At 59.5% G+C, this 57,671-nt stretch carries 50 protein-coding genes and 1 pseudogene (1 of these 51 running past the window's edge); 45 read left to right on the plus strand and 6 right to left on the minus strand.

What is annotated here, in order from left to right:
- Positions 1 to 100 precede the first annotated feature (100 nt).
- From dnaA to ACZ5C3_RS00040, 8 genes and pseudogenes are all read left to right on the plus strand, one after another.
- Complete coding sequence (gene dnaA / locus ACZ5C3_RS00005; protein WP_464034315.1) at positions 101 to 1,543, plus strand: chromosomal replication initiator protein DnaA; 1,443 nt, start codon at positions 101 to 103, stop codon at positions 1,541 to 1,543.
- A gap of 228 nt (positions 1,544 to 1,771) precedes the next feature.
- Positions 1,772 to 2,890 (plus strand): DNA polymerase III subunit beta, encoded by a 1,119-nt coding sequence (gene dnaN / locus ACZ5C3_RS00010; RefSeq protein ID WP_464034316.1) that lies wholly within the window; start codon positions 1,772 to 1,774, stop codon positions 2,888 to 2,890.
- A 124-nt stretch (positions 2,891 to 3,014) separates the two neighbouring features.
- A complete protein-coding gene (recF, locus tag ACZ5C3_RS00015; protein WP_464034317.1) occupies positions 3,015 to 4,154 on the plus strand; it encodes a DNA replication/repair protein RecF in 1,140 nt (379 codons plus the stop codon).
- A 291-nt stretch (positions 4,155 to 4,445) separates the two neighbouring features.
- Complete coding sequence (gyrB, locus tag ACZ5C3_RS00020) at positions 4,446 to 6,887, plus strand: DNA topoisomerase (ATP-hydrolyzing) subunit B (RefSeq protein ID WP_464044405.1); 2,442 nt, start codon at positions 4,446 to 4,448, stop codon at positions 6,885 to 6,887.
- 836 nt (positions 6,888 to 7,723) lie between these two features.
- The gene (locus tag ACZ5C3_RS00025) at positions 7,724 to 8,200 is read left to right on the plus strand and encodes a helix-turn-helix domain-containing protein (RefSeq protein WP_464044406.1); all 477 of its coding nucleotides are present in this window, start codon (positions 7,724 to 7,726) and stop codon (positions 8,198 to 8,200) included.
- Between the two features lie 389 nt (positions 8,201 to 8,589).
- A pseudogene (locus ACZ5C3_RS00030) lies at positions 8,590 to 9,363 on the plus strand (response regulator).
- Positions 9,364 to 9,478: 115 nt separating this feature from the next.
- Positions 9,479 to 10,192: an SDR family NAD(P)-dependent oxidoreductase gene (locus ACZ5C3_RS00035; protein ID WP_464034323.1), complete on the plus strand. Its 714-nt coding sequence runs from the start codon at positions 9,479 to 9,481 to the stop codon at positions 10,190 to 10,192.
- Positions 10,193 to 10,237: 45 nt separating this feature from the next.
- Positions 10,238 to 11,329 carry an NAD(P)H-dependent flavin oxidoreductase gene (locus ACZ5C3_RS00040; protein WP_464034325.1) on the plus strand — a complete coding sequence of 364 codons (1,092 nt, stop codon included), beginning with the start codon at positions 10,238 to 10,240 and terminating at the stop codon, positions 11,327 to 11,329.
- On the opposite strand, the gene ACZ5C3_RS00045 is transcribed toward ACZ5C3_RS00040, so the two are convergent.
- Positions 11,324 to 11,941 carry a TetR/AcrR family transcriptional regulator gene (locus ACZ5C3_RS00045; RefSeq protein WP_464034327.1) on the minus strand — a complete coding sequence of 206 codons (618 nt, stop codon included), beginning with the start codon at positions 11,939 to 11,941 and terminating at the stop codon, positions 11,324 to 11,326. The two genes, ACZ5C3_RS00040 and ACZ5C3_RS00045, sit on opposite strands and share 6 nt — an antisense overlap.
- A gap of 60 nt (positions 11,942 to 12,001) precedes the next feature.
- Here ACZ5C3_RS00045 and ACZ5C3_RS00050 point away from each other — a divergent pair, with 60 nt between their 5' ends.
- The 6 genes from ACZ5C3_RS00050 (at position 12,002) to ACZ5C3_RS00075 (ending at position 18,039) form a co-directional block, all read left to right on the plus strand.
- Positions 12,002 to 12,244 (plus strand): hypothetical protein, encoded by a 243-nt coding sequence (locus ACZ5C3_RS00050; RefSeq protein ID WP_464034328.1) that lies wholly within the window; start codon positions 12,002 to 12,004, stop codon positions 12,242 to 12,244.
- Positions 12,245 to 12,253: 9 nt separating this feature from the next.
- Complete coding sequence (locus tag ACZ5C3_RS00055) at positions 12,254 to 12,547, plus strand: PspA/IM30 family protein (protein WP_464034329.1); 294 nt, start codon at positions 12,254 to 12,256, stop codon at positions 12,545 to 12,547.
- Positions 12,498 to 12,947, plus strand: coding sequence for a hypothetical protein (locus ACZ5C3_RS00060; protein WP_464034331.1), 450 nt, complete (start codon positions 12,498 to 12,500; stop codon positions 12,945 to 12,947). Before ACZ5C3_RS00055 ends, ACZ5C3_RS00060 begins: the two co-directional genes overlap by 50 nt.
- A gap of 16 nt (positions 12,948 to 12,963) precedes the next feature.
- The gene (locus tag ACZ5C3_RS00065; protein ID WP_464034332.1) at positions 12,964 to 13,248 is read left to right on the plus strand and encodes a YiaA/YiaB family inner membrane protein; all 285 of its coding nucleotides are present in this window, start codon (positions 12,964 to 12,966) and stop codon (positions 13,246 to 13,248) included.
- Positions 13,249 to 13,368: 120 nt separating this feature from the next.
- A complete protein-coding gene (locus ACZ5C3_RS00070; RefSeq protein WP_464034334.1) occupies positions 13,369 to 16,773 on the plus strand; it encodes an acyl-[ACP]--phospholipid O-acyltransferase in 3,405 nt (1,134 codons plus the stop codon).
- 159 nt (positions 16,774 to 16,932) lie between these two features.
- A complete protein-coding gene (locus ACZ5C3_RS00075; protein ID WP_464034336.1) occupies positions 16,933 to 18,039 on the plus strand; it encodes an NADH:flavin oxidoreductase/NADH oxidase in 1,107 nt (368 codons plus the stop codon).
- A 68-nt stretch (positions 18,040 to 18,107) separates the two neighbouring features.
- On the opposite strand, the gene ACZ5C3_RS00080 is transcribed toward ACZ5C3_RS00075, so the two are convergent.
- Positions 18,108 to 18,557: a hypothetical protein gene (locus ACZ5C3_RS00080; RefSeq protein WP_464034338.1), complete on the minus strand. Its 450-nt coding sequence runs from the start codon at positions 18,555 to 18,557 to the stop codon at positions 18,108 to 18,110.
- Between the two features lie 415 nt (positions 18,558 to 18,972).
- On the opposite strand from ACZ5C3_RS00080, the gene ACZ5C3_RS00085 reads away from it, so the two are divergent.
- From ACZ5C3_RS00085 to ACZ5C3_RS00105, 5 genes are all read left to right on the plus strand, one after another.
- Positions 18,973 to 20,343 (plus strand): MmgE/PrpD family protein, encoded by a 1,371-nt coding sequence (locus tag ACZ5C3_RS00085; protein ID WP_464044407.1) that lies wholly within the window; start codon positions 18,973 to 18,975, stop codon positions 20,341 to 20,343.
- A gap of 136 nt (positions 20,344 to 20,479) precedes the next feature.
- Positions 20,480 to 21,862 (plus strand): malonyl-CoA decarboxylase, encoded by a 1,383-nt coding sequence (locus tag ACZ5C3_RS00090; RefSeq protein WP_464034340.1) that lies wholly within the window; start codon positions 20,480 to 20,482, stop codon positions 21,860 to 21,862.
- A 29-nt stretch (positions 21,863 to 21,891) separates the two neighbouring features.
- Positions 21,892 to 22,809: a pirin family protein gene (locus ACZ5C3_RS00095; RefSeq protein ID WP_464034342.1), complete on the plus strand. Its 918-nt coding sequence runs from the start codon at positions 21,892 to 21,894 to the stop codon at positions 22,807 to 22,809.
- Between the two features lie 273 nt (positions 22,810 to 23,082).
- Positions 23,083 to 23,877, plus strand: a complete 795-nt coding sequence (locus ACZ5C3_RS00100; protein ID WP_464034344.1) for an enoyl-CoA hydratase/isomerase — start codon at positions 23,083 to 23,085, stop codon at positions 23,875 to 23,877.
- Between the two features lie 195 nt (positions 23,878 to 24,072).
- Entirely contained in the window at positions 24,073 to 26,277 is a 2,205-nt protein-coding gene (locus ACZ5C3_RS00105; RefSeq protein ID WP_464034346.1) for an SLC26A/SulP transporter family protein, read from the plus strand.
- 33 nt (positions 26,278 to 26,310) lie between these two features.
- On the opposite strand, the gene ACZ5C3_RS00110 is transcribed toward ACZ5C3_RS00105, so the two are convergent.
- A complete protein-coding gene (locus ACZ5C3_RS00110) occupies positions 26,311 to 26,646 on the minus strand; it encodes a hypothetical protein (protein ID WP_464034348.1) in 336 nt (111 codons plus the stop codon).
- A 330-nt stretch (positions 26,647 to 26,976) separates the two neighbouring features.
- Here ACZ5C3_RS00110 and ACZ5C3_RS00115 point away from each other — a divergent pair, with 330 nt between their 5' ends.
- Together ACZ5C3_RS00115 and ACZ5C3_RS00120 are read left to right on the plus strand one after the other, a co-directional pair.
- Positions 26,977 to 27,720 (plus strand): SDR family oxidoreductase, encoded by a 744-nt coding sequence (locus ACZ5C3_RS00115; RefSeq protein ID WP_464034350.1) that lies wholly within the window; start codon positions 26,977 to 26,979, stop codon positions 27,718 to 27,720.
- A gap of 304 nt (positions 27,721 to 28,024) precedes the next feature.
- Positions 28,025 to 29,212 carry a serine hydrolase domain-containing protein gene (locus tag ACZ5C3_RS00120; protein ID WP_464034351.1) on the plus strand — a complete coding sequence of 396 codons (1,188 nt, stop codon included), beginning with the start codon at positions 28,025 to 28,027 and terminating at the stop codon, positions 29,210 to 29,212.
- Positions 29,213 to 29,277: 65 nt separating this feature from the next.
- Here ACZ5C3_RS00120 and ACZ5C3_RS00125 read toward each other — a convergent pair whose 3' ends face one another.
- Positions 29,278 to 30,279, minus strand: coding sequence for an adenosine kinase (locus ACZ5C3_RS00125; protein WP_464034352.1), 1,002 nt, complete (start codon positions 30,277 to 30,279; stop codon positions 29,278 to 29,280).
- 148 nt (positions 30,280 to 30,427) lie between these two features.
- Here ACZ5C3_RS00125 and murJ point away from each other — a divergent pair, with 148 nt between their 5' ends.
- The 15 genes from murJ (at position 30,428) to ACZ5C3_RS00200 (ending at position 44,497) form a co-directional block, all read left to right on the plus strand.
- Positions 30,428 to 31,984 (plus strand): murein biosynthesis integral membrane protein MurJ, encoded by a 1,557-nt coding sequence (gene murJ, locus ACZ5C3_RS00130; protein ID WP_464034354.1) that lies wholly within the window; start codon positions 30,428 to 30,430, stop codon positions 31,982 to 31,984.
- A 57-nt stretch (positions 31,985 to 32,041) separates the two neighbouring features.
- Entirely contained in the window at positions 32,042 to 33,079 is a 1,038-nt protein-coding gene (gene trpS, locus ACZ5C3_RS00135; RefSeq protein ID WP_464034356.1) for a tryptophan--tRNA ligase, read from the plus strand.
- Between the two features lie 212 nt (positions 33,080 to 33,291).
- Positions 33,292 to 33,786, plus strand: coding sequence for a universal stress protein (locus ACZ5C3_RS00140; RefSeq protein WP_464034358.1), 495 nt, complete (start codon positions 33,292 to 33,294; stop codon positions 33,784 to 33,786).
- A gap of 136 nt (positions 33,787 to 33,922) precedes the next feature.
- Positions 33,923 to 34,483: a NifU family protein gene (locus tag ACZ5C3_RS00145; protein ID WP_464034360.1), complete on the plus strand. Its 561-nt coding sequence runs from the start codon at positions 33,923 to 33,925 to the stop codon at positions 34,481 to 34,483.
- A gap of 133 nt (positions 34,484 to 34,616) precedes the next feature.
- Positions 34,617 to 35,312 (plus strand): tRNA (adenosine(37)-N6)-threonylcarbamoyltransferase complex dimerization subunit type 1 TsaB, encoded by a 696-nt coding sequence (gene tsaB, locus ACZ5C3_RS00150; protein WP_464044408.1) that lies wholly within the window; start codon positions 34,617 to 34,619, stop codon positions 35,310 to 35,312.
- 2 nt (positions 35,313 to 35,314) lie between these two features.
- Complete coding sequence (gene rimI, locus ACZ5C3_RS00155) at positions 35,315 to 35,821, plus strand: ribosomal protein S18-alanine N-acetyltransferase (RefSeq protein WP_464044409.1); 507 nt, start codon at positions 35,315 to 35,317, stop codon at positions 35,819 to 35,821.
- Between the two features lie 46 nt (positions 35,822 to 35,867).
- On the plus strand, positions 35,868 to 36,317 hold the full coding sequence (locus tag ACZ5C3_RS00160; RefSeq protein ID WP_464034363.1) for a Fur family transcriptional regulator: 450 nt from the start codon (positions 35,868 to 35,870) through the stop codon (positions 36,315 to 36,317).
- Complete coding sequence (locus tag ACZ5C3_RS00165) at positions 36,314 to 37,021, plus strand: HAD family hydrolase (protein ID WP_464034365.1); 708 nt, start codon at positions 36,314 to 36,316, stop codon at positions 37,019 to 37,021. Before ACZ5C3_RS00160 ends, ACZ5C3_RS00165 begins: the two co-directional genes overlap by 4 nt.
- Before the next feature lie 256 nt (positions 37,022 to 37,277).
- Positions 37,278 to 38,681 (plus strand): tRNA (N6-isopentenyl adenosine(37)-C2)-methylthiotransferase MiaB, encoded by a 1,404-nt coding sequence (miaB, locus tag ACZ5C3_RS00170; RefSeq protein WP_464034367.1) that lies wholly within the window; start codon positions 37,278 to 37,280, stop codon positions 38,679 to 38,681.
- Between the two features lie 4 nt (positions 38,682 to 38,685).
- Complete coding sequence (locus ACZ5C3_RS00175; protein WP_464044410.1) at positions 38,686 to 39,768, plus strand: PhoH family protein; 1,083 nt, start codon at positions 38,686 to 38,688, stop codon at positions 39,766 to 39,768.
- A 58-nt stretch (positions 39,769 to 39,826) separates the two neighbouring features.
- The gene (gene ybeY / locus ACZ5C3_RS00180) at positions 39,827 to 40,336 is read left to right on the plus strand and encodes an rRNA maturation RNase YbeY (RefSeq protein WP_464034369.1); all 510 of its coding nucleotides are present in this window, start codon (positions 39,827 to 39,829) and stop codon (positions 40,334 to 40,336) included.
- A 99-nt stretch (positions 40,337 to 40,435) separates the two neighbouring features.
- The gene (locus ACZ5C3_RS00185; RefSeq protein ID WP_464038455.1) at positions 40,436 to 41,452 is read left to right on the plus strand and encodes a hemolysin family protein; all 1,017 of its coding nucleotides are present in this window, start codon (positions 40,436 to 40,438) and stop codon (positions 41,450 to 41,452) included.
- On the plus strand, positions 41,449 to 43,050 hold the full coding sequence (gene lnt, locus ACZ5C3_RS00190) for an apolipoprotein N-acyltransferase (protein WP_464044411.1): 1,602 nt from the start codon (positions 41,449 to 41,451) through the stop codon (positions 43,048 to 43,050). Before ACZ5C3_RS00185 ends, lnt begins: the two co-directional genes overlap by 4 nt.
- Positions 43,051 to 43,297: 247 nt before the next feature.
- Positions 43,298 to 43,714, plus strand: coding sequence for a helix-turn-helix domain-containing protein (locus tag ACZ5C3_RS00195; RefSeq protein WP_464034370.1), 417 nt, complete (start codon positions 43,298 to 43,300; stop codon positions 43,712 to 43,714).
- Positions 43,715 to 43,768: 54 nt separating this feature from the next.
- On the plus strand, positions 43,769 to 44,497 hold the full coding sequence (locus tag ACZ5C3_RS00200; RefSeq protein ID WP_464034371.1) for a tRNA (guanine(46)-N(7))-methyltransferase TrmB: 729 nt from the start codon (positions 43,769 to 43,771) through the stop codon (positions 44,495 to 44,497).
- 98 nt (positions 44,498 to 44,595) lie between these two features.
- Here the strand turns inward: ACZ5C3_RS00200 and ACZ5C3_RS00205 are convergent, their stop codons facing one another.
- Positions 44,596 to 45,675 (minus strand): DUF2336 domain-containing protein, encoded by a 1,080-nt coding sequence (locus ACZ5C3_RS00205; RefSeq protein WP_464034373.1) that lies wholly within the window; start codon positions 45,673 to 45,675, stop codon positions 44,596 to 44,598.
- A gap of 325 nt (positions 45,676 to 46,000) precedes the next feature.
- Between ACZ5C3_RS00205 and rimP the strand changes: the two genes are divergently transcribed.
- From rimP to ACZ5C3_RS00250, 9 genes are all read left to right on the plus strand, one after another.
- Positions 46,001 to 46,774: a ribosome maturation factor RimP gene (gene rimP / locus ACZ5C3_RS00210; protein WP_464034375.1), complete on the plus strand. Its 774-nt coding sequence runs from the start codon at positions 46,001 to 46,003 to the stop codon at positions 46,772 to 46,774.
- 3 nt (positions 46,775 to 46,777) lie between these two features.
- Positions 46,778 to 48,379, plus strand: coding sequence for a transcription termination factor NusA (gene nusA, locus ACZ5C3_RS00215; protein WP_464034377.1), 1,602 nt, complete (start codon positions 46,778 to 46,780; stop codon positions 48,377 to 48,379).
- A 16-nt stretch (positions 48,380 to 48,395) separates the two neighbouring features.
- On the plus strand, positions 48,396 to 49,088 hold the full coding sequence (locus tag ACZ5C3_RS00220) for an RNA-binding protein (protein WP_464034379.1): 693 nt from the start codon (positions 48,396 to 48,398) through the stop codon (positions 49,086 to 49,088).
- A 44-nt stretch (positions 49,089 to 49,132) separates the two neighbouring features.
- On the plus strand, positions 49,133 to 51,844 hold the full coding sequence (gene infB, locus ACZ5C3_RS00225) for a translation initiation factor IF-2 (protein ID WP_464034381.1): 2,712 nt from the start codon (positions 49,133 to 49,135) through the stop codon (positions 51,842 to 51,844).
- Between the two features lie 184 nt (positions 51,845 to 52,028).
- A complete protein-coding gene (rbfA, locus tag ACZ5C3_RS00230; protein ID WP_464034382.1) occupies positions 52,029 to 52,457 on the plus strand; it encodes a 30S ribosome-binding factor RbfA in 429 nt (142 codons plus the stop codon).
- The gene (truB, locus tag ACZ5C3_RS00235) at positions 52,457 to 53,584 is read left to right on the plus strand and encodes a tRNA pseudouridine(55) synthase TruB (RefSeq protein WP_464034384.1); all 1,128 of its coding nucleotides are present in this window, start codon (positions 52,457 to 52,459) and stop codon (positions 53,582 to 53,584) included. The genes rbfA and truB overlap by 1 nt, the downstream gene beginning before the upstream one ends.
- A gap of 2 nt (positions 53,585 to 53,586) precedes the next feature.
- Entirely contained in the window at positions 53,587 to 53,856 is a 270-nt protein-coding gene (rpsO, locus tag ACZ5C3_RS00240) for a 30S ribosomal protein S15 (RefSeq protein WP_424628686.1), read from the plus strand.
- A gap of 359 nt (positions 53,857 to 54,215) precedes the next feature.
- The gene (pnp, locus tag ACZ5C3_RS00245; RefSeq protein ID WP_464044412.1) at positions 54,216 to 56,354 is read left to right on the plus strand and encodes a polyribonucleotide nucleotidyltransferase; all 2,139 of its coding nucleotides are present in this window, start codon (positions 54,216 to 54,218) and stop codon (positions 56,352 to 56,354) included.
- 216 nt (positions 56,355 to 56,570) lie between these two features.
- Complete coding sequence (locus ACZ5C3_RS00250; protein WP_464034385.1) at positions 56,571 to 57,320, plus strand: superoxide dismutase; 750 nt, start codon at positions 56,571 to 56,573, stop codon at positions 57,318 to 57,320.
- Positions 57,321 to 57,412: 92 nt separating this feature from the next.
- On the opposite strand, the gene ACZ5C3_RS00255 is transcribed toward ACZ5C3_RS00250, so the two are convergent.
- Positions 57,413 to 57,671, minus strand: partial view of a LysR substrate-binding domain-containing protein gene (locus tag ACZ5C3_RS00255; protein WP_464034387.1) — the final stretch only. The gene runs 653 nt beyond the window's last position; only the last 259 of its 912 coding nucleotides appear in the window; its start codon lies beyond the right edge, outside the window; its stop codon occupies positions 57,413 to 57,415.

The raw sequence follows: 57,671 nt of genomic DNA on the forward strand, positions 1-57,671 counted from the left end.
GTTCTGCCGAACGATGTGCTGTCTGCGAACGACGGAACCGCCGTCGGGAAAAAAACACCGGCAATGAAAAACCAATTCAACTAGAAAAGTCAGAGCTCAAATGACAGACGTCGCAAACAACGAACAAAATCACTGGAACCGAGTAAAGGGACGCCTGCGGACCAACGTCGGTGAAGATGTCTACACCAGCTGGTTTGCACGAATGGATCTCGAGCGCATTCAGGACGACAGTGTGCATCTGTCGGTTCCCACCAAGTTTCTGAAGAGCTGGATTCAAGCTCATTATGCAGAGCGCGTGCTCAGCTGCTGGCAGGCCGAACTGCCCGAAGTCAGCCGTGTAGACGTCACCGTGCGCAGCGCGGTACGTGCACCGGCCCCGGCGAAGGACATCAAACCGACAGTGGTCGAGGAGCGCCGTTTTGAGCGCACTGACAATCGACCCGCACCCGAACTGCGCGCCAACGCGACCGTTCCGGTGTCCGCAAGTCACGATGCGCTCGGCGGCTCGCCGCTCGATCCGCGCCTGACATTCTCGACGTTCGTGATGGGCCGTTCCAACACGCTGGCGCTGGCAGCTGCACGTCAAGTTGCGGAAGGCCGTCACGGCGATCCCGTGATGTTCAATCCCCTCTATATCCACGCAGGCGTTGGTCTGGGTAAGACCCACTTGCTGCAGGCAGTCGCGTGGGCGGGCAATTCGAGCTCCGATCGCAAGGTGCTGTATCTGACCGCCGAAAAATTCATGTACGGCTTTGTCGCCGCGCTGAAATCGCAAACGGCGCTGGCATTCAAGGAAGCATTGCGTGGCATCGACGTGCTGGTGATCGACGACCTGCAATTCCTCCAGGGCAAATCGACCCAGTCGGAGTTCTGCCACACGCTCAACGCCCTGATCGACGCCGGACGTCAGGTCGTGATCGCGGCCGACCGTCCGCCGTCAGATCTGGAAAGCCTGGATGACCGGGTGCGCTCGCGCCTGGCCGGCGGACTCGTGGTCGAGATGGGCTCGCTCGGCGAGGAGCTTCGGCTCGAGATTCTGAAATCGCGCGTCACGGCCGCGAGGGTGCATCATGCGACCTTCGATGTTCCGGCTCCCGTGCTGGAGTATCTAGCGAAGACCATTACGCATAACGGCCGTGACCTCGAAGGCGCGATCAACCGCCTGCTTGCCCATAGCAAGCTCAACGCCACTCCGGTGACGCTGGAAATGGCGGAGCGCGAAGTTCGTGATCTGGTCCGTCCGCAGGAGCCGAAGCGGGTCAAGATCGAGGACATTCAAAGGGTCGTCGCCCGTCAATACAATGTCAGCCGGTCGGACCTGCTGTCGTCGCGGCGCACTGCCAATGTGGTTCGTCCACGTCAGGTCGCGATGTATCTGGCCAAGACCCTGACACTGCGGTCGCTGCCGGAAATCGGCCGCCGGTTTGGCGGGCGGGACCACACCACCGTGCTCCATGCGGTGCGCAAGATCGAATCCCTGGTCTCGAAGGACCTGACACTGTCCGATGAAGTCGAGCTCCTGAAGCGCCAGCTTCAGGAATAACAAAGGGGAAACGCGCAGTTAGGGCCTCCTCGCCCTTGCGCTTCGCCCTTATCCACGTCACCTTGCGGTCCCCCATGGACCCGGCCAAAATAACTTTTGGCTGGGCCATGGGCGTCAGTCGCCGTGGCGGGTCCTCCGTCCGGCATCTCCATCGCGCGTCTTCCGCAAAGGGGACACGGTTTTGCGGCCAGACGCGCAGACACTTGCTTGGGATCGGGCGGATTTGTCATGAAAGTTACCGTCGAGCGTGCACAACTCCTGAAATCGCTAGGTCACGTCCATCGCGTCGTGGAGCGGCGCAACACGATTCCGATCCTGGGCAATGTGCTGATCCGCGCCGAAAAATCGCGCCTCAGTCTGAAGGCCACTGACCTCGATCTCGAAGTGACCGAAACGCTGGCCGCGGAGACCGGCACTGCCGGGTCGACCACGGTGCCAGCCCACATGTTCTACGACATCGTGCGCAAGCTGCCCGACGGATCGCAAATCATGCTGGAAGCCGATGGCGATAGATCGGTTCTCGCGATCCGCGCCGGCCGTTCGCGCTTCACACTGCAAACCTTGCCGGAGAGCGACTTCCCGGATCTCGCGGCCGGCGACATGACGCACGCCTTCTCGCTCGCCGCGTCGGATATGAAGCGCCTGATCGACCGTACGCAGTTCGCGATTTCGACGGAAGAAACCCGCTACTACCTCAACGGCATTTATCTGCACGCCGCAGGCACAGCGAAGGACGCAACGCTCCGCGCTGTCGCGACTGATGGCCACCGTCTCGCGCAGGTCGATCTGCCGTTGCCCCAGAGTGCTGACGGCATGCCCGGCGTTATCGTGCCTCGGAAGACAGTGGGTGAAGTTCAGCGTCTGATTGAAAATAACGATGAGGAGCTCAAGATAGAGCTCTCGCAGGGCAAGATCCGTTTCACCATCGCTGACGTGGTGCTGACCTCGAAGCTGATCGACGGCACCTTCCCGGACTACGGCCGCGTCATTCCGCAGAACAACGACAAGCAGCTCCTGGTCGACAAGAAGGACTTCGAGGCTGCGGTGGACCGCGTTTCGACCATTTCGAGCGAGCGCGGCCGCGCGGTGAAACTGTCACTCGCTCCAGGCAAGCTGGTGCTGTCCGTCACCAATCCAGACTCGGGCAGCGCAACCGAAGAGCTCGAGGTGGAATACGCCTCCGACGCGCTCGATATCGGCTTCAACTCGCGCTATCTGCTCGACATTGCCGCCCAGATCGAAGGCGAGGTGGCCGTGCTCCGCCTTGCCGATCCTGGCTCACCGACGCTGGTGCAGGACAAGGACACCAAAGGCGCGCTCTACGTGCTGATGCCGATGCGGGTGTGAGGGCTTTCTGTTCCCATCCCCGCTGATTAGATTGCGTTGTGGCCGGGCCTGTCCCGGCCATCCACGTCTTTGGGAGCATCTCAGGACGTAGCTGCCGGCTTTACGGCCACAGAGTTCTTGATCGATGACAATCTCCCGCATCCTGCGCCTCAGCCTCACACATTTCCGCAACTATCGTGCGGCCAGCCTGGAGACGGACAGCAACGTTGTGGTGCTGGTGGGCGCCAACGGCGCGGGTAAAACCAATTGCCTGGAAGCGATTTCATTCCTCTCCCCGGGCCGCGGCCTGCGCCGCGCCACGCTGGACGACGTCGCCGATATCCAGGGCGACGGCTCATGGGCGGTATCAGCAATGGTCGAGGGCGAACTCGGCCTCTCGACGCTCGGCACCGGGATTGACGCGCCATCCTCCGAAGGCGCGTCATCAACCCGCCGCTGCCGCATCGATCGTGAGCCCGTACCCTCGGCCACGGCCTTTGGCGAATATCTGCGCATGGTGTGGCTGACGCCCGCCATGGACGGACTGTTCATGGGCGCAGCATCGGAGCGGCGCCGGTTCTTCGACCGCCTCGTGCTCGCCCTCGACAGCGAACATTCAAGCCGCGTGTCGGCGCTGGATCGCTCGCTGCGCTCGCGTAACCGGCTGCTGGAAGATCGCAACTTCGATCCCCACTGGTGTGAGGCGATTGAGCGAGAGACCGCGGAACTCGCCGTCGCCGTTGCCGCACAACGCGGCCAGACCCTGCAACGGCTCGCAGCAATGCTGGCCGTGCGTGGCAGTCAGTCGGCTTTTCCATCCGCACTGATCGCCCTCGATGGCTGGATGGAAAACGCACTTCTGACCGAAACGGCCACCGCAGTAGAAGATCGCTACCGTGAGATCCTGCGTGAAAGCCGCCTGAAGGACGCTGCCGCCGGCCGGACGCTCAACGGACCTCATTTGACGGATCTGCAGGTGATCTATGCGCCGAAAAACATGCCGGCCCGCGACGCCTCTACCGGCGAACAAAAAGCGCTGCTGATCGGCCTTGTCCTCGCCCACGCCAATCTTGTGGCCGAGATGACCGGCATCACTCCACTGTTGCTGCTCGACGAAGTCGTCGCCCATCTCGACCCGAACCGGCGGTCAGCGCTCTTCACCGAACTGGCGAAGCTCGGCGCACAGGTCTGGCTGACAGGTGCTGATCCGGTGGCTTTCGCGAACGTGGGCATCGATGCCGATATTTTCGATGTCGATGGTGGACGCGTAACGCGCCGCGCATAGCCGACCATCTGGCTGTGCCACGCACGATCGACGAATGACAGGCGTCCGCGAGGGCTAATACGAAGCCAAATCGCGCCTGCAAAACGCCCAAAACTCAGCCCTCGAATCATGCTTTCGCAGCCGCCCGCAAAAGGCCGTTTCCGGGCTTGAAAATCGATTAAAAAATCCCATTTATTCAAAGACTTGGCTGGCGCTAGTTTGCCCTATGCGGCCACCTGATTTCATGGCACAAATCGACGTTCTTGGACGCGTTTGCGCGACCTGATTCGACCTACCTTCAAAGGCCCCAATATGAGTGAACCAGCCCGGCAAGCCAGCGCCGAACCAGCGCCATCCTCAGGCGCGGAATACGGTGCGGAATCGATCAGGGTATTGAAGGGCCTCGATGCGGTGCGCAAGCGCCCCGGCATGTATATCGGTGATACCGATGACGGCTCCGGCTTGCACCACATGGTCTATGAAGTCGTCGACAACGCGATCGACGAAGCACTTGCTGGACACGCGACGCGCGTTGACGTGATTCTCAATCCCGACAACTCGGTGACTGTGCGCGATGACGGCCGCGGCATTCCGACCGACATCCACAAGGGTGAAGGCATCTCGGCAGCCGAAGTCATCATGACCCAGCTTCACGCCGGCGGTAAGTTCGACCAGAATTCCTACAAGGTTTCCGGCGGTCTGCACGGCGTCGGCGTCTCTGTTGTCAACGCACTGTCGAGCAAGCTGGAGCTGCGCATCTGGCGCGACAATAAGGAGCATTACGTCGAATTCGCGCACGGCGATGTCGTCGCGCCGCTCAAGGTCGTCGGCGATGCGAATGGCAAGCGCGGCACCGAGGTCACCTTCCTGGCTTCGACTGAAACCTTCAAGATTGTCGAGTACGATTTCGCCACGCTGGAGCATCGCCTGCGCGAGCTCGCCTTCCTGAATTCCGGCGTCAACATCTTGCTCTCCGACATGCGCCATGCCGTCGAGAGGCGCGAGGAGTTGCATTACGAAGGCGGTGTCGAGGCGTTCGTCAAATATCTCGACCGCAACAAGAAGCCTGTGGTCACGGAGCCGATCGTGATGCGTGCCGAACAAAACGGCATCACCGTCGAAGTCGCGATGTGGTGGAACGACAGCTACCACGAGAACGTGCTGTGCTTCACCAACAACATCCCCCAGCGAGACGGTGGCACTCATCTTGCGGGCTTCCGTGGCGCGTTGACGCGCCAGGTGACGAGCTACGCCGATGCCATGGCGAAGAAGGAAAAGATCGCGCTCACCGGCGACGATTGCCGCGAGGGCCTTACAGCTGTTCTTTCGGTAAAGGTGCCGGATCCAAAATTCTCGTCGCAGACCAAAGACAAGCTGGTTTCGTCCGAAGTGCGCCCCGTTGTCGAGAATGTCCTCAACGAATCGTTGGCGGCTTGGTTCGAGGAACACCCCTCTGAGGCCAAGACCATCGTCGGCAAGGTCGTCGAGGCAGCTACGGCGCGTGAAGCCGCGCGCAAGGCCCGTGAACTGACGCGCCGCAAGGGCGCTCTCGATATCGCTTCCCTGCCCGGCAAACTCGCCGATTGCCAGGAGCGCGATCCCGCCAAATCCGAACTGTTCATCGTCGAAGGTGACTCGGCAGGTGGCTCCGCAAAGCAGGGCCGCAATCGCGAATTCCAGGCGGTGCTGCCGCTGCGCGGCAAAATCCTCAATGTCGAGCGCGCACGCTTCGACAAGATGCTCTCGAGCGAACAGATCGGCACGCTGATCACGGCGCTCGGCACGGGTATCGGCCGCGAGGACTTCGATCTTTCGAAGCTGCGTTACCATAAGATTATCGTCATGACCGACGCCGACGTCGACGGCGCGCATATTCGTACGCTGCTGCTGACGTTCTTCTTCCGCCAGATGCCGCAATTGATCGAAGCCGGTCATCTCTACATCGCGCAGCCACCGCTCTTCAAGGTGACCCGCGGCAAGTCCGAGCAGTACCTCAAGGACGAGCGCGCGATGGAAGATTACCTGATCGAGACCGGGCTTGATGATTGCGTTCTCAAACTGGCCTCCGGCGAGGATCGTAGCGGACGCGACCTTCAGGCGCTGGTGGATGATGCACGCGTGATCCGCGGTGTCCTCAACAGCCTGCATAGCCGTTACAATCGCGAAGTCGTCGAACAAGCCGCGATCGCAGGTGTGTTGAGCCCAAGCGTCGTCGGTAACACCGAGACGGCCACGGCCGCCGCTGACTACATCGCCAAGCGTCTCGATGCGTTGGCCGATGAGGTGGAGCGCGGTTGGATCGGTCGGTTTACCGAAGGTGAAGGATACTTCTTCGAGCGCACGGTCCGCGGCGTCAAGGATGTCGCCGTCATCGACGATGCTCTGCTCGGCTCCGCCGAAGCACGCAAACTCGATGAGTATGCCGTGACATTGCAGGAAGCTTATCCGCGCAGCGCCATGCTTCGCCGCAAAGACACCGAAACGCCGATCCACGGCCCCGTCACACTGTTCGAAGCTGTGACTGAGACTGGCCGCAAGGGTGTCAGCTATCAGCGTTACAAAGGTCTCGGCGAGATGAACCCTGGCCAATTGTGGGAAACGACACTCGACGTCAACGCGCGCTCGCTGCTGCAAGTGAAGGTCAAGGAAGTCGACGCCGCCGACGACATCTTTACCAAGCTGATGGGCGACATTGTCGAGCCGCGCCGCGAGTTCATTCAGGACAACTCGCTCGACGCCAACGTGGACGTGTGAGCTTGTCCGCAGTCTGGACAGACCTATAGAGATTGCGGAAGGCTGCGGGCTCATCATCTCCCGGTGGGCTCAAGCAAAGCATCAGCAAGCGACGCTCAGCGCGATCAGCCTTACGGCGAGCGGTCTCGCCAAATCTGAAGGTCCCGTGGCACGAGCAATAACTCTTGCGGCTCTGTGTCACCGCTCAACGTTCGCAGAAGCTGCTTGTCCGTGAAGCTGACACTCTGTGATCCGTGAACAAATTCAGAAAAAATCGTTGCTACCGGAAATGGACGATCGACTATAGGTCCGCTGTTCGTATTCTTGTCGGTCAGTCGTAGCTCGCTCAGTATTGCATATCTTAATTTGCCCAATATTTCCGGCAGACGTTCATGGCTGGTTGCTGAACCTGTTTGCGGGAGTGTTTTGCTGGCATGAATGTCGTCGAGTATTCCATTGACGTCCGTGCAGAGGCACCGGCGCAAGGCATTGGCAAACTGAGATGTTTTCGTTCAACATCGTATTCCGATATTATCGAGGCCATTTGGGATTGTGATATTCCGGACGAGGACTTTGCAAGGACGATCACAATCAAGTGCGCCCCGGGCACCTCTCTCCACTTGATCGGTCAATATCGAAAACCAGCGACAATCCATCAGCGCACGGGACGCCTACCGACGAAATGCGCTACCCACATTCAGTCGCATGCCGTAACCCTGCGACCCACGGGCGCACTTGGCGTCATCATTGTTTGTCTTAGGCCTGACGCAGCGAGCCGCATCGTCAAAGCTCCGCTCAAGGAGTTTGCAAACGCCAATTTCCATCTTGGAGATTTATTTGGCGCTCTGGAAGTGGCCATGTGTGACGAACAGCTTGCGGCGGCACGCACAGGTGCGGAGCGGATTGCCGGTATCCAATCTTTTCTGCTTCGACGTCTCCGTCCTCGTATCGACAACCTCGCCAACCGCGCAGCGCTGCATCTCAGGCAAGATCCAACGATGCAGATGCACTCCCTTGCTGAAAAGCTGGCCTCTAATCCGCGTCAACTTTCGCGCATCTTCAATGCCACTTTTGGCGTCAGTCCGAAGCGATTTGCGCGCCTCGCACGCTTTCAAAAAATCCTCGCGGAGCGACAAAGCGGCCTATCCTGGGCACAGGTCGCTCATGCTTGCGGGTTGACTGACCAGGCACACCTCATCCGCGAATTTCAGGACATCGTTGGTGAATCGCCGACCGATTTCTGCACGCGCGCGCTTCGCATTGGCGCAGCAGCGATGGATGAAGCAAATCTCATCATCCAGCACGCCACGGATCGTTTCCTCGCGAAGAGTTGAAGCAGGTGTCCGAATTCGCCAAGACCCGGTTATGAAAACGTCATCAAGCTAGGCCGGATTTGGTTGATTTCAGGGAAAACAATATGATGCGGCGTCTTATAAAAGAAGTTGTAGCCACGGGTGCGTTTCACGGGATCGCCACGAGAATAGTCCCGCCCTTTCCCGCAGACACTCACATTCATCATCCGCCTGCTCGACTTGCCGCTTTGTCATTGGTCATGAACGTCCGCTACCGGGCGATCAACCGCTTCTCCGAAAATAAGAAACAGTTCGGCTCGTAACAAATCTCACGATGGCGCGCGACTTCAAGTGGCCCCTCGTTGACCTTGCTGAACAGGATCCCATGAAAACAAAACGGTCTGCGGACGCAGCGGCTGAGCCCTTCACCCTTGATCCAGAATCAAAACGATAACGGCCTGCGCGTCGTCACCAGCAATACAGGCTATGTCCTCTTCATCGAGAACGACCCGACGATGCGGCAGTTGCTCGCCACCTTCTTCGAGGAGAACAATATGCCAGCGTGTGCCATGGCCCGCGGGCACGAGCTCAACCGGCATTTCGCCAGCAGCAATCTAAACCTGATTATTCTCGACCTGCACGCAAGCCAAAGCGACGGCCTTGTTCTGCTCAGGGACATCCGATCCCGTTCCGACGTGCCGATCATCGTCACCACCAGCGCCCCATGCGACGAGACCGATCGCGTCGTCGCCCTCGAACTTGGGGCTGACGATTTTGTGACCAAGCCGTTTGGCCCGAGCGAATTGCTCGCGCGCGCGCGGGCCGTGCTCAGACGGCACAAAATCGGCGAGGTCACCCGCGCGCGCAACCCGGAACGTGGTGGATTCAGGTTCGGCGGCTGGCAGCTCGACCGTCGCATACGGGGCCTGCTCGATCCGAGAGGCAATCCCGTTTCACTGACCAAGGGCGAATACGTTCTGCTCATCGCCTTCCTCGAAGCACCACAATGACCGCTCTCACGCGAGCAGTTGCTGCAAGCGACGAGAATTTACGAAGATGTTTTCGACCGAGGTATCGACGTTCAGGTTCTACGTCTCAGACGCAAGCTGGAGATTGACCCAAGCGCGCCGCGCATCATCAAGACCGAACGCGGCGTCGGCTACGTCTTCGTCTTCGTCTTCGTCTTGCCGGTCGACCCGTTCTAAGGAAGCAGCGGTCACAGAAAGCTGAAGCCTGTGTCCGAAAACGCCAAGACGACTCTCGGAGAAATTTCCAAACTCATACCCAAGGATTTTTGGTCCATTTCAGCAAGGCGGCATAATGAGTTCAGTAGATAAAGTTGCCATCGTAACGGGCGCGTCTCAGGGAATTGGCGCCGGAATAGTCAAGCAATTCCTCGCCAGAGGCTACCGCGTTGTTGCTTGTTCACGAAAGGTCGCGACCACAGGCCAGCCAAATCTGGTCGAAGTTTCCGGAGATATTTCGCAACCCGAAATAGCTGCGCGGGTCATCGAAACGGCGAAAGATCGCTTCGGACACGTGGACACGCTGATTAACAATGCGGGCGCCTTCCTGCCTAAGCCCTTTACGGACTACACCGAGAGCGAATTTACGACGCTCTTACAGGTCAACCTGGGCGGCTTCTTTCACGTCTCACAGAAGGCGATAGCTGAGATGCTTCATCGCGCCAGCGGACATATCGTCAATATTACCTCTAGTCTCGTGGCCGAGCAGCCATTGAAGAGCGTGCCGGCGGCTCTAACCGCGATCACCAAGGGCGGGGTCAACGCCGTCACGCGGGCGCTCGCCATCGAATATGCGGACAAAGGTATCCGAGTGAATGCGGTGGCTCCTGGAGCGATCCGCACGCCCATGCATTCGAGCGACACGCACGCCTTCCTTGCAGCGCTACATCCAATGGGCCGCATGGGAGACATTCAGGAGATCGTCGACGCGGTTCTCTATCTTGAGAATGCGCCGTTCACGACTGGAGAGATCTTGCATGTCGATGGCGGTGCCAACGCAGGACGGTGATGATCCCATCAAGGGCTAATCAATCAAGTCGCGCGAGGAAAGAAAATGAGCAGCTATCCTCGACCAATCCCCGAACTGTTTAGAATTGAATTGCCGATCATCCAGGCGCCGATGCTGGGCATTGTTACGGCTGAGATGATTATCGGAGTTGCCGAAGCGGGTGGACTTGGGTCGCTTCCCGCCTCCCATCTGAGCGCGGAAGAGACTCGAAATATAGTCTCCGAGATACGACGGCGGACATCGAAACCCATCAATGTCAATTTCCTTTGCCATGAATCGCCGGAGGTAGATCCGACGCGCGAGGATGGCTGGGTTCAGCGCTTGAAGCCCTACTATGCCGAGCTCGGCGTCGCCTTCGATCCAAATCCCCTTCGCAATCCCTTTCCAGTATTCGGGGGTGATCATTGTGCACTCCTGGAAGACATCAGACCAGAGGTCGTCAGCTTTCACTTTGGCCTCCCGCCCGAGCACCTTCTGGAACGTGTGCGTAAAACCGGTGCGAAAGTCGTGTCCTCAGCAACCACGGTCGAAGAGGCACGGTGGCTTGAGGGGGCTGGTTGCGACGCCATCATTGCTCAAGGGCTTGAAGCAGGCGGACATCGAGGTACGTTTCTTCACGACGACGTCGATGCGCAGGTCGGGACAATGGCCCTGGTGCCGCAAGTTGTCGATGCTGTGAAAGTTCCGGTCATCGCGGCAGGAGGCATTGGCGATCCCAGAGGGGTTGCCGCGGCATTCGCATTAGGCGCATCGGCGGTTCAGGTCGGCACCGCCTTTCTCTTCTGTGAGGAGGCAAATGTCTCTCCTTTGTACCGGGAGGTGATAAGAACTGCTCGACCAGAACAGACTCTGCTCACGAATGTCTTGACCGGGCGACCGGCTCGCGTTCGCGAAACGCGGATCGTTCGAGAGCTTGGTCCAATCGCGAAGGACGTACCAGCCTTTCCTCTCGTCCTGGCTCCGCTTGCTCCGCTGCGGGCAGCAACTGAACCGCATGGATGTACGGACTTCATGCCGTTGTGGTGCGGCCAGGCTGCATCCCTGAGCCCAGAGCTTTCAGCCGCAGAGCTGACAAGATGGTTGTCGAGCCCGCATCAGGCGCGCAGGTGTCAATCGATGCCGCCATCAAGCTCATGATTCGCGGATGCCGAGTCCTGCCAAATGCGTGGTGACGAATTGCGATAGCTGGATTCGCAACATCTCTGGCGGGACGGCAACTAGTCTTTCTTCGAGGCCAAGTGAAATGATGCCGTGCACAGCGGAGAACATCGTCTTCGCCAGCATCGCGACCTGCTCGTGAGGCAGGTCCGGCAGAAGCACACTCAGCGGCTTGTACATCAGCGCGAATGCGGTTTGGACCATATCGAGCAGGTCCTGCGGGAACGGTTTGTCGTCCTCCATGCGATGCTCAAAAAGCGCCCGCAACAGATTTGGATGCGATGTCGCGTAATCCAGATATCCCTCGGCGAGGCGGTGCAGATGCCGGACCGGAGACGCGTCGTCCGCTTCTGATAGCGCCCTTGTCAGATTGCGCACAGTGTCCCGGCTGACCTCCAGAATGAGGCCATCGAAGTCGCCAAAGTCGTTGTAGATGCTGCCAAGCGCACATCCTGCTGCAGTGGCGACGTCCCTGACTTTCAGCGCTCTCAACCCCCGCTCGGCAATCAAAACCTTCGTCGTTTCAATGAGTTCGTCCCGCCGCCCACTTTTTTTGGGATTCGGCTGAAATTTCGCTTGAACATTGTTCATTTCGGAACTATCCATTGCCGCGTTCGATTGAACAACGTTCATGCCTGGGAGATAACGACAATGCAAGATTTTCTTTCAAAGGTCCGCCTCTCGATCCGCGCGTTTTTTATGGGTCCCATCGATCGCCTTGCGGCGTCAGTCGATGTCGCCGGTGTTCTTTCCAAACAGCCCAGCCGCAACACCAAGATCCGGTTCGGCCGCAAGCTGTCGCGCCGCCAAACGCTTGATGCCCGCCTAGGCCGAGACGCATTTGGCATCCTCAGCGTCTTCACGACGCTCAAGTCTCTCAATCAACTCTCGTGAGAGGCTAGCATGCTGCAACACTTCGTCACGCTGTTGACCGACCTTTTCACAACGATGATCCGCGGGAGCGAACGTCCAACGCTGTCCAGCCTGGATCGCTCTATCAATGCCGCCGGCGCAGCGCGTGTTTCGGCAAGACGCGCGCTCGCGGTTGCCATCGCCGAAGAAGAGCGAGAAGAGCGGCGACGGACCAGCCTGATGCAGAAAGTCACCGATCTCGAGCACCGGGCTGTGCTTTCCGTTAAAAGCAATCGTGAAGACCTGGCGATCGCAGCCTCTGGCGATCGCGGCCCTCGCGACTGAAATCGAGGCATCGCATAACGCGTCACTGCGCTTCACCGCGGAAGTCGTACTCGCTCGCCGTGAGGTCGATGCTCAGCGTCGTCGTCTGGCGGATCTCGACCGAGGCCGGCGGCTTGCCCGCGTCGGGGCTGCACTGAATTCAGTTGCGCCCAATTCCACAACGGGGCTCGATCGGTTTGCCGAGGCGGAAGATACGCTCGCTCGTATCGAGTCTGATAACCATAACGCCAAAGCAATCCGCGAAGAGATGGCGTCGCCCGCCGATCAATTGATCGAGCAAATGTCCGATCTCGGCTTCGGCGCCCCGACTGTCGTTCGTCCCTCCGACGTCATGACCCGGCTTCGCCTCATGGCTTCCAGCACGCCTTCCGTCGAATTCGCTCATTCAACCGAAAACTGACAAGGAATCACTTATCATGTCCATGGAAAATCTTCCGCATGTCGAGCGCCCCACCAATGCCTGGGTTACGTTCTCCTACCTTTCTCTCGCAGGCTCTCTGCTGATGGTCGGCGGCGGGATCGCCTATCTCCCACTCGACTGGTGGGTCCGCGGCTATTTCGCAATGGGCTTGGTGATGGTGGTTCAATCGTGTTTCACCGTATCCAAGAACGTTCGTGATGTGCACGAAGCGGGACGGATGTTCAATCGCATCCAGGAGGCCCGCACCGAGAAATTGCTGCGTTCCGACGCACAGGTTTGAACGCGCGGGTTGGAGCCGACGTCTACAAAGATGTCGATTCCCCTTTTTATTCAGCCGGCTAGCCGCACCAAGTGGGATTAGCCGGTTATTGACGAAAGTTCTTAGAACCTGGGGTTCATCATGCTTTTGAATTTAATGTCCTCGCGCCGCTTTGCTCCACTCTTCTGGGCGCAGTTTTTCTCCGCATTGAACGATAACTTCCTCAAGAATGCGCTCGTCATTCTCATTCTTTTTGGCGCGGCAACCGAGGGCCACAGCGACTCCCTGGTGACCGTCGCCGGCGCGGTCTTCATCTTCCCTTTCTTCGTGCTGTCCGCTCTCGGCGGCGAGCTCGCAGACAAATACGTCAAAGCAACGATCGCCAAACGCGTGAAGTTTGCCGAAATTTTTGCCGCCTGCTTTGCTGCCGCTGGCTTCTTCCTGCACTCCATACCTTTGCTGTTTGTTGCACTCGGCTTGTTCGGCATCGTCGCAGCACTCTTCGGGCCGGTGAAATATGGAATCCTTCCCGATCAGCTCGAAACCGGTGAACTCGCGACCGGCAACGCGCTTGTGGAAGGCGCAACCTTCCTTGCCATTTTGGGAGGTACCATCGGCGGCGGGATGTTCGTCGCAGAGTCGGCTCATCCCGGCTGGATTTCCGGTGCGATCGTCCTTCTCGCAATCGCATGCTGGCTTTCCGCCCGGCAAATCCCGGTCACGGCGCCTGCAGCCCCGGACCTTGTCATCACGCACAATCCGTTGATTTCGACCTATCGGCTCCTGCGGTCGCTGAAGGCCCATCCACGGCTCTGGGACGGCACGATCATTGTGTCCTGGTTCTGGCTCGTGGGCGCGGTCGTGTTGTCCCTTCTGCCGGTCGTCGTCAAAAAGTCCGTCGGCGGCACCGAGGGCGTCGTCACGCTCTGCCTCACGGTGTTCGCGATCGGCATCGCCTCCGGTTCGCTGCTTGCAGCGCAGTTGAGCCACGAACGGCCGAATGTCGCCTTGGTGCCGCTTGGCAGCATCGTCATGGGACTCATTGGGTTCGACCTTGCCTGGACCATCGGCCACATGACGCCTGCCGATGGCATTCATCCCCTGCAGTTCGTTGCGAGCTTCACTGGCATCCGCATGCTGCTTGACTTCTTCGTCTTCGCGATCGGCGGCGGGCTGTTTGTCGTGCCGGCGTTTGCTGCCGTTCAGGCCTGGTCCGCCCCTGCGGAACGCGCACGCGTAATCGCAGCAGGTAACGTCATGTCGGCCGCCTTTATGGTTGTAGCCTCGCTTGTGGTCGCGCTGCTTCAGGCCATTGGAATGACGGTTGCATGGCTGTTCTTTTTCTTGGCGGGAGCAAGCTTGCTCATGACATGGTTCGTCATGACGAAGTGGGGCAAGGAAGGCGTCCGCGATCTCGGCGCATTGTTGTTCAAGGCGCTGTTCCGCGTTGAAGTGCGTGGGCTCGAACATCTGCCCCCCGCTGGCACGCGGATGCTGATCGCGCCCAATCATGTCAGCCTGATCGATGGCCCGCTGCTGCATGCCGTATTGCCGATCGAAGCAGCGTTTGCGGTCGACACCGGAATTGCGCAGGCGTGGTGGGCGAAGCCGTTCTTGAAGTTGATCCGCCACTACACAATGGACCCGACCAAGCCGCTCGCTGCGCGTGATCTCATCAAGCTGGTGTCGTCGGGTGAGCCTGTCGTGATCTTCCCTGAGGGGCGCATCACCGTGACCGGCGCACTGATGAAGGTTTACGACGGCACAGCAATGATCGCCGACAAGTCCGATGCGGTTATCGTTCCGGTTCGCATCGAGGGTGCTCAACGCTCACATCTTAGCTATTTGAAAACCGGACAGATCAAGCGCGTCTGGTTTCCGAAAATTACAATCTCATTCCTTCCGCCGGTCAAATTGAAGGTCGATCCGGACCTGCGCGGCAAGGCTCGCCGCAATGCCGCCGGTGCCGCACTTCAAGATGTCATGATCGATGGCATGGTGCAGACGGCGATGCTCGATCAGACACTCTTTCAAGGTGTTGCGCATGCGTACAAAAACCACGACACAGGCAAGCCCATTATTGCGGACGCGCTCGGGACAGAGCTCTCTTACAAGAAGCTGCTGCTTGGTGCGCAGGTTCTAAGCCGGAAGCTTGAACCGCTGGCTGGCGTAGGCGAAAACATCGGCGTCCTGCTGCCGAATTCCGCCGGGGTTGCCGTGGTGCTGATGGCATTGCAGACGATCGGTCGTGTGCCGGCCATGCTGAACTTCTCCGCTGGCAGCGTGAGCATTCTCAGCGCGATGAAAGCAGCACAGGTCCGCGTCGTTCTGACCTCCCGTGCTTTCATTGAGAAAGGCAAGCTCGAGAAATTGATCGCAGCGATCGGAAGCGAAGCCCAGATCGTTTACCTCGAAGGCATTCGATCGAAGATCGGCACGATGGATAAAATTCGTGGTTTGCTGGATGGTGTCAAACCCCGCGTGACGCGCCAGGCGAACGATCCGGCCGTGATCCTGTTTACGTCCGGCTCTGAGGGCACTCCGAAGGGCGTTGTGCTGTCGCACCGAAATATACTGGCAAACGCTGCACAGTCACTCGCACGAGTCGATGCCAATGCCAACGATAAAGTGTTCAACGTTCTGCCGGTGTTTCACTCATTCGGGCTGACTGGAGGGTTGATGATGCCTCTCCTGGCAGGGATTCCAATCTTCATGTATCCGTCGCCGCTTCATTATCGAATTGTGCCGGAGCTGATCTATCAGACTGGCGCAACGATCCTGTTCGGAACAGACACATTTCTCGCGGGATATGCGCGATCGGCGCATCCTTATGATTTCCGTACACTTCGGTTGGTGCTGGCTGGTGCCGAGGCTGTCAAGGACCGAACGCGCGCAGTTTACATGGAGCGCTTCGGAATCAGGATCCTTGAAGGCTATGGCGTGACGGAGACCGCTCCCGTGCTTGCGATGAATACACCGATGGCCAATCGGCCTGGATCTGTCGGACGTTTATCGCCGTTGATGGAATACAAACTTGAGGCCGTCCCCGGCATCGACGAAGGTGGTCGTCTGTCGGTCCGTGGACCGAATGTCATGCTGGGCTATCTACGCGCTGAGAATCCGGGAGTACTGGAGCCGCTTGTGGATGGCTGGCACGACACAGGCGACATCGTGACGATCGATGCCGGTGGATTTATCGCCATCAAGGGGCGCGCCAAGCGCTTCGCGAAGATCGCAGGCGAAATGGTCTCACTCTCGGCCGTTGAAGCCATGGCGTCGGCAATCTGGCCTCAGGCCATGTCGGTTGCTGTCTCAATTCCCGACCTGCGAAAGGGCGAACGCGTTGTGCTTCTCACGACGCAAACTGATGCTGCGCGTGATGCCTTGCAGCGGCATGCAAAAAGCATTGGGGCTTCCGAATTGTCGGTGCCATCCGACATTCGCACCGTCGACAAGATCCCGCTGCTGGGGTCTGGCAAGACCGACTATGTAGGGGCAACAGAGCTTGCACGTGAGCTTGCTGATCCGAACCGTCAGGTAGCGTGATCACATAACCGTGCTCTTTCTTGAGGCGCCGGCGGGGCAATCCGACCGGCGCCTCAATTGTCTTGAGAGCATCAACTTTGCTGCATGAGGAAAGCATGGATCTTTAGCGCGACGCTTTCGGTGCTATAGATCTATCGCCTCTGCACAAAGGAGATCGTCATGTCCCTGCCCGCCCTCTTCAAACCGATCAAGGTTCGCAACCTTGCTTTATCGAACCGGATTGTGATCGCACCCATGTGCCAGTACTCGGCCGAAGACGGCTGCATGAATGACTGGCACCTGATCCATCTCGGTCAACTTGCTCTCTCCGGTGCGGCGTTGCTGACGATCGAGGCCACAGCAGTTCTTCCGGAAGGCCGCATCACCTGGGCGGATGTCGGGCTTTGGAATGATCAAACAGAGGCCGCCATGGGCAGGACGCTGGAGGGCATTCGCCGTTGGTCAAACATGCCGATCGCCATCCAGCTCAACCACGCCGGCCGTAAGGCTTCGACGGAAGTGCCGTGGAAGGGAGGCGCGCAGATCGCTCCTGGCGTGCCCCACGGCTGGCAGACGGAAGCGCCTTCCGCCGTGCCGTTTGCCGAAGGAAATGTTGCGCCGATGGCATTCGATCGGGACGGGCTCCGTCGCGTGAGAGACGCCTTCGCGGCATCCGCAGGCCGCGCAGCACGGCTTGGCATCGACGCCGTTCAGCTTCATGCGGCGCACGGCTATCTCCTGCACCAGTTCTTGTCACCGCTGTCCAATCGGCGTGACGACGAATACGGCGGCTCACCGGAAAACCGCATGCGCTTCCCGCTCGAAGTCTTCGATGCGGTGCGCGCCGCTTTCCCGGCGGGAAAAGCCGTCACCATGCGCGTGTCGGCGACCGACTGGATGGAAGGCGGCTGGGACGCTGACCAGACCGTCGCGTTCGCAAAGATGCTGGAAGCCCACGGCTGCGATGCGATCCATATTTCAAGCGGCGGCCTGCACCCTGCGCAGCAGATCCCTGTGGGGCCAAGTTATCAGGTGCCGCTCGCACGCGCTGTGAAAGCCGCGGTGCGCATGCCCGTCGTTGCGGTCGGATTGATCACCGGCTTCGAACAGGCCGAGGCGATCGTCGCAACAGGGGACGCCGACATGATCGCACTGGCGCGTGCGATCCTCTACGATCCACGGTGGCCGTGGCATGCCGCAGCGGAGTTGGGTGCGAAGGTTCGCGTTCCCAGCCAATATCTCCGCTCCCAGCCCCGGCAGTATAAGGATCTCTTCGCGAGCGAGTAATCGTTAACGAACGATCGGCGATCTGGACGGCGCAGGAAGCCACTCTCAGCAACCATTGCGAACAGCACTTACGCCGCTTTCCGCAATGGGGCTGCCGTCTCGCGTCGCCGTGCAGAGACCGCACAGCCGCACTCATGGATCGTATCGCCTTCGACCACGAAGCCGCGCTTTTCCAGTGCGAGATGGATGTTTTGGATCGCTGCAGGTTTCTGCGGATCAACCCAAATCAAGAGTGTCCCACGGGGACTCAAGAAACTCAGCAGCCAGTCCAGCGTCTGCTCAAGGGTCCTGAACGGGCGGCGCCGCCAATCCACCAGCGCGACGTCATACTGCGCTGCCGGCCGACCACAATTGGCAGTCGCGGCCGCATGAAGATAGCCGCGGTGATGCAGATCCAGCATCAACTCAATGGCTCTCGAGCCCGCTACGAGAATTTGGTCCTGTTTGGAGCATCCGGCGAGCGCAATCATCGGCTCAATGATGCGATCGCTCGCGCGTGAAGAAGACGTTAGTAACATGGCCACCACCGAGTATCGATAACGACATCGGCAGGATGGATCATTGCGCCATAAAAAATCGAGCCGGGAGATCGAGCTCAAATATAGGCGCTCTGTTATGTCTCTTAAGGCATTTATTTATGCAGGCTCTTCGGTCGGCCAAGGCTCAGCGACAACGCCACGCCTAGCGCGCGCAATCGGATTTCCTGAACGCGCGGCCGAACTGATGGTCATTCTGGAGGGCCGCTGGTCTTACTGCTCATTCAGGGTGATCCGGCCGTCATAGAGGCCGGCCGCCGCGCCGCGCGTCACACTTGTCGCATCTGACCAACCGCTTGCGACGCCATGTCTTTTCGAGATTGGAGCTTCGCGATCTCACGACTTGAACAGCACGTGCGCAGCGCTTAGCCTGCCGCTTCCATTGCAAGGAATCCACATGGCCAACGAAACCGCAACGCTCGCCGCCTATGTCGCCAATCTCAAGTATGATGACATCCCGGCTGACGTGCTGGAGCGCGCAAAAACCCTGACATTGGATTTTCTTGGGAGCGCCGTGCGGGCGCGGCGAGATGCGGAATCGACTCCCTCTCTGCTCGCAATGCTTGCGACACTCGGGCTCGATTCGAAGGGTGAGGCCACCGTGTGCGGCGACAGCCGCACTTACACACCAGCCGTTGCGGCCTTGCTGAACGGTGCGCTTGGCCACTCGCTCGATTTTGACGATACCCACGCCGACTCCTCGCTGCATCCGAGCGCACCCGTTGTGCCCGCCGCGTTTGCTGTTGGAGAGATTACTGGTGCAAGCGGCCGTGACGTGCTCACCGCCATCGTCGCCGGCTATGAGGTGTGCTGTCGCCTCGGCAACGCGCTCGACCCGACATCGCATTATGCGCGAGGCTTTCATCCGACAGCGACGGCCGGAACATTTGGTGCAGCCGCCGCTGCCGCTAAACTTTATGGTCTCTCTGCCGACCAGATCATCGCAGCCTTCGGCGTCTCCGGAAGTCAGGCCGCGGGCTCACTGCAATTTCTGCTCAATGGAGCCTGGAACAAGCGTTATCAAGTCGGCGCGGCTGCAATGAACGGCGTTGTCGCTGCTTCCCTCGCTCGCGAAGGCTTCATCGGCTCGACGGAATCCGTCGAAGGCAAGCACGGACTGCTGGTTGGCTACAGCGACAACGCGCATCCGGATAAGGCTGTGGCGGATCTCGGTCAGGTGTACGAAACCATGAAGATCGGCGTGAAGCCGTATCCAAGCTGCCGCTATACTCATGCGGCCATCGACGCCCTGATCGCCATGCGCCGCGAACACAACCTCACGCCAGAGAACATCCAGCGCGTCGAGATCGGCCTGCACCGCAACGGCATCACATTGACCGGCGATGCCGCCACCAAACGCCGCCCCAAGAACGTAGTGGGCGGACAGTTTTCGATGTACTTCACCGGCGCCCTTGCCCTCGAACAGGGCAGCTTCGGCTGGGACGATTACGAGCGCCTTGGCGATCCTGCAATCGAGGCGCTAGCCGACAAGATCGACGTGGTGCAGGACGATCGCCTTGAGATCGGGCGCAGCCATCCTTTTGGCGCGCGCGTCAGCATCGTCAGCGGCGAAGGAAAGCTTGAACGGCTCATTCCCGATCCATCCGGAGAACCCTCGCTGTTTCCGGATGCCCAGGCGATGCGGCAGAAATTCCTGCAACTTGCGCGCCCCGTGCTCAATGCAGGAGCAGATCGCTTTGCCGATGCGGTGTTGGCGCTAGAGACGTTCGATCGGGCGGACGCGGCCATTCGCCTCGCGCGTCAGTGATTGTTTCTTCTCATCGCAACAGACTAAAGTCTTTCGCTTGTCTGGAAACCGGCACGCTCACGATCTAATGTCGTGTATGATCGGTTATCCCAGACCGATGCGATGTGACGACAAAATTTAAGACAGGTTTGAACAGATGGCGACCCTGGGTTTCGACCGCGCACCCGCATTCCTGAGTGACCTCATCAACACGTTGACCGAGCGCGGTCGCAGCCTGCTCGGCCTGTCGAACGGCTCGCGTGCAATGTCCAAAGCCGAGTTGATCAGCCTCGGCGAAACGCTGCTGTCCCGACGCGGAGAGGCCACCGGCGTGGCGCTCGCCAGCACCTTGCTGGCGGGTTATGCGGCGGCCAACGACGCCGACAAGCTCGCTTTTCTCAATGCACTTGCTGATCTGTTCGGGCCGGACATGCCGCAGCTCAACGAGGCGCTGGCGGCGGTGCGCGACAAGAATGCGTCACCAGACAGCATCGGCAAGCTCCTGAAGGCGGCTGAGCCGCGCCGTCAGGAATTGATCCGACGGCTCAACCTCGCACCGGGCGGCACTGCGTCACTGGTCCAGATGCGAGAGGCGTTGCTGGCCCATATTTCGGATCACCCCGCGCTCAAGCATGTCGACAACGACTTCGTGCATCTGTTCGCGTCATGGTTCAACAGAGGTTTTCTCGTGCTGCAACGGATCGACTGGACCACGCCCGCTAACATCCTCGAAAAGATCATCCGTTACGAGCAGGTCCACGCCATCAGCAACTGGGACGATTTGCGCAGCCGCCTCGCGCCCAGCGATCGGCGTTGCTACGGCTTCTTCCATCCGCAGCTTGTCGATGAACCGCTGATCTTCGTTGAAGTGGCGTTGACACGCGACATTCCCGGTGCGATTGCGCCCTTGCTGGATTTATCGCGGACGCCAATCACCGCGACGAGCGCCAACACGGCGGTGTTTTACTCGATCTCCAACACACAGAAGGGCCTCGCGGGCATTTCCTTCGGCAATTTCCTCATCAAGCAAGTGGTCGAAGACATCAAGCGCGAACTGCCGAACGTGCAGACCTTCGTGACCCTTTCACCGGTGCCGGGCTTCGCTGGATGGCTGAAGCGCGAGCGCACCAATGAGAATTCTACATTGCTCGACGCTAGCACCCGTGCCGCTCTCGACGAACTCGACACACCGGGCTGGGCCGATGATCATGAGACTGCCGAACGCGTCAAAGGCGCATTGATGCCGCTTGCTGCATATTATTTCCTCGAGGCCAAGAGCCCGCGCGGCCAGCTGGTCGATCCGGTCGCGCGTTTCCATCTCGGCAATGGCGCGCGACTGGAGCGGCTGAACTTCCTTGGCGATCGCTCGGACAAGGGCATGCAGCAGTCGCACGGGCTGATGGTCAATTATCTCTACGCGCTCGACAAGATCGAAGAGAATCACGAGGCCTACGCCGAGAAGGGCGTTGTTGCCTCGTCATCGACAATTCGTAAACTGATCCCCGCTCGTGCGCTTTCGATCGCGGGCGACGCGAACTGATTATTGCACCTTTTCCGCAGGAGGCCATCATGAGCTGGATGCCATCAAACGACCCGATCCTTGGCGATGCGCAGTCCTGCGACGCGCTGGAATTGATGATCGTTCCGCGGACGCGCGATCTCGGAGATGGCTTCGCTGTCCGCCGCGCTTTGCCCCACGGCAAGCGACAGATGGTGGGACCTTTCATTTTCTTCGATCACTTTGGCCCGGTGCAGTTTGTAGCCGGCAAAGGCATGGATGTGCGGCCGCATCCGCACATCGGCCTCGCGACCGTCACCTATCTATTCGACGGCAGCATCATGCATCGCGACAGCGAGGGCAACATTCAGGAGATTCAGCCGGGCGCGATGAACCTGATGACGGCCGGACGCGGCATCGCGCATTCGGAACGCACACCGGATGTTCAGCGCGCCAACGGCCAGAGCATGCTCGGCCTGCAAAGCTGGATCGCGCTTCCCGCCGGCAAGGAGGAGATCGCCCCATCGTTTCAGCACTACAGCGCGGAGAGCCTGCCGACCGTGCAGGACACCGGCTTCAAGGCACGGATCATTGCCGGCTCCGCATTCGGCGTGAAGGCACCGGTCGAGATGGTATCGCCGTGGTTCTACGTCGAAGTTGCGCTCGATGCCGGCATGAGCGTGCCGCTCGACGACGATCATGAAGAGCGCGCGATCTATGTTGTCGAAGGCGAGGTGGAAATCGCACGCGAAACCTTTGCCAGCCCGCAGATGTTGATCTTCCGCCCAGGAGACCGCATCAAAGTCACGGCGACGCGCCCGACCCGCATGATGTTCCTGGGTGGCACCGCGCTCGAAGGGCCCCGGCACATCTGGTGGAATTTCGTCTCTTCAAGCAAAGATCGCATTGAACAGGCGAAGGCCGACTGGAAAGCCGGGCGTTTCGCACATGTGCCGAACGAACACGAGTTCATTCCGCTCCCGGAATAGCGTGATATCGCGACGCAGGATGCAGTAGCTCGCTACTTAAGAGTTGCCGGCTACACGGCGCTGGAAATTTTTCGAGAGCACACCTCTTTCCGCCCTGCGAAATCGGCTGATGCGTCGCATGGCTGATCCGACATCGACATCTCCGTCTGCGCCGCCGTTTACAGCTCATGCGGATTGCCGGATAGTTGCGCTTGAAAGCAACATTGCTCATTCCGCGCAGCGAAATGTTTGCGCGTAAAATGAGAATACAAAATTCATTCGAGCGAGGAACGCATGCAGTTCACCAATTGCAGACTGGAATTCGACGGCCCCGTTGCCACACTGGTGCTCGACCATCAGGAGGTGATGAATGCGGTCTCGACGGACATGCTCGCAGGGCTCAGTGAGGCTCTCGATGTTGTTCACGACAAGCGCGACGACATCCGCTGCCTTGTGCTGACCGGAGCGGGAAAAGCCTTCTGCACCGGCGCCAACCTGCAGGGCCGCAACAAGGAACAGAATCCGGTACGGCGCAATGCGGGAGCCACACTGGAAACCGCGTTTCATCCGTTCCTGCGCCGTCTGCGCGATCTGCATTGCCCACTCGTGACGTCCGTCAACGGGCCAGCCGCTGGTGCCGGCATGAGCTTTGCGCTGATGGGCGATATCATCCTGTGCGCGCGGTCATCCTACTTTCTGCAGGCGTTCCGGCGGATCGGCCTTGTCCCCGATTGCGGCTCAACATGGATTTTGCCGCGCCTGATCGGCAAGGCGCGCTCTGTTGAACTTTCCCTGCTCGGCGAACGGCTCCCGGCTGAAAAGGCGCTGGAGTGGGGCCTGATCAACCGCGTTGTCGACGATGCCGCGCTGGCTGAAGAGACCAAGAAGGTCGCACACGATCTTGCGAATGGCCCGACCGTGGCTCTGTCGTTGATCCGCAATCTCTACTGGGAAAGTCCGCACAATTCGTTCGAGGAACAGATCGATCTTGAGAAGCGCTCGCAGCAGATCGCCGGTCGCGCCGAAGACTTCAAGGAAGGCGTCAGCGCATTCCTGGAAAAGCGCCCGGCGAAGTTCACCGGCCGCTAATTTCAGTTACTCGCAGTTACAAGGAAGCCGCCCAACAGAATAGGGCGGCTTTTTCTTTTTAAGATGGTTGCAAAGACGCCCGGTTAGCTTGGGCATTCTCATTCCGCGCAAAAGGTCTGTCACAAAAATAATCTTGTGCAGTCACGCACCGGTCGTCTACGAGAAGAGCTTGTTTTTCACGCTTTTCGTACATTGATGAAATTCGCAAATCCGGTTTCCAGCCCCGATCTGGGTATTCGCGCGCGGCTGAATGACGTGCTCGGCAGTGCCGCACCCAGTATCCTCACCGTCTCCTTCGGGCTGTCCTATTCGGTGCTGATTTTCAGCGGACCGCTCGCTCCTTACCTGCCTTATGGAATCGCCGCGACGTTCATCTCCACGATGATCCTTGCTGCCGTTATCGCATTTGGAAGCTCTTTCCCATTCGCGATCGGCGCCCCGGAAAGCTCAACCGCCGCGGTCACCGGCATTCTCTCTGCATCGCTTGTCGAACATATCGTGGAAAGAGATCCTTCGGCGCCGTTGCTGGTGCCAGTGCTGCTGACCCTTTCCGCGGCGACGATCATCACAGGACTGGTCATTTGCGGATTAGGGCTCAGCCGGGCCGGACGCGCGATCCGCTATGTGCCTTACCCCGTTGTCGGCGGATTTCTCGGCGCCACGGCGTGCCTGATCATATCGGGTGGCGTGACCGTTATCACCGGGCATCGCCCGAGTATGGCGCTGCTGCACACGCTGGCTACTCCGGTGAAGCTGTATGAACTGCTCGCCGGCTGTACCTTGGCCGCAGTCATCTATCTGACCTGGCATCGGTCCCGTAATCCGCTGGCGCTGCCCGCTGTGCTCGCCTGCGGCGTGATCGTTGCGCACGTCGCGTTCTGGATCGCAGGCATTTCGATCAAAGATGCCCAGGCGCTGGGCTGGACATTCGATTCCCCGCCACGCGCGGATCTGATGATGCCGTGGACACTGGACAACATTCAGCATTATCCGCTGGACGCGCTGCCGGGCCTTTTCGGCAACCTCATCGCAGTCATCTTCGTCACCGCCATCAGCACCTTGTTCAACACGACCGGCATTGAAGTCGCAACGCACCAGGAAGCCAATCTCGAACGCGAGCTGAACACTGTCGGCATCGCCAACATCCTCTCAGGCGTATTCGGCGGCTATACAGGATGCATTTCGCTCAGCCGCTCTGTCCTGAGCTTCAATAACGGTGCGACAGGGCGGCTTGCCGGCTCGATGGTGTCGCTTGTGGCTATCCTTATGCTCATCGTGGATCCCGCGATGCTGAGCTACATGCCGAAATTCGTGCTTGGCGGCCTGTTGCTGTATCTCGGCACTGATCAGCTCAATCGCTGGATCGTTGAATCGCGGCGCCGGCTTTCGCTCATCGAGTACCTCTCCCTTGTTACGATCATTCTGATCATCATCAAGTGGGGTTTTATTGCCGGCGTCCTGATCGGGACAATCATCGGCTGCGCAACATTTGCGCTCAGTGCCTCGTCAGTCAGTTCGATCAAATATAGCTTCGATGGATCCGAGTATCGCAGCTCGCTGGATCGCTCACGTGAGGAGCTCGCGTTGCTGTCGAGCTATGGCCGGGAAATCCACGGACTCAACCTGCAAAGCTATCTGTTCTTCGGTTCAGCCAATCGGCTTTATCAGCACGTCAAGGCGCTGCTGCAGCGCCATTCAGAATGCCGCTATCTCATTCTCGATTTCAAACTGGTCACCGGCATCGATTCATCGGCTGCGTACAGCTTCGCGCAGATCAAGCGAACCGCTCTTGAACGCAATGTGAAGCTGATCCTGGTGCATTTGCCGCCTACAGCAGAAAAGGTCCTGCGATCAAGTCAGTTCATCTCCGGCGAGATCGACGTCCTTCCCGAGCTCGATCACGCGCTGGAATGGTGCGAGAACCAGATCATCAAGCAACACCGCGGTCTGGAAGAAGAAGAAGGCAACCTTCGCGACTGGCTGGCTCTGATTCTTGGTGATGAGAACGACGCAGATGAATTGATGCATCGCTGCCAACGCATTGAGGTCAGTACCGGAGAGGTAATCGCTCGTGCTGGCGACGCTGCCGATGCCATGCATTTCATTGTGGCCGGCCGTGTTGGGATTATGGTGTCATCTGGCGATGAACGGATCACGCGTGTCAGAAGTTTGGGACGCTACACCACCGTCGGGGAGATGGGGATTGTCGCGAGACAGCCGCGCAGTGCAACGATTCAAGCTGAGGTCGCAAGCGTCCTTTATGTCCTGCGGCAGGATACGTTCGAGGCCATCAAGCTGGACAATCCGCTGCTAAGCCAGAAGCTTCTGATTTATTTCATGTCTTTGATGGCTGAACGGCTCGCGTTCGCGAGCCGTATGATCGGCGTGCTGCGCCGATAGGCGCAATTTATCAAGTTTCAGCGCAAATTCGCGTCAGGCCACGTGGCTGTGATTCATGTAGGCCTCACGCCGGCCGATCATGCGTTCGGCTGCAGCCTTGGCATCCGCGCGCGTCGCCGTCGCGCAGGTCCGGTACTCGAGGTCCGGGAGCGCCACAGGATCGCGCCGGCCAAACCACGACGTAAAGGATTTCGGCCCCGTATGCAGTGACGACAGCGCGTGTGCGAGATTGTCAACAGCGTCAAACGCAAACAATGCGCCTGACGACGCGTGCCTGACTTCATAAATCCCCGGCCCGATCGGTGCTTCAAGCCGCTCCCCGCGCGTGGCTTTGGGATAACGTTTCCACTCACTCCAGGTCGCGATCATCTTAGTCCTTCCGCCGTGCGATGCGCGGCAAACATTGTTTTCTTCTGCTTTGCACTTGTTGAAAGACGTCGAGCCACAAGAGACCTTGAACCACCAACCGCATTCCAATTCACGGCGGTGAGAATGGTTCCCGCCGGCATGCTTCAACAGGCATATGGCGGCTCAGACCCGCGCATTCAAGGCGAAAGGAGTTAACGCAAACTTCCTCTCTCGCAGAAAAGCCGAAATCAACGCCCCCAAATCGCATTGCAGCGGCCTCGCCTCTCATTGTGGTTAATTTTCGGGACAGCGCTGACCAGCCGCAACTAACAGAAGGCAACATCGCACACCATGAATCTTCAGCTTGATGGAAGGACCGCGCTCGTCGGTGGCGCTTCGTCCGGGCTCGGCCTCGCGATCGCAGAAGCCCTGCGGCAGGAAGGCGCGAACGTCGTCGCCGTTGCGCGCGGCCGGGAAGCCCTCGAAACCGCAGCGGCTCGCATCGACGCCGTGCCGGTAGTGGCCGACTTGTCGTCGCCGGAAGGGACACATCGAGCTGTCGAAACGGCCGTGGAACGGTTCGGCGGACTGGATGTGCTCGTATGGAATACTGGCGGCCCCCGGCCGGGCGGCGCGCTGGACATCGACGAGCAGAGCGCAGAGGCGGCGGTCCAGTCCGACCTGCTTCCGCTGGTCCGGATCGTCAGACACGCCGTGCCGCATCTGCGGCGCGGAGATCTAGGCCGGATCATTGCTGTCACGGCGACCAGCGCACGTGAGCCGACCTCCCTCGTCGCGCTCTCAAGCTTGATCCGCCCCGGCCTGACCGGCTATCTGAAAACAATCGCGCATGAACTGGCGGCGGACGGCATAACCGTGAACTGTGTCGCGCCTGGTCGCATCGCAACGCCGCGAGTCCAGAAGATCTATCCCGACGGCGTGCCCGCTGCAGAGACCGCCGCCATCCCGATGCGCCGCTTCGGAACTCCGACGGAGTTCGCCGCCGTGGTCGCGTTTCTCGCGTCCCCCGTCGCGTCATATGTGACCGGGACAACCGTCACGGTTGACGGCGGAATGACCCGCTCGCTCTTCTGAACTCACTCGTCTGCCGCGAAGCGATGCGACGTGTGCCGCGACAGCTCGGCGCCGCTCCCCGCGCGTCGCTTTGGGAGAGCGTTTCCACTCACTCCAGGTTGCGATCATCTCAGTCCTTCCGCTGTGCGATGCGCGGCAACATTTGCTTTCTTCTACTTTGCACTTGTTGAAAGACGTCGAGCCACAAGAGACCTTGAACCACGAACCGCATCCCATCGCCGCGACCTAACGTCTTCTTGTTTTGTCGTGGATAATTTTCGGGGCCAAACTTGAGCTGCGATTAAAGCCCCCAGAGAGAAATGTCATGAAAAGTTCGGCACGGATCGATGAAGCATTGCTGCAGGCCAGCGATGCCAAGGAAATTCCCGGCGTTGTGGCAATTGCCGGAAATAGCACAGACGTTCTCTATCAAGGTGCATTCGGCAAGCGCGATCTATCGCAAGATCTACCGATGACACTCGACAGCGTGTTCTGGATCGCCTCCATGACCAAAGCGATCACAACCGCAGCTGCAATGCAGTTGGTTGAGCAAGGCAAGCTCTCGCTCGACGAGCCAATCGGGAAATTGCTGCCCGATCTCGCCAATCCCCAAGTGCTTGAAGGCTTCGATACCAGCGGCGAACCGCGATTGCGGCCAGCCAAAGGGGCCATCACGCTACGTCACCTCATGACCCACACGGCTGGGTTCTGCTACGAGTTTTGGAACGCCAATATAGTGCAATACCTGCAGAAAACCGGCATCCCGAGCATCAACACCTGCAAGGAAGCCGCGCTCAGGACACCGATCATGTCCGATCCCGGAATGCGCTGGGAATACGGCAGCAACATCGATCTTGTCGGCAAAGCGGTGCAAACTGTTAGCGGCAAGAGGCTCGATGTCTATCTGCACGACCACATATTCGACCCTCTCGGCATGACCGATACCGCCTTTAAAATCGGGCCGGCTCAGCGGCAACGGCTCGTTGCCATGCATGCACGGGCGCCTGACGGCTCGCTACAGCCCGTCCCATTCGAAGTCGAACAGGAGCCGGAATTTCACATGGGCGGCATTGGACTTTACGGCACCGCCCGCGACTATCTTTCGTTCGCGCAGATGATCCTGAACAAAGGGCGCGCCAATGGCCATCAGGTCTTAAAGCCGGAAACTATTGAGCTGATGAGCCAAAATCAGATGGGCGAACTCAATATGACCAGGATGACGTCCACGATCCCTGCGGTGAGCAACGACGTCGATTTCTACCCGGACATGGCCAAAAAATGGGGCCTCAGCTTCATGATCAATACGGCTGCAACGCCGGAAGGGCGCAGTGCCGGTAGCCTGGCGTGGGCGGGGCTGGCCAACACTTACTACTGGATCGATCCCGCTCGCGATGTCACGGGAATCATCCTGATGCAGGCTTTTCCTTTCGCAGATCCAAAATGTCTTGCTGCGTTCTCGGCATTCGAGCGTGGCGTGTATGCCGGTCTCGATACCGCGAAGCCTACGGCTTAGCGCCTGCGACCACTGACCAATCGATCAACGTGATGCCCGATTTGATCGGGCATCACCACAAAGTCTCAGACCGGCAATCCGTTGGCCTGGGCCAGCGCTTTCAACGACGTCTGCGGCCGCGCGCCAATATGCTGGATCACTTCCGCAGCGGCCAGTGCGCCCAGACGGCCGGAATCTTCGTGGCTGAAGCCACGCACCAGACCGAACAGGAAGCCTGCCGCGAACAGATCACCCGCTCCCGTTGTATCTACCACCTGTTTCACGGGAGATGCCGGCACTGCGGTCGCCTTGTCACCGCTGATAACCACACACCCTTTTTCACTGCGGGTCACGACAGCGAGACCAGCATCACTGCGCAATTGTGTCAGCGCCCCGTTGAAATCATTCGTCTGATAGAGCGACAGCAGCTCGGCCTCATTGGCAAACACAAGATCGACGGTCTTTGTCTTGATCAGATCGAGAAACTCGTCGCGATAGCGGCCGACACAAAACGCGTCAGACAATGTCAGCGCGACGGTGCGCTTGTTCTCGTGCGCTATTTTTGACGCCTTCAGAAAGGCCTCTTTTGCGTTCTTTGGATCCCACAGGTAGCCTTCCAGATAGACGATCGAAGACGCCGCGATCTGCGCTGGATCGATGTCCGCAGGCGACAGATCCTGTGCCGCGCCGAGATAGGTGTTCATGGTTCGCTCGCCATCCGGCGTGACGAGGATGTAGCAACGCGCCGTGGCAACGCCGGCCGAAGCCGGGCGGGTCTCGAACGCAACCTTGGTGGCCCGGATATCGTGGCTAAACACGTTGCCCAACTGATCGTCGCGCACCTTGCCCACGAAGGCAGCCCGCGCACCGAAGTCCGCGACACCGGCGATGGTATTCGCGGCCGATCCGCCCGAGATTTCCGTGGCCGGCCCCATGGCCTGGTAAATCGCGGCAGCCCGCGATTCGTCGATCAGCGCCATCGCCCCCTTGGACATGCCATGTTCTGCAAGAAAGCCATCTTCGGTTTTCGCCAGAATATCGACGATAGCGTTGCCGATCCCGAGAACATCGTATGTTGTTGCGGTCATTAATTATATTCCTGCTGGGCAGAGGGCGGAACCAACAAAAGCTGGTATTTCATGCAGTCATGAAGATCTGGCGACCTATCACGACAATGCGTCCGCCAGCAAGCGCACGGCATCGAACGGCTCTCGAAACGCTCCAAAGAATACCCGCATGCTTCGTCATATTTTGACCGTATCAACCGGAACGCTGTCCTCGCGGATGCTGGGGTTCTTGCGGGATTCCCTGATCGCAGCGCTGCTCGGGGCTGGCGCGGTCGCGGACGCGTTTCTGGTCGCGTTTCAGTTCATCAACGTGACACGGCGCTCGTTCACGGAAGGAGCGCTGAACGCGGCGCTGGTGCCGACCTATCTGCGCGTGCGCGAAACCGAAGGCAAAGTGGCCGCCGCCGCCTTCGCCGGGCGAGCACTCGGCTGCGTTAGCCTGATCCTGATCTGTATCGCGGTTGCCCTGACACTCTTAATGCCCCTCGTCATCTCGCTCCTGGCCCCCGGTTTCGTGGGCGGGGAGTCGCTGCAACTTGCGATCAACAATGCGCGATTGATGATGCCCTACCTCGCGTTTGTCGGGCCTTCGATCGTCATGATCGGCGTGCTGAACGCCGAGCATCGCTATCTGCTCACGGCATTCTCGCCGGTGTTGTTCAATCTCACATTGATCGTGGTGCTTGTGGTGCTGCTGGTCTGGCGGCACGATCCGCTGTTTTCAGCAACCATCATTGCAGGCGCTGTCGGCGTTGCCGGATGTCTGCAAATGCTCATTCTCGTGCAGCGCAGGCCCTGGCGTGAGGGCGTTGCGACGCCCTTGCGGATTTCATTCGATCCGCAGATCCGCGGCTTCCTTCGCAAGGGAATCCCCGGGATGATCGCCAATGCCAGCCCGCAATTTCTTATTGTCAGCGGCGCCATTATTGCGTCGTCATCACCTGCAGCGGTCTCATGGCTTTATTTCGCCAATCGTCTCATTGAACTGCCTCTCGGCATGGTTGGCGTGGCGATGGGAACCGTGCTCGTCCCCGAATTGGCTCGCTCTATTCAAAGTGGCGACCACGAGGCGTTGATGCGCGCGGAGTCTCGCGCACTCGAGCTCGCAGTCGGTCTCGTGCTGCCGGCAACGCTTGGACTGATCCTGCTCAGCCAGCCGATTATCCGCGTGCTGTTCCAGCATGGCGCGTTCACCGCCACAGATACAGCCGCCACCGCGCAAGCACTGTCAGTCCTTGCGCTTGGCCTGCCTGCACACGTTCTGGTGAAAGTGCTGTCCCCTGCATTCTTCGCCCGGGAAGATACCAAGACACCGCTCATCGCGACGATCGCTGGAATGGTGGTCGCCGTGCTAAGCGGACTGACCTTCGGCCATGCTTTTGGCGTCACCGGTGTCGCCGGTAGCATTTCACTCGGCGCCTGGTTCTGCGCGGCGGTGCTGGCATGGCGCGGTGCCACGACATTCGGGTTTTCCATCGATGCGGTGGCTTGGCGGCGCCTGCCGCGTATCGCGGCATGCGCTGCTGCCATGGGAGCGATGCTCTACATCGCAGAATCCTTCGTCGCCTCGGTTGAGGCCAATGCCGGCTTCGCCGCCAACCTCACCATCCTTGGTGGCCTGGTAGCTGCCGGCGTTTCGTTCTATGGCCTGCTGCTCGACCTGTTCCGGATCGTCAGCTGGGGCGAGGCGATCGAGAGTTTGCGTGAAGGCGGCTTGCGCGAGTAAGCCTCGCCCGGCTATTGACGGGGCGCAGTGCGTGCTTGACGGACAGGAATGGCGGTAATGGCAGCGAAAGAACTGGTTTTTTCAGGCGTTCAACCGACGGGCAATCTGCACCTCGGCAATTATCTCGGCGCCATCGTCAATTTTGTCAAATTGCAGGACACTCACAATTGCATCTACTGTGTCGTCGATATGCACGCGATCACCGTGTGGCAGGATCCTACTGAACTGACGCGCAATATTCGTGAGGTCACTGCGGCCTTCATCGCCAGCGGCATCGATCCGAAAAAACACATTGTGTTCAATCAAAGCCAGGTGTCGGGTCACGCCGAACTTGCCTGGGTCTTCAATTGCGTTGCGCGCCTCGGCTGGCTCAACCGCATGACCCAGTTCAAGGAGAAGGCCGGCAAGGACCGCGAGAATGCGTCGGTTGGACTGTATGCCTATCCAAATCTGATGGCCGCGGACATTCTGGTCTATCGTGCAACCCATGTTCCGGTCGGCGAAGACCAGAAGCAGCATCTCGAACTGGCGCGCGACATCGCGCAGAAATTCAACAATGACTTCGCCGATTCAATCCGCGCGCATAATTTCGATGAGAAATTCTTTCCGCAACCGGAGCCGCTAATTACGGGCCCGGCGACCCGCGTGATGTCATTGCGCGACGGTTCGAAGAAAATGTCGAAATCCGACCCGTCGGATTATTCGCGGATCAATCTGTCCGATGATGCCGACGCCATCGCGCAAAAGGTCCGCAAGGCCAAGACCGATCCAGAGCCTTTGCCGAGCGAGGAAGAAGGCCTGAAGAGCAGGCCGGAAGCAGATAATCTCGTCGGCATCTACGCCGCACTGTCCGGCAAGCCGAAGGCAGACGTGCTGCGCGAATTCGGCGGCGGTCAGTTTTCCGGCTTCAAATCGACGCTGGTCGATCTGGCCGTCGAAAAACTCGGCCCGATCGGCGCAGAAATGAAGAAGCTGTCACAAGATGCAGCCTATGTGGATTCAGTCCTGATCGATGGTGCAGATCGCGCACGCGTCATCGCGGAAGAGACCATGAATGCCGTGAAGGATGTCGTCGGCTTCATCCGCAAGCGCTGAAACACTCCGGATATCCAGCCGCTTTAGCCGCTCGCAGATCGCTCTGCGGGCGCGAATCACCGGCACGTCAAGTTCCTTCTCGCCTTGTCGGCGTGACCCGGCGCGTGGCAGCATGACCTAGTGTCCCGATTCCGAATAACCGTACGAGCGCGCCGCAAATTGGTCGGTTATTCGGAGGCGGGACACTAGTCGGTTCATCATTCGGGACATGCATGAGCAGCCAACGACGAAGCTACGAACAAGACCACAAGCCGAAATGTTTGGTCATCGTTGACGACAGCGCCGAAGGCGACCGCGCCGTCTACTATGCCAGCCGCTGGGCTGTGCGAGTCGGCGGTGGCGTGGTGATGCTGAGGGTCATCGACACCGAGGATCGCAACCAACAATGGCTCGGCGTTGCCGACATCATGCGTGCGGAAGCGGAGGAAACAGCGAATGCTGCCCTCGATCGCGCCTCGGGACGCGCCAACGGCATCGCCGCCATCACACCGGAACGCGTGATCCGGGAGGGCGATCCCGCCGAGCAGATCCTCGACGTCATCGACAAGGACGTCGACATCGCCATGCTGGTCCTCGCGGCCAGTGCCGGCGCCGAGGGACCCGGCCCAATCATCACCATGCTGGCGAAAACGGCTGGGAACTTCCCGGTTCCCATCGCGATCGTCCCCGGCAATTTGAGCGACAGCGACCTCGACGCCCTGTCCTGAACCGAGATAACGCAGCCCCGCAGACAGCCCTGCTCCGCACCTCTTGATCGTGCTTTTTCAGGCGCCATCTGCTAGAGGAACCGTTCACCCATCCCGTTCGCGCCGGCCTTGAACCGGTGATGTGTCGGAGAATCAAATGTTTATCCAGACTGAAGCAACACCCAATCCCGCCACCCTGAAGTTCATTCCAGGGCGGACCGTGCTCGACAGCGGCACCATGGAATTCACCAGCCAGGAGGCGGCCGCCCGCTCCCCGCTCGCGGAACGGCTGTTCAGCATCCCCGGCGTGACCGGCGTGTTTTACGGCTCCGATTTCGTGACCGTGACCAAGGACGACAGCGACTGGCAGCACCTCAAGCCGGCGATCCTCGGCGTCATCATGGAATATTACATGTCCGGCGCGCCACTGCTGGCGGATGGCGACAAGCCCGAGGAAGCCCACGCAGACGAGTTCTTTGACGAGGCGGACACCGAGACCGTCGACACCATCAAGGATCTGCTCGAGACCCGCATTCGCCCCGCTGTCGCAGGCGACGGCGGCGACATTACGTTCCGCGGCTTCAAAGACGGCATCGTATATCTCGATATGAAGGGCTCATGCGCCGGTTGTCCGTCGTCCACCGCAACTCTCAAGCACGGAATCCAGAACCTGCTGAAGCACTTCATTCCCGACGTGGTTGAAGTCCGGCCGATGTAACCGCAAAGTTGGACTTACCATCTGTTGAGACATCACGGCCGGGCACGTCCCGGCCGTTTTTATTCGGCGATTTTCGGGTCATTTCAAATCAAGCGAAAAGATTTTCAATTCCAGCAGTGCTAGAACGGGTTCCATGTTTATTCTCGCCATAGACACTGCGCTCGACTATTGCGCCGCCGCTGTTCTGGACACGAACACCCAGACCTTGATCGCGCAGGAAACGCAGGCGATGAAACGCGGCCACGCCGAAGCGCTGATGCCCCTGATTGCGCGCGTGATGACGGATTCCGGCATCGCCTATCTCGATCTCGACCGTATCGCTGTCACCACCGGCCCTGGCAGCTTTACTGGCTTGCGCGTCGGGCTCTCAGCCGCACGCGGCATTGGACTTGCCGCCGGCAAGCCCGTCGTGGGGCTGACGACGCTGTCCGCCTATGTCGCGCCGTTGGTCGCGGAAGCGCAGGAACAACCGATCATTTCAGCGATCGATGCGCGCCACGACCATGTTTATTTTCAGGTTGTTGCCGGCAATGGCGCCACGCTGATGAAGCCCGCCGTCGCGCCGATCGAAGCGACGTTTGCAGCGGCGCGGTTTGGTGCACTCCGCATGGTTGGCAACGCTGCACAATTGCTTGCCGACCGCTGGCCACACAATCAGTTGGCGCCATCATCGGTCGATAACCAGCCAGGTCCGGACATTACGTGGGTTGCGTGGCTCGGCGCAGCCGTTGAGCCGGATGAATCACCTGCGAAGCCGTTTTACCTGCGTCCGCCCGATGCGAAGCCGAAGGCAAGCTCGTCGCAAGCGCAGAGTGGGCCGCAAATCTGACGATGTCGCATCTCACTAACGTTCTCTCGCGGATTCTTCCGCGGTTGTTTAAAGCTCCCGCTCCTGTCGTCGAGGTTGCAAACCTCCGCGATGCGCCGCGACTATCGCAGCTGCACCACGCATCGTTTCACCGTGGTTGGGGTGCCGACGAATTTGAGCAGATCCTGATCGAGCGTAATACCCTCGCGCACCGGCTGCGGCTAGGACGCACGATCATCGGCTTCATCGTGTCGCGGACCGCTGCGGACGAGGCTGAGATCCTTTCCGTTGCCATTGCGTCGAATCAACGCGGGCACGGCTATTCCCGCGATTTATTGCGAACGCATCTCGGGCATCTGACAGGGCACGGCCTGAAAAAGGTATTTCTTGAAGTTGAAGAAAATAACCGCCCCGCACGCGCCCTCTATGAACGGGCCGGATTTCGCGTCGTCGGTCGGCGCGAGCGCTATTACAGGGATGCCAGCGGGGAACAATTGAATGCCGTGGTGATGCAACGAGACTTGTCGTAGACTCAGGCTGATGGCAAAACAGTCTCCATCCACCCGGAACTGAAATATGACGGCCCTGAAATCCATGCCTTCCGGCAACTATACGGACATCGAGAAACGCTGCGCTGCGGCGGGGATGCGTATGACCGAGCAGCGGCGTGTCATTGCACGTGTGCTGGCCGAATCGCTGGATCATCCCGACGTTGAGGAGCTTTATGCCCGCGCAGTTGCGATTGACGACAAGATCTCGATCTCGACCGTGTATCGCACCGTTAAACTGTTCGAGGATGCCGGCATCATCGAGCGGCACGACTTCCGCGAAGGCCGTGCGCGCTATGAGCAGGTGCCCGACAATCACCACGACCATCTCATCAACCTGCGTGACGGCAAGGTGATCGAATTCACCTCCGAGGAAATCGAGAAGCTGCAGGCAGAGATCGCTCGTAAACTGGGTTTCAAGCTGGTCGATCATCGGCTGGAGCTCTATTGCGTGCCACTGGACGACGACAAAACTTGAGTCAGTCCAGCTCCCCCTACGACCTGATCATTTTCGATTGCGATGGTGTTCTCGTCGACAGCGAAGTCATTTCGTGCCGCGTGCACGCGGAAGTGCTGACGCGCCACGGTTACCCGATCACCGCGGAGCAGGTCCGCGAGCGCTTCCTTGGCCGCTCCGCTCGCGACAGCAACCTCGACGTCGAACGAGAACTCGGCCACTCGCTGCCGGAGGCTTATGATTCCGAGCGACGCGAACTTCTGTTGCAGGCGCTTGCCGAAGCAGCCGAGGCCATTCCGCATATCCATGGCGCCATCGATGCGATCAATGTGCGGATGTGCGTGGCCTCCAGCGGCGCCCATGAAAAAATCTTCACCACGCTGTCGCGCGCCGGTCTTTATACGCGCTTCGCGCCCCACATCTTCTCGGCATCGCAGGTCAAACAGAGCAAGCCCGCGCCGGATCTATTCCTGTTTGCGGCCGATCAAATGAACGTCGAACCGGCGCGATGTTTCGTGGTCGAGGACAGCGTTTCAGGCGTAACAGCCGCACGTGCGGCCGGAATGACCGTTATCGGCTTCACCGGCGGCAGCCACTGCCGGGCGGGCGACGAGGCCAATTTACGGACGGCCGGAGCGACGGTCGTTATCGACGATATGCGGGCATTGCCTGGCCTGCTCGCACAACCGGCCACGCTGAACGTGCCGGTAGTCGCCTCGATTTGAAACGCCCCAAAACGGGCTAATAGCTGGATTCCGGCGGCTTTTACCTATATTTGAGGCGGCAACAGGCTGGTGTCCCGATTCCGAAGCTCGCATCATTCCGCTGCTCGTTCGTCCGCGAGCTTCGGAATCGAAGGACACCAGCAAGTTATTGTTCCAGTGTGGCTTTGGTTCAGAAGTCCGCATTCCGGACTCGCCGCACAAAAGATGCGGGCTTCTGAACCGCCGCACTGGCTGAGGCCGCTATCACAAGGTTTCGATGAACACGCCGCGAAAGCTGCACATCAAGTCATACGGCTGTCAGATGAATGTCTACGATGCACAACGCATGGTGGACACGTTGGCGCCTGAAGGATTCGTGGAAACATCGAGCGTCGACGACGCCGATCTCGTCATCCTGAATACCTGCCACATCCGCGAGAAGGCTTCGGAGAAGGTCTACTCGGAGCTCGGACGGCTGCGTACCGCCAAGGATGAAGCCGCGCGCCAAGGCCGCGAGATGCGGATCGCAGTTGCCGGCTGCGTCGCGCAGGCCGAAGGTAGCGAGATCATCAGCCGCGCTCCGGTTGTCGACGTTGTTGTCGGTCCGCAGAGCTATCATCACTTGCCGCAGCTTCTGGCAAAGGCAAAAGCTGAAGGCCGCGCCATCGAAACCGAATTTCCGGTCGAGGATAAATTCACGGCACTGCCCGATCCCAAGCCCGCGGTGATTCGCTCCCGCGGGATTTCGTCCTTCGTCACAGTGCAGGAAGGTTGCGACAAATTCTGCACTTTCTGCGTGGTGCCCTACACCCGCGGCATGGAAGTTTCGCGCCCTGTCGCGCGCATCATTGAGGACGTGCAACGGCTCGCCGACAATGGTGTGCGCGAGATCACGCTGATCGGCCAGAACGTCAACGCGTTTCACGGTGATGGCGAAGACGGCACGGCCTGGTCTCTCGGCCGCTTGCTCCATTACCTTGCTGCAATCCCCGGCATTGCCCGGCTGCGCTATTCAACCAGTCATCCCCGCGACGTTGATGATGCGTTGATCGAGGCTCACCGCGATATTCCTGCCGTGATGCCGTTCGTTCATTTGCCGGTTCAATCGGGTTCCGATCGGATCCTCGAAGCCATGAACCGCAAGCATACCGCGAATGATTATCGCCGCACCATCGACCGGTTCCGGAAGGTGCGCGAAGACATTGCATTTTCGTCGGATTTTATCGTCGGTTTCCCCGGCGAAACGGAAGAAGACTTTTCGGCCACACTCGCGTTGGTCACACAAATCAGCTACGCTGGCGCATATTCTTTCAAATATTCGCCCCGGCCCGGAACGCCGGCGGCGGACATGCAGGAGATGGTCACGACAAGCGTTATGGACGAGCGATTGGCGCGACTCCAGGCATTGATCGACAGCCAGCAGGCTGCGTTTAACGCAGCTTCGATCGGCGAGACGGTTGACGTGCTGTTTGAGCGCGCGGCCCGTAATCCGGGGCAGATAGTCGGCCGCACCGCTTATTTGCAACCTGCGCACGTCATGGCTTCACCAGACATCATCGGCAAGGTTTTGCCCGTCTCTATCGAAAGCCTGGAGCGCTACAGCCTGATCGGCGCGCTCGCGACCTCTTCTCCCACGCCCTCGCTGCAAGCTGTCCCGTCCGCCATGACCACCGGAGCCTGAACCCTTGCCAAAAAGCGCATCGGATTCGCCGACCCTCGCCCCTGGCCGCAAGCACGACCGAGACATTCAACCCACGCACGAAACCCAGATCGTCGTTGCTTTCGACGACAACACCGCCGCCTCCGCGCTGGTCGGCCCGTACGGGCAAAATCTCGCGCTGATCGAACGCCGCCTGGGCGTTGTGGCCGACTCACGCGGCAACCACATTACGATCGCTGGGACGCGCGATGCGTGCGACGGCGCGCGGCGCGTCCTGGAGATGCTTTACGAGCAGGCCACGCGCAATCACGATGTTGCACAGGGCGACGTGGAAGGCGCAATCCGCGCCGTCATCGCACAAGGATCGTTGTTTGAGTTCGACAAGGGCTTCGAAGCAAAGCCTGACGAACCAAAGGCTGCGAAGCCTCAATTCGAAGAACTCAATTTGCGCAAGCGGCCGGTGCGCGCCCGGACAGCAGCGCAGGATTCTTACATTCGCGCGCTGAAGCGCCACGAATTGGTGTTCGGCATCGGCCCCGCAGGCACCGGCAAGACGTGGCTCGCCGTGGCGCGGGCGTGTCAGTTGTTCGAACGCAAGGAAGTTGACCGGATTATCCTGTCGCGTCCGGCCGTCGAAGCCGGCGAACGGCTCGGCTTCCTGCCGGGCGACATGCGCGAAAAGGTCGATCCTTATCTGCGGCCGATCTACGATGCACTGTATGATCTGATGGATGCGCGCATCGTCGAGCGCGGCCTGCAAAGTGGCGAGATCGAGATCGCGCCGCTGGCGTTCATGCGCGGCCGCACGCTGACAAATGCCGCGATCATCCTGGACGAAGCGCAAAACACCACATCGATGCAGATGAAGATGTTTTTGACGCGTCTCGGCGAGAACAGTCGCATGATTATCACGGGAGACCCAAGTCAGGTCGACCTTCCCAATGGTCAACCGTCGGGTCTCGCGGAAGCCGCGGCGCTGCTTGCCGGGGTCGAAGGCATCGCGCAGGTGCAATTCACCGCCCAGGACGTCATTCGCCACGAGTTGGTGGCGCGGATTGTTGCTGCCTACGAGGGCGCACCGAAGCCGGCCGTCCCTGGCAAGCCTTGATGCATGATGCACCGATGCTTATGACATAGCCCGTGTGGACCGTAGAAACCCATTATCCATGACCTCCGACGGATATCCCGCGACTGAAGTTCTCATCACCGCCGACTGCTGGCAGCGTGAGGCGGACGCGGAAACAACCATTCATCGCGCCATTGAGGCGGCTTCCGTCATGGTCGAAGCAGACACTGCGGATGCTGAACTGGCGATCATGCTGACAGACGATGCGGGCATCCGCACGCTGAACAAGAACTGGCGCAACATCGATAAGCCGACCAACGTGTTGTCGTTTCCAGCCCTGCAGCCGTCCGGATCATCGCTCGAAGATGATGCGCCGCGAATGCTCGGCGACATCGCCATCGCATACGAGACGACCCGCGCTGAGGCCGACGCCGAACACAAGCCGTTCGACCATCATCTCAGCCATCTTGCCATACATGGCTTTCTGCATCTCATCGGCTACGACCACGAAAATGACGACGACGCCGAGGTCATGGAAGACCTTGAGCGGACTATCCTCGCGCAGCTCGGCATTCCCGATCCTTATGCGCACGACGATCAGGTGAAATAGGTGCCCGACCCGGACAGTAGTAAAACCGAAACGCAACGGCCCAGCAGTAATTTGCCGGTGCCTGTGCACCACGGTGAAGTCTTACGGCCATCCTCCGAGATGTGGCTGATGCGTGCGCTACGCACGTTGTTTGGCTGGAAGGCCGGATCGGCCCGCGCGGATCTTCAGGTTGTCCTTGATGCAACAGCGCCCGATGAAACGGGATTTTCGACGATCGAACGCACCATGCTGCGCAACATCCTCGCGCTGCATGAGCGACGCATCGCCGACGTCATGGTGCCGCGCGCCGACATCGTTGGCGTCAAGCGCGACATTTCGCTAGGCGAATTGATGACCACATTCGAGAGCGCGGGCCATTCGCGGCTTGTGGTTTATGACGACACGCTCGACGAGCCGGAAGGTATCGTCCACATCCGCGATCTGCTCGCCTTCATCACCGCAAAAGCCAAAATTGCGGACGAGGTCAACACCAAGCGCAAGAAGCCGTTTCCCGCGGGAATCGATCTGCGCGCTGTCGACTTGCGCATGTCGTTGATGGACGCGAACATCATGCGCAAGCTGCTCTATGTTCCGCCATCGATGCCCGCCATCGATCTTCTGGCTCAGATGCAGGCCACGCGTATTCATTTGGCACTGGTCGTGGATGAATACGGTGGCACAGACGGACTGGTGTCAATCGAGGATATCGTCGAACAGGTGGTCGGTGAAATTGACGACGAACACGATGGCGACGAACCGCCGTCGGTGGTCCGGCAGGGGGACGGCTCCTTCATCGCAGACGCCCGCGCGGGCCTCGACGATGTCAAATCAGTGGTCGGCGAGCAATTCGACACCGGCGAAGCGGGCGAGGATGTCGATACGCTGGGTGGTTATCTCGTGACGCAGGTTGGCCGCCTGCCGGTTCGGGGCGAGATCATCTCTGGCCCTGGTGAATTCGAAATCGAGGTGCTCGACGCCGATCCACGGCGCATCAAGCGCGTGCGCATTGGCACGCGAAAAGATCGCTCGAACCCGCGCCTTCGAGAACGGCGGCGCGAAGCTGCGACAGATGCCGCGAACCAACCGCCACCCGACACAAGCTCTTCGCCCTCCGGCGACACTGCGGGAACCCCATGACATCTCTGCGCGCGTTAATCGCAGGTATCATCCTCTCGTGGGGCTGGCGCCGCGCAGCCATCGCATTCGTCTCTGGCGCATTGTCCGCGCTGGCCGTTGCGCCATTTAATGCATGGCCTGTCCTGTTCATTACGATTCCAGTGATCGTCTGGCTGATCGATGGTGCTGGTGCGGGACGTCTCGGTGGAATTCCGGCGGCCGCTGTGAGCGGCTGGTGGTTCGGCTTTGGATATTTCGTGGCAGGCCTTTATTGGATCGGCTACGCATTCCTTGTGGACGCAGAAACGTTCGCCTGGCTGCTCCCGGTCGCGGTGATGGGTTTACCCGCGCTCTTGGCGCTGTTCATGGCTTTTGGCTTTGCGCTGGCTCGGCTGATCTGGACCAAGGACGGATCGCGCATTCTTGCACTGGCATGTGCGCTCACTGTCAGTGAATGGCTTCGTGGCCACATCCTGACGGGCTTTCCTTGGAACGCCCTCGGCTATGCATTGACCGAGCCGCTTGCGCTGGCGCAGACCGCCGCCCTGACCGGGCTGTGGGGATTGACGTTCATCACCGTCGCAATTTTCGCGAGTCCTGCGATCCTTTTCGACGACCGCAGCAACACGTCCCGGCCGTGGCTACCCTTGAGCGTATCGCTCGTCTTGCTCGCCGCTATGGGCGCTTACGGAACAGCGAGACTTTCCAGCAAACCGACCCGGCTGGTGAAGGATGTGAGGCTGCGTCTCATGCAGCCTAATCTGCAGCAGGACGTAAAGTTCAATTACAGCGCCAAGCAGATGGTGATGGATAAATATCTGTCGCTGTCTGATCGCTCGACAGGTCCGCAAACGACTGGAGTGAAAGACGCGACGATTTTGATCTGGCCAGAATCGGCATTTCCCTTTTTCTTGTCGCGTGAAGCCGACGCGATGGCACAGATCGTAAACTTTTTGCCTAAAGGCACCGTGCTGGTCACCGGTGGCGTTCGTCCGCCGGATCAACCGCCTGAGTTGAGGGTCACGCGCGCCTACAATTCGGTTTATGTGATCGATCACGATGGCACGATCTTGTCGATTTACGACAAGCTTCATCTCGTGCCGTTCGGAGAGTATCTACCGTTCCAAAACGTGCTGGAAAAACTCGGCCTCCAGCAGCTGACAAAAATGCGCGGCGGATTTATTCCTGGCGATCGTCGGCGGACAATGGCGATACCCAATGCGCCGCGCATGCTGCCGCTGATCTGCTACGAGGCCATTTTTCCGGGCGACGTGGTTCCACGTGACGATCGGCCGGGCTGGATCGTCAACCTGACCAACGATGGCTGGTTTGGAATTTCGACTGGCCCGTATCAACATTTGCAACAAGCCCGTCTGCGCGCAATCGAGGAAGGGCTCCCGGTAGTCCGCTCAGCGAACACCGGCATTTCAGCAGTAATCGATCCGGTCGGCCGGATTATTAACCGTCTGGATCTCGGCACCGAAGGCGTTTTGGATTCCGCGCTTCCTGCCGCGATATCGCCTACATTGTACTCACAAGTGCAGGATGTTCCTGCCGCAATCGTGATCGCGCTGTCCGCGATCGTGGTTATCCGCCGGCGTGCGAAGCAAAGTGCGTGAGGCGCCTTTAAACTTCTTCTAAGTTTGCTTGCGTTTCGGCACTATCATTTGCCCGTTCCCTTCATGACAATAGGGTTTCAGGTATGATAGTGCGGAACTAACGTAAGTCGGGCGCCTAATAGCTGAAATTTTCACCATTCCGTCACAACTATTTGACGGCCTCGCAGCGAAAGGCGTAATCCGGTTCTATCATTCCAACAATGGTAATACTGGCATTGTGTATGCAGCGATGGCGCGGAGCTACTAGATGACAACCAAGGCGCCCAATCCTGTCGATAAATATGTAGGTAGCCGCGTTCGTATGCGGCGAATCATGCTTGGCATGAGCCAGGAGAAACTCGGCGAAGCGCTGGGTTTGACCTTTCAGCAAGTGCAGAAATACGAGAAGGGCACGAACCGTATTGGTGCGAGCCGCCTGCAGCAGATCTCCGACATTTTGCAGGTCCCGGTCTCCTTTTTGTTTGAAGGAGGCCCAGCCGGCCCCAACGCCCCGACGGGAATGAGCGAAGCGTCATCGCCAGCTTATGTTTCCGATTTCCTTGCAACGTCGGAAGGATTGGCGCTGACTCGCGCGTTTACGCGTATTACGGATGCCAAGCTTCGCCGTAGCATCGTCGACCTCGTCGAGCAGATGGCTTCGCGAGAGCAAGTGGACCATCCCTGATCCTCGCCGCGCTTCTCGATGACTGATGCTTGCTTGACAGACAATGAACCGGCTATGTCGGAAAACGAACATATGCCGTCGCATGACCGCGAGCACGGTCAGGGATCTTTCTTTGGCCGGCGCAAAGGACACAAGCTCCGCAATCATCAGGCGGACCTGATTGCGAATTTGCTGCCTCGTCTCGTGCTCGATATCAGCCAGCCAAGTCCGCCGGATATCGGCTCGCTGTTTGATCGGCCCGTCACCTCGAAACGCCTCGAGATCGGGTTCGGCGGTGGCGAACACCTGATCGCAGAGGCGTTGGCTTATCCCGACGTCGGCTTCATCGGCTGCGAGCCTTACGTCAATGGCATGGCGAAAATTCTCACGCAGGTTGAAGAGCACAACATTTCAAACCTTCGCCTGTTTGCCGGTGACGCCGCGGAACTGCTTGCCTGGGCACCGCAGGCAAGTTTCGCGCGTATTGATCTGATCCATCCAGACCCGTGGCCCAAGCGACGGCATTGGAAACGTCGCTTCGTTCAGGATGCGACCATCGTTGCGATGTCGCGCGTCCTGACCGCAAATGGCGAATTCCGCTTTGTTAGCGACATCGATGACTATTGCGCGTGGACCTTGGCCCACATGACGCGTTCGACAGATTTTACCTGGACCGCCGAGCGTGCGGGCGACTGGCAGATGCCGTGGGCGGGCTACACCATGACCCGCTATGGCCGGAAGGCAGAACGCGAAGGACGCCGCGCCGCGTACCTGACGTTTAGGCTGCAGAGAAAAGCAGGTTAGAGCGTTTTCGAGCGAAGTGGCTACCGGTTCGCGTGAAGAAAACGCGTCAAACAAGAATCTAGAGCTTCGGTTCTGATGCAATCAGAACCGAATATGCTCTAGGCCGGCTTGGCGATTTCGCGTGCGCGCCAGAACGCGAGAACACGCTCCGCAGTGGCCAAGGAAAGCCGTTCATAGTTAACGCGCGCTTCCTCGATGTCCGGCGGAGGCATCGTTTTGCCCGGTCCGAGCCGCAGCATGATCAAGGCGCGGACCGTCATCCATTCCATCCCCGAGGACTTGGCGAGCAGGAGAATCGGATCCTCGCGGTCCCCCTGAATGAGCTGATGGACCATCGGCAACCGCATCCCGGACAGCGAAGAAAATGCCGCGATTGCTTCCTCGTATTTATGCTGCCGGGCAAAATCGAGCAGCGCCTTCTCGTTGAGTGCCCCGGCCTGATGCATAGCGAGAACGGCCCTTTGCGCCGGCCCGAAATCGCGCTGCACCGGCTTCGTACTGGCAATTTCAGCCATCGCCTCGTTGATCGCAGACACTCGCTCGGGATCCGCTGCGTCAAGCAGACTGCGCCGCACACCGTCCTCCGACTTCGACAGCAGTTCCTTCAACGATGCTGACGAAATGTCCTCACGCTGTCCTACCGTGACGGCCAACGCGCCGTCATCCGTCGCGCGCTTGACCAGGCCCGCATATCCCCCTTCAGAGAACTTGGCACCATCATTCGCAGCTACGGTGCGGACCACGTCGCGGTCGCCGCGACGAAGAATGACATCCGTCACAGAGGTGGTCAGGGTCGGCCGCTCGGAAATGGCCGCCAAATGCGACTGTCCCTTTTTTCGAGCGATATCGACGAGAGTCGGCTCATCAAGTAGCGGCGAATGGGCCAGAATCGGCCCTGCGATCTTGATCTCGTCCTCACGCGCTAACTGCTTCACGAGCGTCGGCGGCGCGTTGTCGACCTGCGACAGACGCGCAGCAAGCTCGGCACGGGTGTCAATTTCGGTGGTTGGGACCAGCCCTACCAGAATGTCGTCGAAGAGCTCGACGTGCTGGCTCTGGAAACGGGGCGCCCCCTCAAGGAATAGCTCCGAGATTCGCTCAATTGCTTCGGCCCGCCGTTTTGCAGTTCCGTTTTTAACGATGTCGTCAAGTTCCGGAATAAGAGAAGCTGCTGCCATGGAAAACTCGGTCGCGTAGACGCGCGGCCTCGAAAGGCACGATCCAAGCGAGGCCCGGCGCCGACGGCAATCTAGGGAACCGAAATGAAGGAACAGTTAGCTGCAATTGTACGGTTTTTCGCGTTTTGGCCTGATTCGGCAGCCTTGCCGCGCGGCCAAAAAACCTCTATATTCCGAGCAACATAAATTCTCATACAGTACGTAGGAGAGTGGGCCCCGCGGGACCCGCTCTTTTTTATTACCCTTACGACCTATCTCGCGACCCATCGTACGATCCATCGCAAATGATGCGTCGCGACCACCCTGAGAGCGTTTCGCACTGGATATGATCGACCCATCACACATCGACACCGATGAGCTGAATGACCTCCTGGCCGAACCACGCCTTGTGGTTGAGCCCGGCGTGGCGGCGCGCGTGTCGGCGGTGGCGACGCCTGTTCTCGAGGGTATGGGATACCGGCTCGTGCGTATCCGCGTCTCCGGTGAAGCCGGCTGCACTGTCCAGATCATGGCGGAACGGCCCGACGGCACCATGCAGATTGAGGATTGTGAAGCCATTTCGCGCGCGCTCTCGCCAGTGATGGATGTCGCCGATCCGGTCCAACGTGCCTATCGCCTGGAAATTTCCTCGCCCGGTATCGACCGGCCGCTTGTGCGCCGATCCGACTTCGAGCGCTACGTCGGCCACCTTGTAAAGATCGAGATGGCGGTCCCACATGAAGGCCGCAAGCGTTTTCGCGGAAAGCTCGACGGCGTCGAAGGCGCCGGGGTCAAACTCATCCGCGACGATGTGCGCGCTGACCAGGAGCCCAATGTCCTCTTAACCATGGAGGATATTTCTGACGCACGGCTGGTTTTGACCGATGAGCTGATCGCGGAATCCATGCGGAGAGGTAAAGCGGCCGCGCGCGACCTGCGCGAGGACCTTGGCCTCGAACCACCGCCGCCACCGCATGCCAAAAAAGCCAGGTCCGAAAACGATCCGGCCAAAAGCAAAAAGCCGAAACCGAAGGCAAAGCCGACCAACACCAAGGAACATCGCCTGGCCGCCGAGAAAGCGAAGCGCGCAGGCAAAACCGACCACCACGAGGGAGACTGAGCCATGGCTGCTGTCAGCGCCAATAAACTCGAACTGCTGCAAATCGCGGATGCCGTTGCACGCGAGAAATCGATCGATCGGTCGATCGTCATTTCCGCGATGGAAGACGCGATCGCGAAGGCGGCACGTGCCCGCTACGGGTCGGAAACCGACGTACACGCGGAAATCGACGCTAAGAAAGGCGAGTTGCGACTCTCGCGTCATATGCTGGTGGTCGAGCAGGTCGAAAACCCGTCGAACCAGATTTCACTGAAGGATGCCCAGCGCGCCAATCCCGGCGCACAGGTTGGCGATACCATCGCCGACACGCTGCCGCCGCTGGAATATGGCCGCATCGCTGCGCAGTCGGCGAAGCAGGTCATCGTACAGAAGGTCCGCGAGGCCGAGCGCGACCGGCAGTATCAGGAATTCAAGGACCGCATCGGCGAGATCGTCAACGGCGTCGTCAAGCGCGTCGAATACGGCAGTGTCATCGTCGATCTGGGCCGTGGCGAAGCCATCGTGCGCCGCGACGAGATGTTGCCGCGCGAATTGTTCCGCAACGGCGATCGCGTGCGCGCTTACGTGTTCGATGTCCGCCGCGAAACCCGCGGACCGCAGATTTTCCTGTCCCGCACCCATCCGCAATTCATGGCGAAGCTGTTCGCGCAGGAAGTGCCTGAGATTTACGATGGCATCGTCGAGATCAAGGCCGTGGCCCGTGATCCGGGTTCGCGCGCGAAGATCGGCGTGATTTCCCGCGATTCCTCGGTCGATCCCGTCGGCGCCTGCGTCGGTATGCGCGGTTCGCGTGTGCAGGCCGTGGTGAACGAGCTGCAAGGCGAAAAGATCGACATCATTCCATGGTCACCGGACATCGCAACATTCGTCGTGAACGCACTAGCGCCTGCCGAAGTCGCGAAGGTTGTTATCGATGAGGACCGTGAGCGCATTGAAGTCGTGGTGCCGGATACCCAATTGTCACTTGCGATTGGACGCCGCGGCCAGAATGTCCGTCTGGCATCACAGCTCACGGGCTGGGATATCGATATCCTGACCGAACAGGAAGAATCGGAACGCCGTCAGGCCGATTTCGAGAATTCGACCCGCGTCTTTATGGAAGCGCTCAATGTCGACGAAGTCGTCGGCCAGTTGCTCGCATCCGAAGGTTTCAGTTCAGTCGAAGACCTGGCATTGGTCGACCCGAGGGAACTCACCAGCATTGAAGGTTTCGATGAGGAAACCGCCAACGAGCTGCAGAGCCGGGCGCGTGAATATCTCGAACGGCTCGAGGGTGAACTCGAAGCGAAGCGGAAGGAACTTGGTGTGGATGACGCTTTGAAAACCGTCCCCGGCGTAACCTCGAAGATGCTGGTGAAGTTCGGCGAGAACGACATCAAGACCATCGAAGATCTGGCTGGCTGCGCCACCGACGATCTGGTCGGATGGACCGAGCGCAAGGACGGCGAGACGACGAAACATGCCGGCATCCTCGATGCCAACGAGCTTTCGCGTGAGGACGCTGAGGCTTTGATCATGCAGGCGCGCGTCGCCGCCGGCTGGATCAGCGCGGATGAACTCGCGAAGACCTCGGAAGCCACCGCTTCCGAAGACAATCCGGCTTAAAGGAAATGTCACGCGCATGCTTGCCATCGCTGATCACGCAGATCTCGACCGAGGACCCCGGACGAAGTCCGGGACCGAGCGGATGTGCGCGGTCACGCGGCAAGTTGCGCCGATCGACGATCTGATCCGGTTCGTGCTCTCGCCCGCGGGCGAGGTCGTTCCGGATCTGAAACGCAAACTGCCCGGCCGCGGCCTTTGGGTCTCACTGTCTCATGCCGCCGTCGTGGAAGCCGGGCGCCGCAATGTTTTCGCGAAGAGTTTCAAGCGTGCCGTGCAGGTGCCGAAGACCCTCGCGGACGATATCGACCGGCTCATGGTCCGGGGGCTGGTTGAAGGCCTCGCCATGGTCGCCAAGGCCGGCCAGGTTGTGTCCGGCTTCTCCAAGGTCGAGGACGCGATTGAGGGGGGGCAGGCGGTCGGCCTGATCCACGCCAGCGACGGCGCTGCAGACGGAATTCGCAAGCTGAACGGCAAATTAGCCGCCCGAATGCAGGCAAGTACCGCAGATTCGACGGAACTGCCGATTATCAGCGCTTTAAGCACCGATGAATTGGATTTGGCACTTGGGCGGGCAAATGTGGTACATGCTGCCCTGCTCGCAGGCCCGGCCAGCAAAACCTTCCTGATGCGCTGCCAGACACTCAGCCGCTTCCGGATCACGGCTGGCAGCAAAATGACCGGAATGGACAAGGACTTAGGGCCCCGCTGACATGATGGGCATGCGGGCAAACCGAACGAGATTGGGACTATTGAATGGCTGATACGAAGACACCTGGCGACAAGACGCTGAGCGTTGGTTCGAAAACTCTGTCGCTGAAGCCGCGCACAGAGACCGGCGTTGTGCGCCAGAGTTTCAGTCACGGCCGCACCAAGTCGGTGGTGGTCGAGAAGAAGACCAAGCGCCGCATGGCTGGCGACACGGCCCCCGAAGCACCCACGCCCGCCCCGGCGCCGACACCGGCTCCTGTGGCTAAAGTCGCATCGCAACAACGTCGACCGGAGCCAAAGCCTGCGCCGCGGACCTCCGGCGTGGTTCTACGCACCCTGACCGAAGACGAGCAGAGCGCACGTGCCAGCGCGCTTGCGGACGCACGCGCGCGCGAGATCGAGGAGCGCCGCATCGCCGAGGAAGAAGCCGCGCGCCGCAACACCCAAGAATTTAAGGAACAGCAAGAGCGCGAAGCTGCCGAGGCTCGCAAAAAGGCCGAGGAAGAGCGCCATCGCGCCGATGAAGAAGCGAAGGCGAGGGCCGAACGCGAAGCCCAGAAGCGCTTTGGTGAAGCCGAAAAGAAACCCGCAGCACCAGCTGCTGCAACTCCCGCCGCAGCACCTGCCGCTCGCGCACCGGCGGCCCGTCCTGCGACGCCCGGATCCCGTCCGGCGACCCCGGGGGGCCGTCCCGCCACGCCCGGAGCTCGCCCTGCAACGGGAACGCCAGCTCGTCCAGCGCCAGTTGCAGCAGACGGCTCGGATGAGGATGAAGCACCGCGGATGGTTCGTCGTCCCGGTGGCGGCCCTGCCCGACCGGTCGTCGCGCCAAAGCCGACTCATAAGCCCGGCCCCGCCAAGGAACGTGGTCGTCTGACGCTCTCAACCGCGCTGAATGCAGACGATGTGCGCGAACGCTCAATCGCGTCGTTTCGCCGCCGCACGCAACGCCTGAAGGGGCATGTTTCGAACGAGCCAAAGGAAAAGCTGATCCGCGAGGTGACGATTCCTGAAGCCATCACGATTCAGGAACTGGCCAACCGCATGGCTGAGCGCGCGGTCGACGTCATTCGCCTGCTGATGAAGCAGGGCGCGATGCACAAGATCACCGACGTGATCGATGCCGATACCGCCCAGCTCATCGCCGAAGAACTGGGCCACAGCGTCAAGCGCGTTGCCGCTTCTGACGTTGAAGAAGGCCTGTTTGACGTTGCCGACGATCACGCATCCGACACGACTCCGCGGCCACCGGTGGTCACCGTCATGGGTCACGTCGATCACGGCAAGACCTCACTGCTCGACGCGTTGCGTCACGCCAATGTGGTTAGTGGCGAAGCCGGCGGCATCACGCAGCATATCGGTGCTTATCAGGTCACGTCGCCCGATAGCGGCAAAAAGATCACCTTCATCGACACGCCGGGCCACGCTGCGTTCACCGCGATGCGCGCGCGCGGCGCCAAGGTTACCGATATCGTCGTGCTGGTCGTTGCTGCCGATGACGGCGTCATGCCGCAGACCATCGAAGCGATCAACCACGCCAAGGCGGCGAAGGTGCCAATGATCGTGGCGATCAACAAGATCGACAAGCCCGACGCGAAGCCCGAGCGCGTGCGCACCGAACTGCTGCAGCACGATGTGCAGGTGGAATCTTTCGGTGGTGACGTTGTTGACGTCGAGGTCTCGGCCAAGAACAAGACCAACCTCGACAAGCTGCTCGAAATGATCGCGCTCCAGGCCGAAATTCTCGAGCTCAAGACCAATCCGGACCGTCCGGCTGAAGGCACCGTGATCGAAGCAAAGCTCGATCGCGGCCGTGGCCCGGTCGCGACCGTGCTCGTGCAGCGCGGCACATTGCGCATCGGCGACATCATCGTCGCCGGCGCTGAAATGGGCCGTGTCCGCGCGCTGATTTCCGATCAGGGCACCAACATCACCGAGGCCGGGCCATCGGTGCCGGTCGAGGTGCTGGGCTTCAATGGCCCACCGGAAGCCGGCGATCGTCTCGCTGTGGTTGAGAACGAAGCTCGCGCCCGCCAGGTTACCGAATATCGAGCGCATCAGAAGCGCGAGAAATCCGCAGCCAGCATGGCCGGCATGCGCGGTTCGCTCGAACAAATGATGTCGCAGCTCAAGACCACGGGCCGCAAGGACTTCCCGCTGGTGGTGAAAGCTGACGTGCAAGGCTCACTCGAAGCGATTCTCGGATCGCTGGACAAGCTCGGCACGGACGAAGTCGCAGCGCGCATTCTGCATGCGGGTGTCGGCGGTATTTCGGAATCGGACGTGACACTGGCCGACGGCTTCAACGCCGCAATCATCGGTTTCAACGTCCGCGCCCACAAGGAAGCCGCCGCCATCGCCAAGCGCGACGGCATCGAAATTCGCTACTACAACATCATCTACGATCTCGTGGATGACGTGAAGAAAGCGATGTCGGGTCTGCTCGCGCCGACGCTGCGCGAAACCATGCTCGGCAACGCGCAGATCCTCGAGGTGTTCAACATTTCGAAGGTCGGCAAGATCGCGGGTTGCCGCGTCACCGACGGCACCGTGGAACGCGGCGCCAATGTGCGCCTGATCCGCGACAACGTCGTTATCCACGAAGGTAAGCTCGCGCAGCTCAAGCGCTTCAAGGATGATGCGCGCGAAGTTGTCGCCGGCCAGGAATGTGGTATGTCGTTCGAGAACTATCAGGACATGCGTCCTGGCGACGTGATCGAATGTTATCGCGTGGAGACCATTCAACGCTCCTTGTAAGTCCAAGTCTTACAGGCGCGCTGCAGTCTCTCCGAAATTAGGTCGTTGCGGCCGGGACAAGGGCGGGAAAACCGCCCTTGAATCTGTTGTCCCGGTTTTCGGCGACTGAATTTCTACTCTCAAAAATGCGAGTGCCCGGGGTTCGCCCGGGCACGATGAATTAATTTTTTGAACAAGGACAGCAATGCCAACGCATCGCAAGCGCGATAGTGGTCGTGGTTCAAGCGCCAATGGAGGCTCGCAGCGCCAGTTGCGCGTTGGCGAATTGGTGCGTCACGCGATCGCGGATATTCTCGGGCAAGGTGGTGTGCATGATCCCGCCCTTGAAGGTCACATCATCACGATCCCTGAGGTGCGGATGTCACCGGACCTCAAACTCGCGACGATCTACGTGATGCCGCTCGGCGGGCGCGGCACTGATGAGGTGATCGAGGCCCTCGATCGCAACAAGAAGTTCTTGCGTGGCGAGGTCGCGCACCGCGTTAACCTGAAATTTGCACCTGACATTCGCTTCCGCGTCGACGAACGATTCGACGAAGCGGAACGGATCGAGAAATTACTAAGAACACCTGCAGTTCAAAGAGACCTCAAGACGGATTCGGACGACACCTGATGAATGTGACTTCTCCAGACCACGTGGTTGCGTCTGATAACGGCACTTCGCATGCACCATCTGAAAATAAATTTTCAGATGCGTCTGCAGTAAATACTGCTCAGCAAAACACGTCGCGCGATCATGACCGTGCCCCACGTCAATCCGGCGGCAAACGGCAGCACGGCCAGTTCAAGCGCGACCGCCGTGATGTTCATGGCTGGGTGATTCTCGACAAGCCGATCGGGATGACCTCCACGCATGCGGTCGCCGTGCTCAAGCGATTGTTTCAAGCAAAACGTGCAGGCCACGCCGGCACGCTTGATCCGCTGGCATCGGGTGGCCTGCCGATCGCCCTTGGCGAAGCCACCAAGACCGTTCCCTTTGTGATGGATGGCCGCAAGCGTTACCGCTTTACCGTGTGCTGGGGTGAAGAGCGGGACACCGATGACACGGAAGGACAGGCGACGCAGACAAGCGACGTTCGCCCCACCACGGAGGCGATCCAGGCCCTGCTGCCGCAATTCACCGGAACGATCGAGCAGATCCCGCCGCAATACTCTGCCATCAAGATCCAGGGCGAGCGGGCCTACGATCTCGCACGGGACGGCGAAACCGTCGCGCTGCAGCCCCGCCCGGTCGAAATTCACGAATTAACCCTTGTAGATCAGCCAGATAGCAATCATGCCGTGTTTGAGGCGGAGTGCGGCAAGGGCACCTATGTCCGAGCACTGGCCCGCGACATGGGCCGAATTCTAGGCTCCTACGGCCATATCAGCGCGCTTCGGCGCACGCTTTGCGGCCCGTTTACCGAAGCGGACATGATTCCACTGGCGGAATTGGAGGCTTTATGCGATAGAGCCGCGTCTGGCGAGGGCAGCCTCGCCGACGCGCTTTTGCCCGTTGAGACCGCGCTGGACGACATCCCGGCACTGGCCGTCACACGGGCTGATGCTGCGAGGCTTCACAGAGGCCAAGCAGTTTTGTTGCGCGGACGGGATGCGCCAATCTTGAACGGCACAGTCTATGTCACCGTCGGAGGGAGGCTTCTGGCCCTCGCCGAACTTGGCAACGGCGAACTCATCCCCAAGCGCGTGTTCAACCTGACCGGGCTGACTGCCAGCACCGGTCGCAACGAAGGTGTTTGACGATGTCGATAGCCGCAGAACGCAAAGCGGAAGTCATCAAGAATAACGCAAACAAGGCCGGTGATACCGGTTCGCCCGAGGTTCAGGTCGCGATCCTGTCGGAACGCATTGCCAACCTCACCGAGCATTTCAAGACCCACAGCAAGGACAACCATTCCCGCCGTGGTCTTCTGAAGCTCGTCTCCACGCGCCGTTCGCTTCTCGACTACGTCAAGAAGAAGGACGAGGCGCGCTACAAGGCGCTGCTCGAAAAGCACAACATCCGTCGCTGACGAGTTGGCGCGCGTATTGAAGCGCGCGCACGGGTGTGGCCGCAGAGCAAGTGCCGGTTTTCCGGTTGTGGCCATTCCTTACATCGCACCCATGCGGGCAAATGGTTGTCCGCATTCTGGTTCAGCAGCAATCCGGCGGCTGGACAATGACGGGCAAGGTGCCCGTCGCGCGGGTCAAGGCCATTATCCCTGGCCCGTCCCATCGGAAGGGATGGAAGCCATTCACAACACGAAGACCATGGCAGGATCGCCGGACGCTGAGGCCGTAGTCGCCTTGCAATCAGCGTCTCGCAATCTTGCGCATGGTTTTTGTGTTTTAGGCTTCCGCGAATTCCGCGAACCCATGAAAGATATCTCCAATGTTTAATGTTCATTCAGTCGAACTGGACTGGGGCGGACGTCCGCTCAAGCTTGAGACCGGCAAGATTGCACGTCAGGCCGACGGTGCCGTGATTGCGACCTACGGCGAGACCATCGTGATGGCGACCGTGGTGTCGGCGAAGACGCCGAAGGAAGGCATCGACTTCCTGCCGCTGACCGTCAACTACCAGGAAAAGACCTACGCGGCCGGCCGCATTCCCGGTGGCTATTTCAAGCGTGAGGGCCGCCCGACGGAAAAGGAAACGCTGGTTTCCCGCCTGATCGATCGCCCGATCCGCCCGCTGTTCGCCGACGGTTATCGCTGCGACACGCAGGTCATCGTCACCACGCTGTCCCACGACATGGAAAACGATCCTGACATCGTGGCGATGGTTGCGGCTTCAGCCGCGCTGACATTGTCCGGCGTTCCCTTCATGGGCCCGGTCGGCGCAGCCCGCGTTGCGTTCAGCAACAACGAATTCATCCTTAATCCGTCACTTGACGAGATGACCGATACCCAGCTCGAGCTCGTCGTGGCAGGCACTGCCGACGCCGTGCTGATGGTCGAATCGGAAGCCAAGGAACTGCCAGAAGAGGTGATGCTCGCTGCGGTGATGTTCGGTCATCGCCACTTCCAGCCGGTCATCCAGGCGATCATTGAACTCGCGGAAAAGGCGGCGAAGGAGCCGCGCGAGGTCAAGGTCATCGACAATTCTGCGATCGAAAAGGAAATGCTCGGCTTGATCGAGCAGCAGCTGCGCACCGCCTATGCGATTCCTGTGAAGCAGGACCGTTACAACGCGGTCGGCGTCGCCAAGGAAAAGGTGATGGCTCACTTCTTCCCTGAAGGTCAGGAGCCGAAATACGACAAGCTCCGCATTGCCGGCGTGTTCAAGGAGCTGGAAGCGAAGATCGTTCGCTGGAACATCCTCGACACCGGGAAGCGTATCGACGGACGTGACGTCAAAACCGTGCGCCCGATCGTGGCGGAGGTTGGCGTACTGCCGCGTGCACACGGCTCAGCGCTGTTCACCCGCGGTGAAACGCAAGCGCTCGTTGTGACCACGCTTGGCACCGGTGAAGATGAGCAGTTCATCGACTCGCTGTCGGGTACGTACAAAGAGACCTTCCTTCTGCATTACAACTTCCCTCCCTTCTCGGTGGGTGAAACGGGCCGCATGGGCTCGCCCGGCCGCCGCGAAATCGGCCATGGCAAGCTCGCCTGGCGCGCGATCCATCCGGTTCTTCCCGCGCATCACGAATTCCCCTACACGCTGCGCGTCGTCTCCGAGATCACCGAATCGAACGGCTCGTCGTCGATGGCATCAGTTTGCGGCGCTTCGCTTGCTCTGATGGATGCCGGCGTTCCTCTGAAGCGGCCGACCGCGGGCATCGCGATGGGCCTCATTCTGGAAGACGCGCGTTACGCAGTGTTGTCGGACATTCTCGGCGATGAGGATCACCTCGGCGACATGGACTTCAAGGTAGCTGGCACTGAAAAGGGCGTCACATCGCTGCAGATGGACATCAAGATTGCCGGCATCACCGAAGAGATCATGAAGGTAGCTCTCGCTCAGGCGAAGGACGGCCGCATTCACATCCTCGGCGAAATGGCGAAGGCTCTTACCGCAGCACGTGCTGAACTCGGTGAACATGCACCGCGCATCGAGGTGCTGCAGATCCCGACCGACAAGATCCGTGAAGTGATCGGCACCGGCGGCAAGGTGATCCGCGAGATCGTCGAAAAAACCGGCGCCAAGATCAACATCGAGGACGACGGCACCGTGAAGGTGGCGTCGGCCAACGGCGAAGCCATCCGCGCGGCCATCAAGTGGATCAAGTCGATCGCTTCCGATCCGGAAGTCGGCCAGATCTATGACGGCACTGTCGTGAAGGTCATGGAGTTCGGTGCCTTCGTGAATTTCTTCGGACCGAAGGACGGTCTTGTTCACATCAGCCAGCTCGCGGCCAACCGCGTTCAAAAGACCTCCGACGTCGTCAAGGAAGGCGACAAGGTCAAGGTCAAGCTGCTTGGCCTCGACGATCGCGGCAAGGTCCGTCTGTCGATGAAGGCTGTCGATCAGGAGACCGGCGAAGATCTCGAAGCGAAGCCCGAAGGCGTCCCCGCCGCGGAGTAAGCTTCAAAACATCGTGTGAGACAAAGGGGTGGCATTTTGCCGCCCCTTTTTGTTGGCTGATTCACTTCAGGAATTGGTTCGCACAGCCGTCACATGACGCGTTGCGGCACAATTGAGGGCATCGCGCGTTAAGTGCCTTTGACAACTTCGTGCAACAAACGGCAGGCAAAAGATCGTTGCACTCGCTTCACACCTGCGAATCTCAGGAGAGAGAACATGTCACCGATTTCACGTCGCCGACTCTTTGTTGCGGCAAGCGGTCTCGCTGCGGTTGCCGCATCGCCGCGCATCGTCTTCGCGCAAGCGACGGCGCCGACGCCAGCGGCAACGCCCGTGACCGGACCTTTTACGCTGCCGCAGCTCACCTATCCGACCAACGCGCTCGAGCCGCACATCGATGCCAAGACGATGGAAATCCATCATGACAAACATCATGCGGCTTACGTCAACGCGATGAACACCGTCGCCAAGAACAATCCGCAGCTAGGCACGATGCCGATCGAAAACATTCTCGACAATCTCAACACGCTGAACGACGACATCAAAACGACCGTGCGCAACAATCTAGGCGGTCATGCCAATCACACCATGTTCTGGCAGATCATGGGGCCGAATGGCGGAAAGCCATCAGGCGACGTACTCGCCGCCATCGATCGCGACCTCGGCGGCATGGAGAAATTCCAGACCGACTTCAACGCAGCAGGTGTCAAACAATTCGGATCTGGGTGGGTGTTCGTGACTGTCTCCAAAGACGGCAAACTCGCCATCGAGGCGAAACCTAACCAAGACACGCCGCTGATGGATGGCAAGCGTGTGCTGATGGGCAACGACGTCTGGGAACACGCCTACTATCTCCACTACCAGAACCGACGCCCGGATTATCTCAAGGCGTGGTGGAATACAGTGAACTGGACGAAGGTTGGCGAACGTTACGCCGCGGCGAAAGCCGGAACGTTGGGCGTGTAAATCACGTAATATCGATTCGAAATGCGATGGCCGGGTCTGTGTCCCGGCCATTTTGCTTTGGCGGTTGATAGTGCCCCGCCTCAAATCGCCTTTTAAATAAGGCTTTCCTTCACCACATCGCCTAGCGCAACGAAATCCTGTTTGCGCGGCGATGTTCGGCGATACACAAGACCGATGCTGCGGCCTGGCTGCGGTTCTTCGAACCGAAGAAACTTCACGCGGCCGTCGCGCTGCTCGACATCAGCGGCAATTTGCGGAATCAGCGTAATGCCGTAGCCGTTTGCAACCATCTGAATGACTGTCGCGAGGCTGCTCGCACCGAACGTCATGCCGCCGCTATTCGTTGCACCG

This window comes from Afipia dichlorophenoxyacetatis (genome assembly GCF_055386385.1).

Excerpts from the sequence above, each read along its gene's own strand:
- ACZ5C3_RS00035 (WP_464034323.1), top strand. The coding sequence starts at position 9,479 with ATGAGTTCAGTAGATAAAGTTGCCATCGTAACGGGCGCGTCTCAGGGA.
- ACZ5C3_RS00075 (WP_464034336.1), top strand. The coding sequence starts at position 16,933 with ATGTCCCTGCCCGCCCTCTTCAAACCGATCAAGGTTCGCAACCTTGCT.
- ACZ5C3_RS00115 (WP_464034350.1), top strand. The coding sequence starts at position 26,977 with ATGAATCTTCAGCTTGATGGAAGGACCGCGCTCGTCGGTGGCGCTTCG.
- murJ (WP_464034354.1), top strand. The coding sequence starts at position 30,428 with ATGCTTCGTCATATTTTGACCGTATCAACCGGAACGCTGTCCTCGCGG.
- ACZ5C3_RS00050 (WP_464034328.1), top strand. The coding sequence starts at position 12,002 with ATGCAAGATTTTCTTTCAAAGGTCCGCCTCTCGATCCGCGCGTTTTTT.
- ACZ5C3_RS00065 (WP_464034332.1), top strand. The coding sequence starts at position 12,964 with ATGTCCATGGAAAATCTTCCGCATGTCGAGCGCCCCACCAATGCCTGG.
- rimP (WP_464034375.1), top strand. The coding sequence starts at position 46,001 with ATGATCGACCCATCACACATCGACACCGATGAGCTGAATGACCTCCTG.
- ACZ5C3_RS00185 (WP_464038455.1), top strand. The coding sequence starts at position 40,436 with ATGTGGCTGATGCGTGCGCTACGCACGTTGTTTGGCTGGAAGGCCGGA.
- ACZ5C3_RS00220 (WP_464034379.1), top strand. The coding sequence starts at position 48,396 with ATGCTTGCCATCGCTGATCACGCAGATCTCGACCGAGGACCCCGGACG.
- ACZ5C3_RS00160 (WP_464034363.1), top strand. The coding sequence starts at position 35,868 with ATGACGGCCCTGAAATCCATGCCTTCCGGCAACTATACGGACATCGAG.
- ACZ5C3_RS00110 (WP_464034348.1), bottom strand. The coding sequence starts at position 26,646 with ATGATCGCGACCTGGAGTGAGTGGAAACGTTATCCCAAAGCCACGCGC.
- ACZ5C3_RS00040 (WP_464034325.1), top strand. The coding sequence starts at position 10,238 with ATGAGCAGCTATCCTCGACCAATCCCCGAACTGTTTAGAATTGAATTG.
- truB (WP_464034384.1), top strand. The coding sequence starts at position 52,457 with ATGAATGTGACTTCTCCAGACCACGTGGTTGCGTCTGATAACGGCACT.
- ACZ5C3_RS00100 (WP_464034344.1), top strand. The coding sequence starts at position 23,083 with ATGCAGTTCACCAATTGCAGACTGGAATTCGACGGCCCCGTTGCCACA.
- ACZ5C3_RS00105 (WP_464034346.1), top strand. The coding sequence starts at position 24,073 with ATGAAATTCGCAAATCCGGTTTCCAGCCCCGATCTGGGTATTCGCGCG.
- ACZ5C3_RS00120 (WP_464034351.1), top strand. The coding sequence starts at position 28,025 with ATGAAAAGTTCGGCACGGATCGATGAAGCATTGCTGCAGGCCAGCGAT.
- nusA (WP_464034377.1), top strand. The coding sequence starts at position 46,778 with ATGGCTGCTGTCAGCGCCAATAAACTCGAACTGCTGCAAATCGCGGAT.
- ybeY (WP_464034369.1), top strand. The coding sequence starts at position 39,827 with ATGACCTCCGACGGATATCCCGCGACTGAAGTTCTCATCACCGCCGAC.
- trpS (WP_464034356.1), top strand. The coding sequence starts at position 32,042 with ATGGCAGCGAAAGAACTGGTTTTTTCAGGCGTTCAACCGACGGGCAAT.
- ACZ5C3_RS00045 (WP_464034327.1), bottom strand. The coding sequence starts at position 11,941 with ATGAACAATGTTCAAGCGAAATTTCAGCCGAATCCCAAAAAAAGTGGG.
- miaB (WP_464034367.1), top strand. The coding sequence starts at position 37,278 with ATGAACACGCCGCGAAAGCTGCACATCAAGTCATACGGCTGTCAGATG.
- ACZ5C3_RS00085 (WP_464044407.1), top strand. The coding sequence starts at position 18,973 with ATGGCCAACGAAACCGCAACGCTCGCCGCCTATGTCGCCAATCTCAAG.
- gyrB (WP_464044405.1), top strand. The coding sequence starts at position 4,446 with ATGAGTGAACCAGCCCGGCAAGCCAGCGCCGAACCAGCGCCATCCTCA.
- recF (WP_464034317.1), top strand. The coding sequence starts at position 3,015 with ATGACAATCTCCCGCATCCTGCGCCTCAGCCTCACACATTTCCGCAAC.
- ACZ5C3_RS00025 (WP_464044406.1), top strand. The coding sequence starts at position 7,724 with ATGTGTGACGAACAGCTTGCGGCGGCACGCACAGGTGCGGAGCGGATT.
- infB (WP_464034381.1), top strand. The coding sequence starts at position 49,133 with ATGGCTGATACGAAGACACCTGGCGACAAGACGCTGAGCGTTGGTTCG.
- tsaB (WP_464044408.1), top strand. The coding sequence starts at position 34,617 with ATGTTTATTCTCGCCATAGACACTGCGCTCGACTATTGCGCCGCCGCT.
- ACZ5C3_RS00125 (WP_464034352.1), bottom strand. The coding sequence starts at position 30,279 with ATGACCGCAACAACATACGATGTTCTCGGGATCGGCAACGCTATCGTC.
- ACZ5C3_RS00095 (WP_464034342.1), top strand. The coding sequence starts at position 21,892 with ATGAGCTGGATGCCATCAAACGACCCGATCCTTGGCGATGCGCAGTCC.
- ACZ5C3_RS00055 (WP_464034329.1), top strand. The coding sequence starts at position 12,254 with ATGCTGCAACACTTCGTCACGCTGTTGACCGACCTTTTCACAACGATG.
- ACZ5C3_RS00250 (WP_464034385.1), top strand. The coding sequence starts at position 56,571 with ATGTCACCGATTTCACGTCGCCGACTCTTTGTTGCGGCAAGCGGTCTC.
- ACZ5C3_RS00140 (WP_464034358.1), top strand. The coding sequence starts at position 33,292 with ATGAGCAGCCAACGACGAAGCTACGAACAAGACCACAAGCCGAAATGT.
- ACZ5C3_RS00205 (WP_464034373.1), bottom strand. The coding sequence starts at position 45,675 with ATGGCAGCAGCTTCTCTTATTCCGGAACTTGACGACATCGTTAAAAAC.
- dnaN (WP_464034316.1), top strand. The coding sequence starts at position 1,772 with ATGAAAGTTACCGTCGAGCGTGCACAACTCCTGAAATCGCTAGGTCAC.
- rimI (WP_464044409.1), top strand. The coding sequence starts at position 35,315 with ATGTCGCATCTCACTAACGTTCTCTCGCGGATTCTTCCGCGGTTGTTT.
- rpsO (WP_424628686.1), top strand. The coding sequence starts at position 53,587 with ATGTCGATAGCCGCAGAACGCAAAGCGGAAGTCATCAAGAATAACGCA.
- pnp (WP_464044412.1), top strand. The coding sequence starts at position 54,216 with ATGTTTAATGTTCATTCAGTCGAACTGGACTGGGGCGGACGTCCGCTC.
- ACZ5C3_RS00195 (WP_464034370.1), top strand. The coding sequence starts at position 43,298 with ATGACAACCAAGGCGCCCAATCCTGTCGATAAATATGTAGGTAGCCGC.
- dnaA (WP_464034315.1), top strand. The coding sequence starts at position 101 with ATGACAGACGTCGCAAACAACGAACAAAATCACTGGAACCGAGTAAAG.
- lnt (WP_464044411.1), top strand. The coding sequence starts at position 41,449 with ATGACATCTCTGCGCGCGTTAATCGCAGGTATCATCCTCTCGTGGGGC.
- ACZ5C3_RS00200 (WP_464034371.1), top strand. The coding sequence starts at position 43,769 with ATGTCGGAAAACGAACATATGCCGTCGCATGACCGCGAGCACGGTCAG.
- ACZ5C3_RS00090 (WP_464034340.1), top strand. The coding sequence starts at position 20,480 with ATGGCGACCCTGGGTTTCGACCGCGCACCCGCATTCCTGAGTGACCTC.
- ACZ5C3_RS00145 (WP_464034360.1), top strand. The coding sequence starts at position 33,923 with ATGTTTATCCAGACTGAAGCAACACCCAATCCCGCCACCCTGAAGTTC.
- ACZ5C3_RS00070 (WP_464034334.1), top strand. The coding sequence starts at position 13,369 with ATGCTTTTGAATTTAATGTCCTCGCGCCGCTTTGCTCCACTCTTCTGG.
- ACZ5C3_RS00080 (WP_464034338.1), bottom strand. The coding sequence starts at position 18,557 with ATGTTACTAACGTCTTCTTCACGCGCGAGCGATCGCATCATTGAGCCG.
- rbfA (WP_464034382.1), top strand. The coding sequence starts at position 52,029 with ATGCCAACGCATCGCAAGCGCGATAGTGGTCGTGGTTCAAGCGCCAAT.